This window comes from Caldimonas sp. KR1-144, assembly GCF_049446155.1.
Lineage (GTDB): Bacteria > Pseudomonadota > Gammaproteobacteria > Burkholderiales > Burkholderiaceae_C > Rivibacter.
Genome location: NZ_JBMSEE010000002.1, coordinates 603,468 through 658,659, shown reverse-complemented (window position 1 = coordinate 658,659; position 55,192 = coordinate 603,468). Strand labels below are relative to the sequence as shown.

General features: G+C 70.3%; 52 protein-coding genes and 1 tRNA gene (2 of these 53 only partly in view). 22 read left to right on the top strand and 31 right to left on the bottom strand.

Annotated elements, in window-relative coordinates:
* From ACO2TI_RS07165 to ACO2TI_RS07130, 8 genes are all read right to left on the bottom strand, one after another.
* Positions 1-367, bottom strand: the 5' portion of a protein-coding gene (locus ACO2TI_RS07165; protein ID WP_423283078.1) for an ABC transporter ATP-binding protein. It extends 347 nt beyond the left edge of the window; only the first 367 of its 714 coding nucleotides appear in the window; the start codon lies at positions 365-367; its stop codon lies off the left edge, out of view.
* Between the two features lie 103 nt (positions 368-470).
* Entirely contained in the window at positions 471-1,247 is a 777-nt protein-coding gene (locus ACO2TI_RS07160; RefSeq protein ID WP_423283076.1) for an ABC transporter ATP-binding protein, read from the bottom strand.
* Positions 1,248-1,267: 20 nt separating this feature from the next.
* The gene (locus ACO2TI_RS07155; RefSeq protein WP_423283075.1) at positions 1,268-2,350 is read right to left on the bottom strand and encodes a branched-chain amino acid ABC transporter permease; all 1,083 of its coding nucleotides are present in this window, start codon (positions 2,348-2,350) and stop codon (positions 1,268-1,270) included.
* A gap of 22 nt (positions 2,351-2,372) precedes the next feature.
* On the bottom strand, positions 2,373-3,296 hold the full coding sequence (locus ACO2TI_RS07150) for a branched-chain amino acid ABC transporter permease (protein ID WP_423283073.1): 924 nt from the start codon (positions 3,294-3,296) through the stop codon (positions 2,373-2,375).
* A gap of 291 nt (positions 3,297-3,587) precedes the next feature.
* The gene (locus tag ACO2TI_RS07145; RefSeq protein ID WP_423283072.1) at positions 3,588-4,907 is read right to left on the bottom strand and encodes a replication-associated recombination protein A; all 1,320 of its coding nucleotides are present in this window, start codon (positions 4,905-4,907) and stop codon (positions 3,588-3,590) included.
* Positions 4,908-4,920: 13 nt separating this feature from the next.
* On the bottom strand, positions 4,921-5,535 hold the full coding sequence (gene lolA, locus ACO2TI_RS07140; RefSeq protein ID WP_423283070.1) for an outer membrane lipoprotein chaperone LolA: 615 nt from the start codon (positions 5,533-5,535) through the stop codon (positions 4,921-4,923).
* Positions 5,532-7,871: a DNA translocase FtsK gene (locus ACO2TI_RS07135; protein ID WP_423283068.1), complete on the bottom strand. Its 2,340-nt coding sequence runs from the start codon at positions 7,869-7,871 to the stop codon at positions 5,532-5,534. The genes lolA and ACO2TI_RS07135 overlap by 4 nt, the downstream gene beginning before the upstream one ends.
* Before the next feature lie 67 nt (positions 7,872-7,938).
* On the bottom strand, positions 7,939-8,607 hold the full coding sequence (locus ACO2TI_RS07130) for a Crp/Fnr family transcriptional regulator (RefSeq protein ID WP_423283067.1): 669 nt from the start codon (positions 8,605-8,607) through the stop codon (positions 7,939-7,941).
* A gap of 224 nt (positions 8,608-8,831) precedes the next feature.
* Here ACO2TI_RS07130 and trxB point away from each other — a divergent pair, with 224 nt between their 5' ends.
* The 3 genes from trxB (at position 8,832) to rpmG (ending at position 10,404) form a co-directional block, all read left to right on the top strand.
* Positions 8,832-9,788: a thioredoxin-disulfide reductase gene (gene trxB / locus ACO2TI_RS07125; RefSeq protein ID WP_423283065.1), complete on the top strand. Its 957-nt coding sequence runs from the start codon at positions 8,832-8,834 to the stop codon at positions 9,786-9,788.
* Between the two features lie 180 nt (positions 9,789-9,968).
* Positions 9,969-10,202: a 50S ribosomal protein L28 gene (rpmB, locus tag ACO2TI_RS07120; RefSeq protein WP_423283064.1), complete on the top strand. Its 234-nt coding sequence runs from the start codon at positions 9,969-9,971 to the stop codon at positions 10,200-10,202.
* Between the two features lie 31 nt (positions 10,203-10,233).
* The gene (rpmG, locus tag ACO2TI_RS07115) at positions 10,234-10,404 is read left to right on the top strand and encodes a 50S ribosomal protein L33 (protein ID WP_423283063.1); all 171 of its coding nucleotides are present in this window, start codon (positions 10,234-10,236) and stop codon (positions 10,402-10,404) included.
* A 164-nt stretch (positions 10,405-10,568) separates the two neighbouring features.
* On the opposite strand, the gene ACO2TI_RS07110 is transcribed toward rpmG, so the two are convergent.
* The 4 genes from ACO2TI_RS07110 to ACO2TI_RS07095 form a co-directional block, all read right to left on the bottom strand.
* Positions 10,569-11,792, bottom strand: coding sequence for a DesA family fatty acid desaturase (locus tag ACO2TI_RS07110; protein WP_423283061.1), 1,224 nt, complete (start codon positions 11,790-11,792; stop codon positions 10,569-10,571).
* Between the two features lie 127 nt (positions 11,793-11,919).
* Positions 11,920-13,179 carry an RsmB/NOP family class I SAM-dependent RNA methyltransferase gene (locus tag ACO2TI_RS07105; protein ID WP_423283060.1) on the bottom strand — a complete coding sequence of 420 codons (1,260 nt, stop codon included), beginning with the start codon at positions 13,177-13,179 and terminating at the stop codon, positions 11,920-11,922.
* Positions 13,180-13,215: 36 nt separating this feature from the next.
* Positions 13,216-13,971 carry a LytR/AlgR family response regulator transcription factor gene (locus tag ACO2TI_RS07100; protein WP_423283058.1) on the bottom strand — a complete coding sequence of 252 codons (756 nt, stop codon included), beginning with the start codon at positions 13,969-13,971 and terminating at the stop codon, positions 13,216-13,218.
* Between the two features lie 124 nt (positions 13,972-14,095).
* A complete protein-coding gene (locus tag ACO2TI_RS07095; RefSeq protein ID WP_423283057.1) occupies positions 14,096-15,187 on the bottom strand; it encodes a sensor histidine kinase in 1,092 nt (363 codons plus the stop codon).
* Positions 15,188-15,267: 80 nt separating this feature from the next.
* On the opposite strand from ACO2TI_RS07095, the gene argH reads away from it, so the two are divergent.
* Positions 15,268-16,680 carry an argininosuccinate lyase gene (gene argH, locus ACO2TI_RS07090; protein ID WP_423283055.1) on the top strand — a complete coding sequence of 471 codons (1,413 nt, stop codon included), beginning with the start codon at positions 15,268-15,270 and terminating at the stop codon, positions 16,678-16,680.
* Positions 16,681-16,690: 10 nt separating this feature from the next.
* Here the strand turns inward: argH and ACO2TI_RS07085 are convergent, their stop codons facing one another.
* From ACO2TI_RS07085 to rpsP, 6 genes are all read right to left on the bottom strand, one after another.
* Positions 16,691-17,680: a CobD/CbiB family protein gene (locus ACO2TI_RS07085; RefSeq protein ID WP_423283054.1), complete on the bottom strand. Its 990-nt coding sequence runs from the start codon at positions 17,678-17,680 to the stop codon at positions 16,691-16,693.
* Between the two features lie 34 nt (positions 17,681-17,714).
* Positions 17,715-18,401 carry a CoA pyrophosphatase gene (locus ACO2TI_RS07080; protein ID WP_423283052.1) on the bottom strand — a complete coding sequence of 229 codons (687 nt, stop codon included), beginning with the start codon at positions 18,399-18,401 and terminating at the stop codon, positions 17,715-17,717.
* Between the two features lie 96 nt (positions 18,402-18,497).
* A complete protein-coding gene (gene rplS, locus ACO2TI_RS07075; protein ID WP_423283051.1) occupies positions 18,498-18,851 on the bottom strand; it encodes a 50S ribosomal protein L19 in 354 nt (117 codons plus the stop codon).
* A gap of 92 nt (positions 18,852-18,943) precedes the next feature.
* Positions 18,944-19,708 carry a tRNA (guanosine(37)-N1)-methyltransferase TrmD gene (gene trmD, locus ACO2TI_RS07070; RefSeq protein ID WP_423283050.1) on the bottom strand — a complete coding sequence of 255 codons (765 nt, stop codon included), beginning with the start codon at positions 19,706-19,708 and terminating at the stop codon, positions 18,944-18,946.
* 22 nt (positions 19,709-19,730) lie between these two features.
* Positions 19,731-20,324, bottom strand: coding sequence for a ribosome maturation factor RimM (gene rimM, locus ACO2TI_RS07065; protein ID WP_423283048.1), 594 nt, complete (start codon positions 20,322-20,324; stop codon positions 19,731-19,733).
* Positions 20,325-20,344: 20 nt separating this feature from the next.
* The gene (gene rpsP, locus ACO2TI_RS07060) at positions 20,345-20,605 is read right to left on the bottom strand and encodes a 30S ribosomal protein S16 (protein WP_423283046.1); all 261 of its coding nucleotides are present in this window, start codon (positions 20,603-20,605) and stop codon (positions 20,345-20,347) included.
* 197 nt (positions 20,606-20,802) lie between these two features.
* On the opposite strand from rpsP, the gene ACO2TI_RS07055 reads away from it, so the two are divergent.
* Both ACO2TI_RS07055 and ACO2TI_RS07050 read left to right on the top strand, forming a co-directional pair.
* Entirely contained in the window at positions 20,803-21,360 is a 558-nt protein-coding gene (locus ACO2TI_RS07055; protein ID WP_423283044.1) for a GNAT family N-acetyltransferase, read from the top strand.
* A complete protein-coding gene (locus ACO2TI_RS07050) occupies positions 21,357-21,803 on the top strand; it encodes a TM2 domain-containing protein (RefSeq protein WP_423283042.1) in 447 nt (148 codons plus the stop codon). The genes ACO2TI_RS07055 and ACO2TI_RS07050 overlap by 4 nt, the downstream gene beginning before the upstream one ends.
* Position 21,804: 1 nt before the next feature.
* Here the strand turns inward: ACO2TI_RS07050 and ACO2TI_RS07045 are convergent, their stop codons facing one another.
* From ACO2TI_RS07045 to ACO2TI_RS07025, 5 genes are all read right to left on the bottom strand, one after another.
* A complete protein-coding gene (locus ACO2TI_RS07045) occupies positions 21,805-23,343 on the bottom strand; it encodes a malonate--CoA ligase (RefSeq protein ID WP_423283040.1) in 1,539 nt (512 codons plus the stop codon).
* 30 nt (positions 23,344-23,373) lie between these two features.
* On the bottom strand, positions 23,374-24,168 hold the full coding sequence (locus ACO2TI_RS07040; RefSeq protein ID WP_423283038.1) for an enoyl-CoA hydratase-related protein: 795 nt from the start codon (positions 24,166-24,168) through the stop codon (positions 23,374-23,376).
* A gap of 16 nt (positions 24,169-24,184) precedes the next feature.
* Positions 24,185-25,207, bottom strand: a complete 1,023-nt coding sequence (locus tag ACO2TI_RS07035) for a Bug family tripartite tricarboxylate transporter substrate binding protein (protein WP_423283036.1) — start codon at positions 25,205-25,207, stop codon at positions 24,185-24,187.
* A 68-nt stretch (positions 25,208-25,275) separates the two neighbouring features.
* On the bottom strand, positions 25,276-26,610 hold the full coding sequence (locus tag ACO2TI_RS07030; protein WP_423283034.1) for a malonyl-CoA decarboxylase domain-containing protein: 1,335 nt from the start codon (positions 26,608-26,610) through the stop codon (positions 25,276-25,278).
* Positions 26,607-27,341 carry a GntR family transcriptional regulator gene (locus ACO2TI_RS07025; protein ID WP_423283032.1) on the bottom strand — a complete coding sequence of 245 codons (735 nt, stop codon included), beginning with the start codon at positions 27,339-27,341 and terminating at the stop codon, positions 26,607-26,609. Before ACO2TI_RS07025 ends, ACO2TI_RS07030 begins: the two co-directional genes overlap by 4 nt.
* A 174-nt stretch (positions 27,342-27,515) precedes the next feature.
* Between ACO2TI_RS07025 and ACO2TI_RS07020 the strand changes: the two genes are divergently transcribed.
* The 3 genes from ACO2TI_RS07020 to ACO2TI_RS07010 all read left to right on the top strand — a co-directional run bounded on the left by ACO2TI_RS07020 (position 27,516) and on the right by ACO2TI_RS07010 (position 29,090).
* On the top strand, positions 27,516-27,887 hold the full coding sequence (locus tag ACO2TI_RS07020; protein ID WP_423283030.1) for a hypothetical protein: 372 nt from the start codon (positions 27,516-27,518) through the stop codon (positions 27,885-27,887).
* Between the two features lie 86 nt (positions 27,888-27,973).
* Positions 27,974-28,615: a trimeric intracellular cation channel family protein gene (locus tag ACO2TI_RS07015; protein ID WP_423283028.1), complete on the top strand. Its 642-nt coding sequence runs from the start codon at positions 27,974-27,976 to the stop codon at positions 28,613-28,615.
* A gap of 43 nt (positions 28,616-28,658) precedes the next feature.
* Complete coding sequence (locus ACO2TI_RS07010; protein WP_423283026.1) at positions 28,659-29,090, top strand: DUF1841 family protein; 432 nt, start codon at positions 28,659-28,661, stop codon at positions 29,088-29,090.
* A 93-nt stretch (positions 29,091-29,183) separates the two neighbouring features.
* On the opposite strand, the gene ACO2TI_RS07005 is transcribed toward ACO2TI_RS07010, so the two are convergent.
* Together ACO2TI_RS07005 and ACO2TI_RS07000 are read right to left on the bottom strand one after the other, a co-directional pair.
* On the bottom strand, positions 29,184-30,767 hold the full coding sequence (locus tag ACO2TI_RS07005) for an ABC transporter substrate-binding protein (protein ID WP_423283025.1): 1,584 nt from the start codon (positions 30,765-30,767) through the stop codon (positions 29,184-29,186).
* Between the two features lie 98 nt (positions 30,768-30,865).
* Positions 30,866-31,531: a c-type cytochrome gene (locus ACO2TI_RS07000; RefSeq protein WP_423283023.1), complete on the bottom strand. Its 666-nt coding sequence runs from the start codon at positions 31,529-31,531 to the stop codon at positions 30,866-30,868.
* 92 nt (positions 31,532-31,623) lie between these two features.
* Between ACO2TI_RS07000 and ACO2TI_RS06995 the strand changes: the two genes are divergently transcribed.
* From ACO2TI_RS06995 to ACO2TI_RS06970, 6 genes are all read left to right on the top strand, one after another.
* Positions 31,624-32,466 (top strand): AAA family ATPase, encoded by an 843-nt coding sequence (locus ACO2TI_RS06995; RefSeq protein WP_423283022.1) that lies wholly within the window; start codon positions 31,624-31,626, stop codon positions 32,464-32,466.
* Positions 32,463-33,077 carry a GNAT family N-acetyltransferase gene (locus ACO2TI_RS06990; protein ID WP_423283021.1) on the top strand — a complete coding sequence of 205 codons (615 nt, stop codon included), beginning with the start codon at positions 32,463-32,465 and terminating at the stop codon, positions 33,075-33,077. Before ACO2TI_RS06995 ends, ACO2TI_RS06990 begins: the two co-directional genes overlap by 4 nt.
* 22 nt (positions 33,078-33,099) lie before the next feature.
* The gene (locus ACO2TI_RS06985) at positions 33,100-34,281 is read left to right on the top strand and encodes a vWA domain-containing protein (protein WP_423283020.1); all 1,182 of its coding nucleotides are present in this window, start codon (positions 33,100-33,102) and stop codon (positions 34,279-34,281) included.
* Entirely contained in the window at positions 34,281-36,194 is a 1,914-nt protein-coding gene (locus tag ACO2TI_RS06980) for an autotransporter assembly complex protein TamA (protein ID WP_423283018.1), read from the top strand. Before ACO2TI_RS06985 ends, ACO2TI_RS06980 begins: the two co-directional genes overlap by 1 nt.
* Positions 36,194-40,525, top strand: a complete 4,332-nt coding sequence (locus ACO2TI_RS06975; protein WP_423283017.1) for a translocation/assembly module TamB domain-containing protein — start codon at positions 36,194-36,196, stop codon at positions 40,523-40,525. Before ACO2TI_RS06980 ends, ACO2TI_RS06975 begins: the two co-directional genes overlap by 1 nt.
* Positions 40,526-40,563: 38 nt before the next feature.
* Positions 40,564-40,638, top strand: a tRNA-Arg gene (locus ACO2TI_RS06970).
* 11 nt (positions 40,639-40,649) lie between these two features.
* On the opposite strand, the gene ACO2TI_RS06965 is transcribed toward ACO2TI_RS06970, so the two are convergent.
* Positions 40,650-42,269 (bottom strand): ABC transporter permease, encoded by a 1,620-nt coding sequence (locus ACO2TI_RS06965; RefSeq protein ID WP_423283015.1) that lies wholly within the window; start codon positions 42,267-42,269, stop codon positions 40,650-40,652.
* 99 nt (positions 42,270-42,368) lie between these two features.
* Here ACO2TI_RS06965 and ACO2TI_RS06960 point away from each other — a divergent pair, with 99 nt between their 5' ends.
* The 5 genes from ACO2TI_RS06960 (at position 42,369) to rocF (ending at position 47,877) form a co-directional block, all read left to right on the top strand.
* Positions 42,369-43,454: an ABC transporter ATP-binding protein gene (locus ACO2TI_RS06960; RefSeq protein WP_423283014.1), complete on the top strand. Its 1,086-nt coding sequence runs from the start codon at positions 42,369-42,371 to the stop codon at positions 43,452-43,454.
* Between the two features lie 171 nt (positions 43,455-43,625).
* Entirely contained in the window at positions 43,626-45,068 is a 1,443-nt protein-coding gene (locus ACO2TI_RS06955; protein WP_423283013.1) for a S41 family peptidase, read from the top strand.
* Between the two features lie 75 nt (positions 45,069-45,143).
* Positions 45,144-45,929 carry a HesA/MoeB/ThiF family protein gene (locus ACO2TI_RS06950; RefSeq protein ID WP_423283011.1) on the top strand — a complete coding sequence of 262 codons (786 nt, stop codon included), beginning with the start codon at positions 45,144-45,146 and terminating at the stop codon, positions 45,927-45,929.
* Positions 45,930-45,943: 14 nt separating this feature from the next.
* Entirely contained in the window at positions 45,944-46,924 is a 981-nt protein-coding gene (locus ACO2TI_RS06945) for an LOG family protein (RefSeq protein ID WP_423283010.1), read from the top strand.
* A gap of 8 nt (positions 46,925-46,932) precedes the next feature.
* The gene (rocF, locus tag ACO2TI_RS06940; protein ID WP_423283009.1) at positions 46,933-47,877 is read left to right on the top strand and encodes an arginase; all 945 of its coding nucleotides are present in this window, start codon (positions 46,933-46,935) and stop codon (positions 47,875-47,877) included.
* Positions 47,878-47,885: 8 nt separating this feature from the next.
* Here the strand turns inward: rocF and ACO2TI_RS06935 are convergent, their stop codons facing one another.
* The 4 genes from ACO2TI_RS06935 to ACO2TI_RS06920 form a co-directional block, all read right to left on the bottom strand.
* The gene (locus ACO2TI_RS06935; RefSeq protein ID WP_423283008.1) at positions 47,886-48,407 is read right to left on the bottom strand and encodes a thermonuclease family protein; all 522 of its coding nucleotides are present in this window, start codon (positions 48,405-48,407) and stop codon (positions 47,886-47,888) included.
* Positions 48,404-48,802, bottom strand: a complete 399-nt coding sequence (locus ACO2TI_RS06930) for a YkvA family protein (protein ID WP_423283006.1) — start codon at positions 48,800-48,802, stop codon at positions 48,404-48,406. Before ACO2TI_RS06930 ends, ACO2TI_RS06935 begins: the two co-directional genes overlap by 4 nt.
* On the bottom strand, positions 48,799-51,375 hold the full coding sequence (locus ACO2TI_RS06925) for a ligase-associated DNA damage response DEXH box helicase (RefSeq protein ID WP_423283005.1): 2,577 nt from the start codon (positions 51,373-51,375) through the stop codon (positions 48,799-48,801). The genes ACO2TI_RS06930 and ACO2TI_RS06925 overlap by 4 nt, the downstream gene beginning before the upstream one ends.
* An 87-nt stretch (positions 51,376-51,462) precedes the next feature.
* Positions 51,463-51,627: a hypothetical protein gene (locus ACO2TI_RS06920; protein ID WP_423283003.1), complete on the bottom strand. Its 165-nt coding sequence runs from the start codon at positions 51,625-51,627 to the stop codon at positions 51,463-51,465.
* A gap of 257 nt (positions 51,628-51,884) precedes the next feature.
* Between ACO2TI_RS06920 and ACO2TI_RS06915 the strand changes: the two genes are divergently transcribed.
* On the top strand, positions 51,885-53,345 hold the full coding sequence (locus tag ACO2TI_RS06915; RefSeq protein WP_423283002.1) for a beta-1,3-glucanase family protein: 1,461 nt from the start codon (positions 51,885-51,887) through the stop codon (positions 53,343-53,345).
* 16 nt (positions 53,346-53,361) lie between these two features.
* On the opposite strand, the gene ACO2TI_RS06910 is transcribed toward ACO2TI_RS06915, so the two are convergent.
* The gene (locus ACO2TI_RS06910) at positions 53,362-54,183 is read right to left on the bottom strand and encodes a DUF429 domain-containing protein (protein ID WP_423283000.1); all 822 of its coding nucleotides are present in this window, start codon (positions 54,181-54,183) and stop codon (positions 53,362-53,364) included.
* A 47-nt stretch (positions 54,184-54,230) separates the two neighbouring features.
* On the opposite strand from ACO2TI_RS06910, the gene ACO2TI_RS06905 reads away from it, so the two are divergent.
* On the top strand, positions 54,231-55,192 hold the 5' portion of the coding sequence (locus ACO2TI_RS06905) for a DUF748 domain-containing protein (protein ID WP_423282999.1). 121 nt of this gene lie beyond the right edge of the window; the window shows 962 of its 1,083 coding nt (coding positions 1-962); the start codon lies at positions 54,231-54,233; the stop codon falls past the right edge of the window.

Below are 55,192 nucleotides of genomic sequence, written 5' to 3'. Positions count from 1 at the left end.
TCCCGAACACCTTCTCGATGTCCTCGTCGACCTCGCCGTCCTTGCGCACGAAGGCGCCCATCTGCAGGTTCTCGGTGATGGTCATGCGCGCGAACGTGCCGCGGCCTTCCGGCACCATGACCAGTCCTTGTTCCACCAGGTTCCAGGCACCCTGGCCCTTGATGCTGCGCCCGAGGAACTCGATCTCGCCTTCCTTGGGCGCGAGCAGGCCGGTGATGGCCTTGAGCGTCGTGGTCTTGCCGGCGCCGTTGGCGCCGATGAGGCTGACCAGCTCGCCCTGGCGCACCTCGAGCGACGCGCCCTTGACCGCCTGGATGCCGCCGTACGCGACCTTCAGGCCGCTGACCTTGAGCATGATTTCTGACATTTTCTCTATGACTCCTGCGCCATGATCTGCCGGGCGCCGGGCCGCCTCCAAGCCCGGCAGCGCCCCCTCGGGGGGCAGCGAGCGAAGAGAGCGTGGGGGCTCATTAATGCGTCGCGTGACCGGCGCCGAGGTAGGCCTCGATCACCTTTTCGTTCTTCTGCACGTCGGCCGGGTTGCCTTCGGCGATCTGCTTGCCATAGTCGAGCACGGTGACGCGGTCGCACAGGCCCATCACCAGCTTCACGTCGTGCTCGATCAGCAGGATCGTGCGGCCGTCGTTGCGGATGCGGTCGATCAGCTCGCGCAGCACCACCTTCTCGGTCGCGTTCATGCCGGCGGCCGGCTCGTCGAGCGCGATCAGCTTGGGATCGGTAGCCAGCGCACGCGCGATCTCGAGACGGCGCTGGTCGCCGTAGCTCAGCGTGCGCGCCTTGAAGTCGGCGTACTTGGCGATGCCCACGTACTCCAGCAGTTCGCGCGCGCGCCGCTCGATCGCCGCTTCCTCGGCCTTGAAGCTGCCGGTGCGCAGCACCGCGCCGAACAGGCCCGAGTGCGTGCGGATGTGCCGCCCGACCATCACGTTCTCGAGCGCCGTCATGTCGGCGAACAGGCGGATGTTCTGGAAGGTGCGCGCAATGCCGGCGCGCGCCACTTCATGCACGGCGGTGGGCTTGTAGGGCTGGCCCTCGAGCTCGAAGCTGCCGCCGTCGGGCGTGTACAGCCCGGTTATGACGTTGAAGAAGGTCGTCTTGCCCGCGCCGTTGGGGCCGATCAGGCCGTAGACCTGGCCGCGGGTGATGGTGATGCCCACGTCGCTCAGGGCCTGCAGGCCGCCGAAGCGCTTGGAGACGTTGGCTACGCGAAGAATGGTGTCGGTCATGTCGTTGTACTCCGCGCTCGTCACTTGCCCGCCGCCGGCGGCGCGACCTTGCCGTGCTCGGGCGAGGGCCAGATGCCGCGCGGACGCAGCAGCATGATGATGATCATCGCCAGCGCGATCATCAGCTGGCGCAGGATGGCGGAATCGAGGCGCCCGTCGGTCATGGCCTGCAAGGGGCCGGCAACGTAGCGCAGCACCTCGGGCAGCGCCGCGAGCAGCAACGCGCCGACGATCACGCCCGGAATGTGGCCCAGGCCGCCGAGCACCACCATGGCCACGACCATGATCGACTCCTGCAGCGAGAACGACTCCGGCGAGATGAAGCCCTGGAACGACGCGAACATCGTCCCCGACACGCCGCCGAAGGTCGCGCCCATGCCGAACGCGAGCAGCTTCATGTTGCGGATGTTGATGCCCATCGCCTTGGCGGCGATCTCGTCCTCGCGCATCGCCATCCAGGCGCGGCCGATGCGGCTGCGCTCGAGGCGATAGCAGATCACCACGCTGACGACGACCAGGGCAAGGAAGAGGTAGTAGTACAGCGTCACCGGCGGCAGCTCGAAGCCGCCGATCTCCAGGCGCTTGCCGAGGTTGAGCCCGAAGACGTGGAACGAGTCGATCTGCGAGATGCCCTTCGGGCCGTTGGTGATGTTGACCGGCGCGTCGAGGTTGTTGACGAACACGCGGATGATCTCGCCGAAGCCGAGCGTGACGATCGCCAGGTAGTCGCCGCGCAGGCGCAGCACCGGCGCGCCGAGCAGCACGCCCGCCAATGCCGCGAGTCCGGCGCCGAGCGGAATCACCAGCCACAGGGGCAGGTGCAATCCCTGCGGGAACATCGCGTGGATGGCCGGGAAGTGGTCCGACAGATGCGGACTGGCGAGCAGGCCGAACATGTATGCGCCGACCGCGTAGAACGCGACGTAGCCCAGATCCAGCAGGCCGGCGTAGCCGACCACGATGTTCAGGCCCAGCGCAAGCAGCACGTACAGCAGCGCGATGTCGATGATGCGCACCCAGGCGTTGCCGAAGTACTGCGCGATCAGGGGCGTCACCAGCAGCAAAGCCGCGGAGACGATAAAGACGACGAGCTTGTTCTTCATCATGATGGTTCCTCGCTTCCCGTCAGGCCCGGTCCGCGACGCGCTCGCCCATCAGGCCCTGCGGGCGCAGCGTGAGCACGAGGATCAGCACGATGAAGGCGAAGATGTCCTGATAGTGGCTGCCGAGCACGCCGCCGGTCAGTGCGCCGATGTAGCCCGAGCCGATCGACTCGATCAGTCCCAGCAATACGCCGCCGACCATCGCGCCGGCAAGGTTGCCGATGCCGCCGAACACGGCCGCCGTGAAGGCCTTGAGGCCGGGCAGGAAGCCCATGGTGTGCTGCACAGAGCCGTAGTTGCTGGCCCACATCACGCCGGCCAGCGCGGCCAGCGCGGCGCCGATGATGAAGGTGGCCGAGATCACCATGTCGGGCCGCACGCCCATCAGCGCGGCCACGCGCGGGTTCTCGGCGGTGGCGCGCATCGCGCGGCCGAGCTTGGTGTGATTGACGAGGTACATGAGGCCGAACAGCACCAGTGCCGTGACGATCAGGATCACGACCTGCGTGAAGGTGATCACCGCGCCGCCGACGTTGTAGATCTCGTTGGGCAGCAGGATCGGATAGGGCTTGTAGTTCGGCTTCCAGATGATCATCGCCAGCGTCTGAAGCAGCAGGCTCATGCCCATTGCGGTGATCAGCGGCGCCAGGCGCGGCGCGTTGCGCAGCGGCCGGTAGGCGATCTTCTCGATCGAGTAGTTGAGCGCCGCGCAGACGACGATCGCGCACACGAGCGCAATCAGCAGCAACAGCCAGCCGGGAAGTCCGGCATCGGCGAGGACGGTGACGACCGTCCAGCTCGTGAGGGCGCCGACCATCAGCACCTCGCCGTGGGCGAAGTTGATCAGGTTGATGATGCCGTAGACCATCGTGTAGCCGAGGGCGACCAGGGCATACATGCTCCCCAGCACCAGGCCGTTGATGATCTGCTGGATAAAGGTGTCCATCGAGGGATCTCCTGCGCGCGCGAGCGGCGATGGCTGCCGTTGCGCGTTGGGCAAAACGATGCCCGAACGAAGGGTTCGGGCGTTTGCCGGACATCTAGCAAAAAGCCCGCCAGTCGCGGGCCTTGAGCTACCGAAACATCGTGCGGTCGCGGTCCGCGGGCACGAAACGGCGCGGATTCTAGCCAGCGTCGACGTGGCTCCGAACTCGGGTATCTCCCCTTCCGGCCACGGTACCGGACGCGGCTGTGAAGCGCATGAAGGCAGCGTACGCGCGTGCGAGGACGGAAGTGTCTACTCGCCGCCGCGCGCGCGGCGGTTGGCCGCTCGCAGCTGCGCGAGCTTCTCGCCGATGCGGATTTCGAGCCCGCGATCGCTGGGCTCGTAGAACGTTGGAGGGTCGATCCCGTCGGGCAGGTAGCGCTCGCCGGCCGCGAAAGCGCCCTCCTCGTCGTGCGCATAGCGATAGTCGCGGCCGTAGTCCAGGCTCTTCATCAGCTTGGTCGGTGCATTGCGCAGGTGCAGCGGCACGGGTCGCGAGCCATCCTGTCGGACGAAGGCGCGCACCGTGTTGTAGGCGTTGTAGAGCGCATTGCTCTTGGGCGCGACCGCGAGATAGACCACCGCCTGCGCCAGCGTCAGCTCGCCTTCGGGCGAACCCAGGCGTTCATACGTCTCGCTGGCGTCGAGTGCCAGGCGAAGCGCGCGCGGGTCGGCCAGGCCGATGTCCTCGCTGGCCATGCGCACCAGGCGCCGCGCGATGTAGCGCGGGTCGGCACCGCCGTCGAGCATGCGCACGAACCAGTACAGCGCGGCATCCGGGTCCGAACCGCGCACGCTCTTGTGCAGCGCCGAGATGCTGTCGTAGAACTGGTCGCCGCCCTTGTCGTAGCGGCGCAGCTGCTCGCCCAGGGCGCGCTCGAGCGTGGCCTCGTCGATCTCGGGCGCGGCGCCGGCCATGCGGACCACGTTCTCGTAGGTGTTGAGCAGCCGGCGCGCGTCGCCGTCGGCATAGCCGATCAGCCGCGCGCGCGCGGCGTCGCTGATCGGCGGCGCACCGAGCAGAGCGCGCCCGCGTTCGAGCAGCCGGGCGAGGTCGGCCTCGCCCAGCGGCTGCAGCACGTGCACGGTCGCGCGCGACAGCAGCGCGGCATTGACCTCGAAGCTGGGGTTCTCGGTGGTCGCGCCGACGAAGGTGAACAGGCCCGACTCCACGTGCGGCAAGAAGGCATCCTGCTGTGCCTTGTTGAAGCGGTGCACCTCGTCGACGAAGACGATGCAGCGCCGCCCCTGCGCACGCGCGACCTGCGCCTGCTCGACCGCCTCGCGGATCTCCTTGACGCCGCCGAGCACCGCCGAGATCGCGACGAACTGCGCATCGAAGGCTTCGGCGGTCAGCCGCGCCAGCGTGGTCTTGCCTGTGCCGGGCGGCCCCCACAGGATCATCGAATGCGGCCGCCCCGATGCGAACGCAGTGGCCAGCGGCTTGCCGGCGCCGAGCAGCTGCGGCTGGCCGATCACCTCGTCGATGCGCCGCGGACGCAGCCGCTCGGCCAGCGGGGCCTCGTCGGTCGCGCCGCCGTCGCCGATCAGGTCGAGCGCAGTCTGGCTCACGGCAGGCACCGGCTCAGGGCTGGATCACGTCGGCGCCGGCCGGCGGCGTGAAGCGAAAACGCTCGGGCGCGAGCGCGGGGTTGGTCTCGACCTGGCTGAAGTCGAGCCGCGAGCGCTGGCCGAAGGCGTCGTTGATCTCGAGCGCGGCCAGCGCCCCGGCGCGAAAGCCGATCTTCAGCGCCTGCACGCCGCCTTCCTTGACCTTGGGCACGGCCTGCACCCACTGCAGACCGCCGTCGTCGGGCAGTGCCTTCAGGTCGAAGTCTCGGCCGAGGTCGCTGCCTGCCAGCAGCGACGCCGGCGTGGCGCCCAGCGCCTGCGACAGCGGACGCACCGTGACCTGGTTGAGGTCGGCGTCGTAGAGCCAGACCTTCTGGCCGTCGGCGACGATCAGCTGCTCGTAGGGCTTGGTGTAGGCGAACCGGAAGCGGTTCGGCCGCGAGAACTCGAAGCTGCCGCTGGCGGGACGCTGCTTTCGGCCGTCGGGCGACGTGACGGTCTGCGTGAACGCCGCGCGGCCGGTCTTGGCTTCGGCGACGAAGCTCTTGAGCACATCAAGCGCGTCGGCCTGCGCCAGCACAGGCGCGGCCAGCAGCGCGCCCGCAAGGATCAGCGCGCGGCGCTTCATTCGGCGTCCCGCCTCGGCACCAGCAGGTCGCGGTTGCCGTTGCTGGCCATCGCGGAAACGAGGCCCGACTTCTCCATCTGCTCGAGCAGGCGCGCGGCGCGGTTGTAGCCGATGCGCAGGTGGCGCTGCACCAGCGAGATCGACGCGCGCTTGTTCTGCAGCACCACGGCCACGGCCTGGTCGTACATCGGGTCCGCTTCGCCGTCGGCACCGCCGGTGGCATTGGTGTCGCCAGCCTCGCCGCCGTCGAGCGTGCCGCCTTCGAGGATGCCCTCGATGTAGTTCGGCTCGCCCTGGCTCTTGAGGTAGTCGACGACGCGGTGCACCTCGTCGTCGGAAACGAAGGCGCCGTGCACGCGCACCGGCAGGCCGGTGCCGGGCGCGAGGTAGAGCATGTCACCCTGGCCGAGCAGCGCCTCGGCTCCCATCTGGTCGAGGATGGTGCGCGAGTCGATCTTGCTCGAGACCTGGAACGAGATGCGCGTGGGAATGTTGGCCTTGATGAGGCCGGTGATCACGTCCACGCTCGGTCGCTGCGTCGCGAGGATCAGGTGGATGCCCGCCGCGCGCGCCTTCTGCGCCAGGCGGGCGATCAGTTCCTCGATCTTCTTGCCGACGACCATCATCAGGTCGGCCAGCTCGTCGATCACGATGACGATATAGGGCAGGCGCTCGAGCGGTTCGGGCGACTCGGGCGTGAGGCTGAACGGGTTGGTCAGCGTTTCGCCGCGCGCGACGGCTTCCTCGAGCTTCTTGTTGTAGCCGGCGAGGTTGCGCACGCCCAGCTTGCTCATCAGCTTGTAGCGCCGCTCCATCTCGCCCACGCCCCAGTTGAGCGCGTTGGCGGCCTGCTTCATGTCGGTGACCACCGGGCACAGCAGGTGCGGGATGCCCTCGTAGACGCTCATCTCGAGCATCTTCGGGTCGATGAGGATCAGGCGAACGTCCTTGGCCTCGGCCTTGTAGAGCAGCGAAAGAATCGTCGCGTTGATGCCGACCGACTTGCCCGAGCCGGTGGTGCCGGCCACGAGGCAGTGCGGCATCTTCGCGAGATCGGCGACGACCGGGCCGCCGACGATGTCCTTACCCAGGCCGATGCTGAGCATCGAATGCGCATCGTTGTAGGCCTGCGAGCCGAGGATCTCGGCCAGGCGGATCATCTGGCGCTTGGCGTTGGGCAGCTCCAGCGCCATGTAGTTCTTGCCCGGGATGGTCTCGACCACGCGAATGCTCACCAGGCTCAGTGAACGCGCGAGGTCCTTGGCCAGGTTGACGATCTGCGAGCCCTTCACGCCGGTGGCGGGCTCGATCTCGTAGCGCGTGATCACCGGCCCGGGCGAGGCCGCGACCACGCGCACCTCGACGCCGAAGTCCTTGAGCTTCTTTTCGATCAGCCGCGAGGTCATCTCGAGCGACTCCGGCGTCACGGTCTCCAAGCGGCCGGGCGCGGCATCCAACAGATCGACCTGCGGCAGCTTGGTGTCGGCCAGCTCGCTGAACAGCGGCTTTTGCTTTTCCTTGGCGACGCGCGCGCTCTTGGGCACCTCGACCACCGGCGCCTCGATGACCAGCGGCACGTGCTCCTCGATGTGCTCGCGCTCGACCTCGACGACCAGCTCGCGTTCGCGCAGCGCCTGCTCGCCCAGGCGCTGATCCTCGGCGCGCTCGCGGCGCTCGAGCCGGCGCTCGCGCAGGCCTTCGATGGCCGCGCCGAGGCGCTCGGCCGCAGACGCCCACGAGAAGCGCAGCGCCAGCGGCAGCGCGAGGACCAGCACCGCGATCCAGGTGACGCCCGATCCCGCGAAGCCCAGCGCCTTGACGCTGAAGGCGCCGAGCGTCGCGCCCAGCACCCCGCCCGCCTGGCCGCCGGGCAGGCGCAACTCGCCGCCGTAGAGCCGGCTCCATTCAAGCGAGCAGCTGGCCATGAACAGCAGCACCACGCCCAGCCAGAACAGCCAGCGCGGACGCGGCGGCACGAGGGCCGGGCCCGGTGCCTGGCCGGTGCGCAGCAGACGCGCCAGCGCCGCCAGCCAGGCAATGCCGCCGATCAGCGGTGCCCACCAGGCCGAGCGGCCGAAGAGGAAGAAGGCGATGTCGGAGAACCAGGCGCCGACGACGCCGGCGAGATTGCGCACGCTGCCGTCACCGATGCCGGAGCTGGACCAGGCCGCATCGAGCGGGCTGTGGGTCACGAGCGCAAGCAGCGCCAGCAGCCAGACCAGCGCACCGGCCACGAGCAGCACCTGCAATCGAAAGCGCGCGACCGGCGACGAGGGCAGCGGCGAGTCGAGCGAAGCGCCCGCGGTCGCCCCGAGCGAACCGAGAGGAAAACTCATGGGAGGGATTGTCGCCGAGCCCTGGCAACGAGGCCGCGGCACGGACCGCGGCGCCGGTAAGCGTTCGTCAACGCTGGGCGAGGCGCTCGCGCAGGATCACCGAGCCGTCTTCCTGCGTCACGATGAAGCCGCGCTCTTCCAGGTCCTTCATGACGCGGCTGACCATCTCGCGCGAGGCGCCCACAACCTTGGCCAGATCCTGGCGCGAGACCTTGTTGCGGATCCACTTGAACTCGTGGCCGTCTTCCGACATGTCGAGCAAGGCGCGCGCGACGCGGCCATAGACGTCGAGCAGCGCCAGCGACTCGATCTGGCGGTCGGCCGCGCGCAGCCGCGCCACCAGGCCGCGCATGATGGCGTAAGACAGGCTGTTGGTCTCGGGCAGGCAATGGGCGAAATCGCCGCGGCCCAGCACCAGCGCATCGGTCTGCACCTCGGCGCGCACGGTGGCCGAATGCGGCTCGCCGTCGATGAGGCTCATCTCGCCCAGGTAATCGCCGGGCTGCAGCACCGCGAGGATCACCTCGCGGCCGCGGTGGTCCGACGTGACCACACGCGCACGGCCGGTCAGCAGGATGAACAGTGCGTTCGAGCGCAGGCCCTGCTCCACGATCACCTCGCCGCGCCGGAAGCGGCGCTTGACCACGCCTTCGGCGATTGACTGGGCCTGTTCGCCGGTCAGCATCGAAAACAACGGGACCCGGCGGATCAGGTCGAGGTTGGACAACATCGCCATCGAGTGGCCTCCTGAGTTTGTTTCGTTCTTGTCGGACCGCGCTATCGCGGTCATTGCACGGCACGGCCTTGTACCGCTGGGTGACTACCTAAAATGCAGTCTTGGCAGTCGCCCGTGAAGCGCGTGACGTGACGCAAGTCACATGCCCGAATCTAAACGATCGTTCGCTTCGTGCGGCTCCGCACGTTTACCAGCCTGTTGCAAGCCCGCATTCTCCAACGCCCATGAGCACTCCCAAGCACGCCCAGGTTCTGATCCTCGGCTCCGGCCCGGCCGGCTACACCGCCGCCGTCTACGCCGCGCGCGCCAACCTGAAGCCGGTGCTGGTCACCGGCCTGGCGCAAGGCGGCCAGCTCATGACCACGACCGATGTCGACAACTGGCCGGCCGACGTCCACGGCGTGCAAGGCCCCGACCTGATGCAGCGCTTCCAGCAGCACGCGGAACGCTTCCAGACCGAGATCGTGTTCGACCACATCAACGAGGTGACGCTCGATGCGCGGCCGTTTCGGCTCAAGGGCGACAGCGGCGAGTACACCTGCGACGCGCTGATCATTGCCACCGGCGCAAGCGCCAAGTACCTCGGCCTGCCCAGCGAGGAGGCCTTCATGGGCCGCGGCGTCAGTGGCTGCGCAACCTGCGACGGCTTCTTCTACCGCGAGCAGCAAGTCTGCGTCGTGGGTGGCGGCAATACCGCGGTCGAGGAAGCGCTGTACCTGTCGAACATCGCCTCGAAGGTGCACCTCATCCACCGACGCGACAAGTTCAAGGCCGAGGCCATCCTGATCGACAAGCTGATGGACAAGGTCGCCGCCGGCAAGATCGAGCTGCACCTGCACCGCACGCTCGACGAGGTGCTGGGCGACCAGAGCGGCGTGACCGGCGTGCGCCTCAAGAGCGCGCAAGACGGCTCGACCGAGGAGATCAAGGTCCAGGGCTGCTTCATCGCGATCGGCCACCAGCCCAATACGCAGATTTTCGCCGGCCAGCTCGAGATGAAGGACGGCTACATCCTCACGCGCAGCGGCTTGAACGGCTTCGCGACGATGACCAGCGTGCCGGGCGTGTTTGCGGCCGGCGACGTGCAGGACCACGTCTATCGCCAGGCGATCACCAGCGCGGGTACCGGCTGCATGGCCGCGCTCGATGCCCAGCGATTCCTGGAGCAGCAGGCCGCCTGAGGCCGCGCGAGGTCCGGGGCCCGCGCGCAGGGGCGGGTTTTGTCGCTATAATCGCTGTCTTTGCCGAATCCGACCCGGCAGCAGCTCGCATTGCGGGCAGCGTCCGGAAGGGTGGGCACCAGGGCCGGATTCGTCTGCCCTGCTCTGCCCGCTGTAACGAAACCGCTACGGAGAAGCGTCATGGCACGCGTCTGTCAAGTCACGGGCAAGCGCCCGATGGTGGGGAACAACGTCTCCCACGCCAACAACAAAACGAAGCGCCGCTTCCTGCCCAACCTGCAGTACCGCCGCTTCTGGCTCGAAACCGAGAACCGCTGGGTGCGACTGCGCGTGACCAACGCCGCGCTGCGCCTGATCGACAAGGTGGGCATCGACGCCGTCGTCGCCGACCTGCGCGCCAAGGGCGAGCTCTGATCCACCGCCCACGCTGAACTAGGAGCACACCATGGCCACCAAAGGCGGACGCGAAAAGATCAAGCTGGAATCCACTGCCGGCACCGGTCACTTCTACACGACCACCAAGAACAAGAAGACGACTCCCGAGAAGCTGGAGTTCGTCAAGTTCGACCCCAAGGCGCGCAAGCACGTCGCCTACAAGGAAACCAAGCTGAAGTAATTCGGCCAAGGCTCTCCAGACCGAAACCCGCCCGGCGCAGGCCCGGCGGGTTTTGTTTTGCCTTGGTGTTCCTGCTGCCTTGGCGCTCCAGCTCAGCGAAGCCAAACAAAACGCCCCGGGGCCGAGGGCCGCGGGGCGTTGCGCCGCAACGGTGCGAAGCGTCGTCAGGCGTGCGCGGCGCGCAGCTTGAGCGAGAACTCCTGCAAGGCGGCGATGCCGCTATCTTCGGCCTTCTTGCACCAGGCCTGGAGGTCGCCGACCAGCTGCTCGGCGGACACATTGGTGCGCGTCCACAGCTGGCGCAGTTCCTCGCGCATCACGATCAGCTTGTCGAGCACCGGATGCTCGGCGCGCGCCACCGCGAGTTGCGGACGAACCGCGCTGGGAATGCGCTCGTCGTCGCGGTGCAGCCAGCGCTTGGCCAGACGCAGTTGCATCCACCGGGGCGAGTCCTTCTGGCCTTGCGCCTTGAGGCTGGCCAGCTCGGCGCGGCAGGCGCGGCGCAACTCACGGCCGTACTTGGCCATCAGCTCGTAGCGGTTCGCGATGATCGCTTCGAGCGTCTTGGCGTCTGCAACCGGGCGCACCGCGCCGAGCTTGAGCGCCGGCGCGGTCTTGCGGACCTTGGCCAAGCCCAGCTTGGCGAGAATCGAGATGTAGAGCCAGCCGATGTCGAACTCGTAGGGCTTCACCGAAAGCTTGGCCGACGTCGGGTAGGTGTGGTGATTGTTGTGCAGTTCCTCGCCGCCGATGATGATGCCCCACGGCGAGATGTTGGTCGAAGCGTCCGGCGCCTCGAAGTTGCGATAGCCCCAGAAGTGGCCAAGGCCGTTGATGATGCCGGCCGCGGTGATCGGAATCCACAGCATCTGGACCGCCCACACGGCCGCACCGACCGCGCCGAACAGCGCCAGGTCGATCAGCAGCGTCAGCCCGACGCCCTGCCAGCTGTAGCGGCTGTAGAGGTTGCGCTCGATCCAGTCGTCAGGCGTGCCATAGCCGTACTTGGCCAGGGTTTCCTGGTTCTTGGCTTCGGTTCGATAGAGCTCGCTGCCGGTCAGCAAGACGGTCTTGATGCCACGCGTCTGCGGGCTGTGAGGGTCGTCCTCTGTCTCGCACTTGGCGTGGTGCTTGCGATGGATGGCGACCCACTCGCGGGTGACCATGCCGGTGCCGATCCACAGCCAGAAGCGGAAGAAGTGCGCAACGATCGGGTGCAGGTCGAGGGCACGATGGGCCTGCGAGCGGTGCAGGAAGATCGTGACCGAGGCGATCGTGATGTGCGTGAACACCAGCGTGTACAGCACGACTTGCCACCACGAGGCCTCGAGGAGGCCGTGCGCCAGTCCGTTGACCAGCGCGTCGTGGATGAGCTGCAGAGCATCCATTGAGATCCTTTCGTCGGACCCCCGATTGTAGTTGGAGCCCCTGGTTTCAGTCCGGTGAAAGCCCGGTCAAAACCGCGCAAACCTTGCCTTCGAGCAAGGCTCGCTCAATTCGTTCCGCCGCCTCGCGTCAGTCGCGCTGCCAGACGGCGGCAAAGAAGCCGTCGGTGCGATGCTGTTGCGGCCACAGCCGCAAAAAGTCGCCGCAGACCAGTTCGGCAGATTGTTCGACCTGCGCACGCGCCAGGATCTCGGCCACCGGCACGGGCCGGAACCCGGGATTCGCCGCCGAGAAGGCCTCGGCAATCGCTTCGTTCTCGGCTTTCAGCAGGCTGCACGTCGCATAGACCAGGCGGCCGCCCGGCTTCACGAGCCGCGCCGCGCTTGCGAGGATCGCCTGCTGCTTGGCGGTCAGCTCCTCGACCGCCTGGGGCGACTGGCGCCATTTGAGGTCAGGGTTGCGGCGCAGCGTACCGAGCCCGGAGCACGGCGCGTCGACCAGCACGCGGTCGATCTTGCCGGCCAGCCGCTTGATGCGCTCATCGCGCTCGTGGGCGATCTGCGCCGGATAGACGTTGGACAGGCCGCTGCGCGCCAGCCGCGGCTTGAGCGCGTCGAGGCGGTGCCCCGAGACATCGAAGGCATAGAGCCGCCCGCTGCCGCGCATCATCGCGCCCAGTGCCAGGGTCTTGCCGCCGGCCCCGGCGCAAAAGTCGACCACCATCTCGCCGCGCTTGGCCTCGGTCAGCAGCGCCAACAGCTGGCTGCCTTCGTCCTGCACTTCGACACGGCCCGACGTGAAGGCCTCGGCCTTGTTGAGCGCGGGCTTGCCGTCGACACGCAGGCCCCAGGGCGAAAAAGGCGTCGGCTCGGACGAGATGCCGTGGGCGGCCAGCTCGGCCTGCACCTCCTCGCGCTTGGCCTTGGCGATGTTGACGCGCAGGTCCAGCGGCGCCGGCTGCTGCAGCGCTTGCACCAGGGCCCAGAAGCGCTCGTCGCCGAGTTGCTCGCGCAACGGCGCGGCCAGCCACTCCGGCAGGTTGTGGCGCAGCTTGTCGGGCAAGGTCTTCACGTCGACGCCGCGCGCGCGGCCGAGCCAGTCCCGCTCGTTGGGGCCCATCGCGCCGCGCAGGAAGGTGTCGCTGCCGGCCCAGCCGAGTGCCGCCAGGCGGCGCTCGAGCGCGCCCTGACCGGACTGCGCGAGGTGCTGGAACAGCAGGCGCTGGCGCAGCACCGCGTAGACGGTCTCGGCCAGCGTGTGGCGCTCTCGGGTGCCGAGCGCGCGGTGCTTGCGGAAGAAGGCGGAGACGACGGCGTCGGCCGGAGCGTCGAATTTCAGGACGGCGCGCAACAGCTCGGTCGCGAGGTCCAGCAAGGCGGTGGGAGACATCGACGGATTATCCCGTCGCCGCCTCCCGACCCCGGATCACAGGCCGCTGGCCGCCAGCGCTTCGCGCACCGCGGTGAGCTGGCGACGCGACACCGCGAGCCACTCGTCCACCGGGCGCACGCACACGGCCCAGCCTTCGGCGCCCTCGCCGTCTGCCGGGTCGGCTTCGCGCCGCTCGAGCGCGCGCACGGCCGCCTTGGCGACGATTGCGTTGCGATGCACGCGCAAGAAGGCATCGCCAAGCCGCGGCTCGAGTTCGGTCAGCGACTCCTCCAGCACGTAGCTGCGCGCGGCGGTTCGCAGCGTCACGTACTTCAGCTCGGCCTTGAGGTAGAGCACTTCGGACAGCGGCACGCGCACGACCTTGCCGCGCTCGCTGACGATGATGACCGGCACCTCGGCACCGTGGCCGGCCGGTGCGCGCTTGGCGCAGCGCTCGAGCGCGGCCTGCAGCCGCTCGCGGCGCACCGGCTTGGTGAGGTAGTCGACCGCGGCCAGCTCGAAAGCCTCGAGCGCATGCTCGGCATGGGCCGTGACGAAGACGATCGCCGGCGGCACCGGCATGGCATTGATGCGCTGGGCCAGGCCGGTGCCCTGCAGACCCGGCATGTGGATGTCGAGCAGCACGACGTCGGCGCTGTGCGAGCTCAGCCAGTCCAGCGCGGCCTGCGCATGGTCGGCCTCGCCGGCCACCTTGACGGCCAAGCCGCTCGTTGCCGCGATGTCGGCCACCAGCTGCGCGATGCGCACGCGCGCCAGCGGCTCATCGTCCACGATGAGAATGTTCTGCATGTCCCGTTCCTTCCTCTTCTTCTTCGCCCGCCGGCCACGGATGCAATGCCCGCCCGGCCATGCGCGCTAGTTTGCACGCCCGAAGCAGGTTGCGCGCCCGAGGGGTTCCACTGGGACAAGGGGCTCAGGCCGACAGCGGCACGACGATCCTGACCTCGAAACGGCCGTCGCCCTGCTGGATGCGGAAGTCGGCGGCCACGTCGTGCATCAGCTTCAGGCGCTCTCGGGCGTTGCGCAAGGCCAGGCCGTGGCGCGGCGCCTGCGTGCGCGCGTCCCCGACGGGGTTGCGCACCACGATCTCGGCGACGCCGTGGCGCGCTCGCGTCGACACCAGCACCAGCCCGCCGCCGGGCATCGGCTCGATGCCATGGCGCACGGCGTTCTCGACCAGCGGCTGCAGCAGCAGCGGTGGCAGCTTGGCCCCGTCAGCGTGCGGATCGAGTTCCCACTCGACGCGCAGGCGGTCGCCGAAGCGCACCCGCTCGATCTCGAGGTAGCGGCGCGCCAGCTCGACCTCGTCGCGCAGCGTCGTGCTCAAGTGCTCGTCACCGCCGGCCAGCGCGGCGCGGAAGAGCTCGCTCAGGTCCTCGAGCACGGCCTCGGCGCGCGCCGGATCCAGCCGCACCAGCACGATCGCGCTGTTGAGCGTGTTGAAGAGGAAGTGAGGACGGATGCGCGACTGCAGCTGCGCGAGCCGTGCCGCCGCCGCCGCCGGCTGCTCGCGGCGGGCGCGGTCGCGCAGCCAGGCGACGAAGGCGGCGGCCGTTCCCGCGCCCGCCGTGGCGGCCGCCACGCCGCGCGCAAATGGCACGGGGTCGGCGCTCAGCATCGCGAGCAGGCCGTGGCCGAGCACCGCGCACAGCGCACCCCAGGCGACCGGCACGGCCCACTGCACCGCGGTCGCTGCGCGCATCAGGCGCGCACTGGCGGCGCAGGTGCCCACCAGCCACAGCAGCAGCGCCGGCACGATGGCAATCGACACGGTGGCCACGCGCAATAGCCAGTCGGTGGCGTTCGATGCGACGAAGGCGACGCCGACACCCGCCGCGCCATGCACCAGCAGCATGGCTCGCAATACCACGCCGACGTGGCAGACGTCGAAGGCCGAGCCCGACATCGCGCGTCGCGGCGCCGGGACCGCCGACTCGTCGCCCGGCAAGGTGCTGGCCCAGGCGACGTCGGTCGAAGGTGCGGACTTGGCGGCGGCTGTGGGCATCGTGGGGCGGCTCCTACAATCGATTGTCCTCAACCGGCTCGCCCCGCGGCAAGCCGCTCGCGCCGCATCTCGCCTTCGCCATGTCCGCCACGCCCCCGCCCGCCAGCCAGCTCGACAAGAAGTCCGAAGCCTGGTCCGCCCTGTTCTCCGAACCGATGAGCGAGCTGGTGCAGCGCTACACGGCCAGCGTCTTCTTCGACCAGCGCCTGTGGCGCGCCGACATCGAAGGCAGCCTCGCGCACGCCGAAATGCTGCATGCGCAGGGCCTGATCGGCGCCGACGACTGGGCCGCGATCCAGCGCGGCATGGCGCAGATCCGCCAGGAAATCGAGTCGGGCGCGTTCGAGTGGAAGCTCGCGCTCGAGGACGTGCACCTCAACATCGAGGCGAGGCTCACGCAGCTCGTGGGCGACGCCGGCAAGCGTCTGCACACCGGCCGCTCGCGCAACGACCAGGTCGCGACCGACGTTCGACTGTGGCTGCGCGGCGAGATCGACGCGATCGTCGCGCTGCTCGGCGCACTGCAGCGCGCGCTGGTCGACGTTGCCGAGAAGAATGCCGACGTGATCCTGCCCGGCTTCACGCATCTGCAGGTCGCCCAGCCTGTGAGCTTCGGCCACCACCTGCTGGCCTACGTGGAGATGTTCGCGCGCGACGCCGAGCGCATGGCCGACGTCCGCAAGCGCGTGAACCGGCTGCCACTCGGCGCGGCCGCGCTGGCCGGCACCAGCTATGCGCTCGATCGCGAGCGCGTCGCGAAGACGCTGGGTTTCGACGGCGTGTGCCAGAACTCGCTCGACGCTGTGAGCGACCGCGACTTCGCGATCGAGTTCAGCGCCGCGGCGGCGCTGGTGATGGTGCATGTCTCGCGCCTGAGCGAAGAGCTGATCCTCTGGATGAGCCAATCGTTCGGCTTCATTGATCTCGCTGACCGCTTCTGCACCGGCTCGTCGATCATGCCGCAGAAGAAGAACCCCGACGTGCCCGAACTCGCGCGCGGCAAGACCGGCCGCGTCGTCGGCCACCTGATGGGTCTGGTGACGCTGATGAAGGGCCAGCCGCTGGCCTACAACAAGGACAACCAGGAAGACAAGGAGCCGCTGTTCGACACCGTCGACACGCTCAAGGACACGCTGCGCATCTTCGCCGAGCTGGCCGGTGGCATCACCGTCAAGCCCGAGGCGATGGAGCGCGCCGCGCTCAAGGGCTACGCGACCGCCACCGATTTGGCGGACTACCTGGTCAAGAAGGGCCTGCCCTTTCGCGACGCGCACGAGGTCGTGGCCCATGCGGTCAAGCACGCGATCGGCCAGGGCGTCGATCTCGCCGCGCTGCCGATCGACACGCTGCGCGGCTTCCATGCGTCGATCGGCGACGACGTCTATGCCGTGCTCACGCTGCGCGGCTCGCTTGAAGCACGCAACCTGCTCGGCGGCACGGCGCCCCTGCAGGTGCGCGCGCAAGTGGCGCGCCACCGCGCGCGGCTTGGCTGAATCTCGGCACTCAACCGGTCAGGTTGGCCAGCGTCAGCAGCGCCAGCAGCAGCATCCACAGCACCACCGAGCGCCACACCAGGCCGACCACGCTGCGCAGATGCCCCAGCTCGGGCGTGATGCCCGGCGTGGAGCCGGCGGCCTCGGCCTCCTGCGGCGAGGCGCCAGCGCCGAAGCCCTGGCTGCGATCGGGCGCGAGAGGCGGTGGCGCCTTGCCGCCCAGACGCACGCCCACGGCACCGGCCGCGGCGGCGAGCACGATGCCGTCGTTGCGCTGGCGCCAGAGCTCGGCGTCGCGCCGCCAGCACGAGATCGCCTCCTCGAAGTTGCCGACCACCGCAAAGCCGAAGGCCGTCAGGCGCGCCGGCACGTGATCGATCGCGCCGAACATCGCCTGTGAGCGCGCCGCAAGCCGCTCGTTCATCGTGATGCCCACCGTGCGGTTCTTGTACGACCAATAGCGCGACGCGAACTCCGACAGCCGGTAGAGCACGGCCCCGGCCGGGCCGAGGCCGACCGTAGCAAGCACGACGAACCAGAAGAACACGCCGAACACGTGGCGATGCGCGGCCAGCAGCGCATGCTCGATGACCTGGCGCAGCAGCTCGTCGCGCGGCAACTCGCTGGCGTCGAGGTGGCGCCATTGCGCGAGCAGGCGGCGCGCCGTCACTTCGTCGCCGCGCTCGAGCGCGTCGCGGATGTCGGTGAAGAAATGGCTGAAGTGGCGAAAGCCCAGCGTCACGTACAGCACCGCGACGTTCCACGCGAAGGCCAGCAGCAGGCTGAACTGCAGCAGCGCCACGTAGATCGCCCACACGAGCAGGGTCGGCCCCGCCACCGTGACGCCCCACACCACCCACGCATGGTGTTCGCGGCCGGCATCGAAATTGCGCCCGGCCCAGCGTGTCCATGCGACCAGGGCCTCATGCACGCCGTTGACGCGCGGCAGCGGCCGCAGCTGTTCGATCAGGAGGGCAAGCAGAACCGAGAAGAAGCTCATCGTGCGCGCGATGATATCGAGCGCATGCGCGTTCTCAGGCGCTGAGGAAGCGATAGAAGTTGCGCAGCATCGCGGCAGTGGCCCCCCAGATGAAGTAGCGCGAGGCCTCGGGCGATGGCTGCCACGGCATCGACCAGAACTCGCGCCGGCCGACCGGACTCTCGAACGCGTGGCGCTGGTGGTGCGCGGGCGTCATCAGGAAGGCCAGCGGCACCTCGAACACCTCGGCCACCTCGAACGGGTCGGGCTTGAGCGCGAAGCCCGGCTCGACCAGCGCAACGACGGGCGTGACGACGAAGTTGGTCACCGTCGCGTAGGTGGGCAGCGCGCCGATCACGTCGATGTGCCCGCGCGCCAGGCCGATCTCCTCTTCAGTCTCGCGCAAGGCCGTCGCCACCGCGTCGATGTCCTCGTCTTCGGCTCGGCCGCCCGGAAAGCTGATCTGGCCGGCGTGGTCGCGCAGATGCTCGGTACGCCGCGTCAGCAGCACCGAGACCGTATCGCCGCGCGCGACCAGCGGCACGAGCACCGAGGCCGCCGAAGGCTCGCGCTCGATCAAGCGGCCGTCGCCGCGCATCTCCGGCTCCCAGCTGGGCGGCGCGACGAAGCGCTGTCGCAGCGCCGAAGGCGTGAGGCGATCGGGCGGCACGGGCGGCGAGGCGTCGTCGCGGCGCACGACCGGCACCGCTTCGGGATCGAGGATGAGCGAACGCTGCGACATCGTGGCGTGGGACTGTATGCGCGCCCCAATGACAAAGCCGCCCGAAGGGGCGGCTTTGCGAAGGACGAAAGCGGGAAGACTCCCGGTTCCGGACGCTCAGGCGAGCTTTTCCTTGATGCGCGCCGACTTGCCGCTGCGCTGGCGCAGGTAGTACAGCTTGGCGCGGCGCACGTCGCCGCGGCGCTTGACTTCGATCGACGCGATCAGCGGGCTGTAGAGCTGGAAGGTCCGCTCGACGCCTTCGCCGCTGGAGATCTTGCGCACGATGAACGAGCTGTTCAGGCCGCGGTTGCGCTTGGCGATCACGACGCCTTCGTACGCCTGAACGCGCTTGCGGGTGCCTTCGACGACGTTGACGTTGACGATCACGGTGTCGCCAGGGGCGAAGGCCGGGATGGTCTTGTTCAGGCGAGCAATCTCTTCTTGCTCGAGTTGGGCGATCAGGTCCATTGAAGCTCCTGGGTGATCGTGCTCACGGCGTCTTGGTTGTAGCAATGCGATATGCATTGCCTGCCGGGCAGAGGATCGGGAAAAGCCGCAAATTATAGCCCAAGCGAGGCCAGGTACTGCTCGTCTTGCTTGTCCAACCGGCCGGCGGCCCGGGCCGCGGCAATCAGGTCCGGCCTGCGGCGCGCGGTCAGCTCAAGCTGTCGTTCGCGCCGCCAGCGGGCGATCTGGGCGTGGTGGCCCGACAGCAGCACCGCCGGCACCTCACGGCCGTCGGGCAGGCGCTCGGGGCGGCTGTAGTGCGGGCAGTCGAGCAGGCCGCTGTCGGCCGCGAAACTGTCCTGCTCGTGGGAGGCGGCATCGTTCAGCACGCCGGGCTGAAGCCGCGCCACCGCGTCGATCAGCGCCAGGGCCGGAATCTCGCCGCCGGAGAGGACGAAGTCGCCGAGGCTGATCTCCTCATCGACTTCGGCGTCGACGAAGCGCTGGTCGATGCCCTCGTAGCGGCCGCACACCAGCACCGCACCGGGCCCCGCCGCGAGCGCGCGCACGCGCTGTTGCGTCATCGGCGCGCCGGTCGGGCTGAACAGGATCACCGGCAGGCGTGGCGCGCCCGGCTCGCCCTGCGACTGGCGCACGGCCGCCAGCGCGCGCTGCAGCGGCTCGACCAGCATCACCATGCCGGGCCCGCCGCCGTAGGGTCGATCGTCGACGCGGCGATAGGCATCCTCGGCGTAATCGCGCAGTGGCCACAGGCGCAGGTCGATGCCGCCGCCGGGCTCGAAGGCACGGCGTGTCACGCCGACCGCCTGGTGGGCGGCGAACAGCTCGGGAAACAGCGTGATGACGTCGAAGCGCATTTCGCGCAAGCCTGGCTCAGGCTCAGTAGTCCAGCCCCCAGTCGACGACGATGCGCCGCCCCGGGAGGTCGACCTGGTCGACATAGGCATCAACGAACGGGATCAGCCGCTCGCCCAGCTTCTCGCCACCGGCGTCGAAGCTCACGCGCAGCACGCTGTGCGCGCCGGTGTCGAGCAGCCCCTCGACGGTGCCGAGCGCCTCGCCGGCGCGGTTGACCACCGACAGGCCGATCAGGTCGATCCAGTAGTACTCGCCTTCGCCCGCCGCAGGAAAGGCCGTACGCGAGACGAATACGCGGGCACCCTTGAGCGACTCGGCGGCATTGCGGTCGGCGATCTCGGGCGAGGTCGCGACGATCACGTCGCCCTGATCGCGCGCCGAGCGGATCGACAGCGCCGGCGGCAGCGGCGCCGCGCCTGCGGGCCGCACGCGCGCTTCGTCCGCCTTGAGATACCAGCGACGCGACGCGAGCAGCGCGTCGGGTTCGTTCGAGAAGGGCAGCACCTTGAAGCCGCCCTTGACGCCCCAGGCGTCGATGATGCGGCCGACCTCGATCGCGTCGTCGGGCCAGGCGGTGGATTCGCCAGCCGGATTCAGGACGTCGGCGTCCCGCACGGTCGAGGCCGAACCGGGCTTCAGGCCGCCGGAGCGACCTTGGCCTTGGCTTCCTTGACCAGGCGCGCGACGGTGGGCGACAGCTGGGCGCCGTTGCCGACCCAGTGCTCGACGCGGTCGAAGGCGATGCGCAGACCTTCTTCCTTGCCCGAGGCGACCGGGTTGTAGAAGCCCACGCGCTCGAGGAAGCGGCCATCGCGGCGGTTGCGCGAGTCGGCGGCGACGATGTTGTAGAACGGGCGCTTCTTGGCGCCGCCACGGGCGAGTCGGATCACGACCATGATGTTTCCTTGAATCGAATCTGTTCAGGGATCCAGCACGCCCGGGAGACACGCGGGGCCTGCAGATCAGGCGCCGCCGGCTCCGGTGTGACCCAAGCCAAGACGGCAATCGTTTATTTCCGGCCTCCGTTAGATACGCGCCAAGGACAAAAGCCCCCGGCCGGTGCCGAAAACCGAGCATTATAAACTCGCCCGCCATGACTGCATCCACCGGCGCAAAGCGCTGCCTGATCCGGCCCAGCGCTCCCGCGGACCTGAGCACCATCACCGCCATCTACGGCTGGAATGTCGAGAACGGCACCGGCACCTTCGAGCTCGAGGCGCCGAGCCTGGCCGAGATGACCCGCCGTCGCGAAGACGTCCTCGGCAAGGGCCTGCCCTGGCTGGTGGCCGAGCGCGAAGGCCGCGTGGTCGGCTATGCCTACGCCAACCCGTTTCGCCCGCGGCCCGCGTACCGCTTCTTCCTCGAGGACTCGGTCTACCTGGCGCCCGAGGCTCAGGGCCACGGCATCGGTCGATTGCTGCTCGCCGAGTTGATCGCACGCTGCGAGGCGCTCGGCGCGCGACAAATGGTCGCGGTGATCGGCGACAGCGCCAACGCCGGTTCGATCGGCCTGCACCGCGCGCTCGGATTCGCACCGGTGGGCACGATGCGCTCGGCCGGCTGGAAGTTCGGCCGCTGGCTCGACGTCGTGATCATGCAGCGCACGCTCGGCGAAGGCGACGGCAGCGCTCCCCGCGAGTACGCCGCGTGACGGCGCGCACCCGCTCCAAGACGCTGGCCACCTGGCTGGCGCTCATCGGCGGCGGCTTCGGGCTGCATCGCTTCTATCTGCACGGCCCGACCGACCGCATCGGCTGGCTGCTGCCCTGGCCGACCTTCGCCGGCCTCTACGGCGTGCAGCGCGTGCTCGAGTTCGGCCAGGACGATCGCCTCTCGTGGCTGCTGCTGCCCCTGCTGGGCCTCACGCTGGCCGGCACGATGCTCACCGCCATCGTCTACGGCCTCACGCCCGACGAGAAGTGGAACGCGCGTTTCAACGCCGACGCCGCGCCCTCGCGCAGCGGCTGGGGCGCGGTGATCGGCGTGATCGTCGCGCTGATGGTCGGCGCCGCGGTGCTGATGGCGACCATCGCCTTCAGCGGCCAGCGCTACTTCGAAACGCAGGTCGAAGAGGCGCGCAAGATCAGTCAGTGACTCAAGCACCGAACAGCTTGGCGTGCTCGGCGCGCAGCAGGTTCTTCTGCACCTTGCCCATCTGGTTGCGCGGCAGCTCGTCGACGACGAACACGCGCTTGGGTACCTTGTAGTTCGCGATGCGGCCCTTGAGTGCGGCCACCAGCGCTGCCTCTTCGGGATGCGCCTCGGCGCGCCGCACCACCACCGCGATCACCGCCTCGCCGAAGTCGGGATGCGGCACGCCGATGACGGCGGATTCGCCCACGCCCGGCATCTCGTTGAGGTAGCCCTCGATCTCGGCCGGATAGACGTTGTAGCCGCCGCTGATGATCAAGTCCTTGCTGCGACCGACGATCGTCAGATAGCCGTTGGCGTCGAAGCGGCCCACGTCGCCGGTCTTGAACCAGCCGTCCGGGGTGAACTCCTCGGCGGTCTTCTCCGGCATGCGCCAGTAGCCGCCGAAGACGTTCGGCCCCTTGACCTGCACGTTGCCGATCTCGCCCACCGGCACGGCGCGGTCGGCGTCGTCGACGACTCGCACGCCGACGCCCGGGAGCGCGCGGCCGACCGTGCCGCCGAGGCGGTCGCCGTCTTGCGGCTTGCAGGGGTTGGAGGTCAGCATCACCGTCTCGCTCATGCCGTAGCGCTCGAGGATGGTGTGGCCGGTGCGCTGCTGCCAGTCGCGAAAGGTTTCGATCAACAGCGGCGCCGAGCCCGAGATGAACAGCCGCATGCCGGCGCAGGCGGCGCGCGTGAGCCCCGGCTCCTGCAGCAAGCGCACGTAGAGCGTCGGCACGCCCATGAACACCGTCGCGCGCGGCAGCCGCTCGATCACCCACTTCGGCTCGAACTTCGACAGCCACAGCATCGTGCTGCCGTTGAGCAGCGCGCCATGGCTGGCGACGAACAGGCCGTGCACGTGGAAGATCGGCAGTGCGTGGATCAGCACGTCGCCGGGCTGCCAGTCCCAGTAGTCCTTGAGCGTGCGCGCGTTCGACGCCAGGTTGCCGTGGCTCAGCATCGCGCCCTTGCTGCGCCCGGTCGTGCCGCTGGTGTAGAGGATGGCCGCGAGTTCGTCGGCGCGCTTGGGCGCGATCGCGTGAGTGTCGGGAAAGTGCGAGGCGCGCTCGAGCAGAGTGCCGCTGCGGTCGTCGCCGAGCGTGAACACGTGCTTCACGCCGCGCTGGAAGGCAAGCTTGGACAGCCACGGGAAGGTGCGCGGGCTGCACACCACCACCGCCGGTTCGGCATTGCCGATGAAGTAGTCGAGCTCGGCTTGCTGGTAGGCGGTGTTCAGCGGCAGGTAGACAAAGCCGGCGCGCAGCGTCGCGAGGTACAGCAGCAACGCCTCGACCGATTTGTCGGTGTGCGCGGCAATGCGCGAGCCGGCCGGGATCTCGAGCGAGGCCAGCAGATTGGCAATCATCGCGCTGCCGCGTTCGAGGTCGCGCCAGGTGTAGACCAGGCCGGTCTCGGTCTCGATCGCCGCGCGGTCGAGGTCGGCGGGAAAGCCGGCGCGCAGCGCGGCGAACAGGTTCTCGTTGTGGGGTTCGGCCATGGCTCGGGCTCTTGGAGGTTTGCGGGAGAGTCAGTCGTTGGTTTCGTCGCCGCGGAGGTCGAATCGCGGCGCGCGGCGCGCGATGAAGGCCTCGACGCCTTCGCGATGGTGCGCCGCACCGGCGTAGCTGAAGTGTGCATGGCGCTGGTCATGCGCGACGCCGCCGCCGGCCAGCTGGCGCAGCGTGCGCTTGTTGGCCCGCGCGACCTCGCGCGGCAGCTCGGCGATGCGCTGCGCGGTCGCGAAGGCCTCGCCGGCCGGGTCGTCGACGAGGCGGTGCACCAGGCCGCGCGCGAGCGCGGTCGGCGCGTCGAGCAGGCGCGCTTCGAGCAGCAGCTCCGCCGCGCTGGCGCGGCCGGCCGCCGCCAGCACGACGGCCAGCTCGTCGGGCGCCATCGGAAAGCCCAGGCGCGCGATCGGCGCGCCGAAGCGCGCGTCGAAGCCAGCGATGCGCAGGTCGCAGCACGAGGCGATCTCGAGCCCGCCGCCGACGCAGGCGCCGTCGATCTGCGCGACCAGCGGCACGTCGCTCGCGAGCAGCGCATGCAGCGCCGGCGCGATCGTGTGCTCGTGGTAGTCGCGCAGGGTCTCGACGTCGAAGCGAAAGGCCGGGAACTCGGCGATGTCGGCCCCGGCCGCGAACGCGCCGCCCTCGCCGCCGACGATCACCGCGTGCAGCGGCGGCGATGCGCCGTCGAGCGCAAGTGCATGCTCGCGCAGCGCACGCCACATCGCGACGCTGATCGCATTGAGCTTGCCCGGGTTGGACAGCGTCAGGCGCCCGATGCGGGCATCGCGCGGATCGCGCTCGAAGCGCACTTCCATGGCAGTGCTCCGACGGTCAGTCAGGCTTGACGCCCGAGGCCTTGACCACCTCGGCCCAGCGCTTGGTCTCTGCATCGACGAACTGGCCGAAGGCCGCGCCGGTCAGCGTCGGCGTCTCGGAGCCGAGGTTGGTCCATGCGGCCTTGAGCTCGTCGGAGTTGAGCGCGCGGTGGAGCTCGGCGGTCATGCGGTCGACCAGCTCCTTGGGCGTGCCCTTGGGCGCCCACAGGCCGTACCAGGTCGAGACCACGTAGGTCGGCACGCCGCCTTCGGTGCTGCTGGGGATGTCGGGAAAGCCCGGCGCGCGCTTGGTCGAGGCGACCGCGAGCGGCTTGATGCGCCCGCTCTTGATGTGGTTGGCCGACGAGCCCAGGCCGTCGAACATCATGTCCACCTGCCCCGCGATCAGGTCCTGCAGCGCCGGGCCCGCGCCGCGGTAGGGGATGTGGGTGATGAAGGTCTTGGTCTGCAGCTTGAACAGCTCGCCGGCGAGATGGTGCGAGGTGCCGTTGCCGGCCGAGCCGTAGTTCATCTTGCCGGGATTGGCGCGCAGGTAGGCCAGCAGCTCGGACAGCGTGTTGGCCTGCACCTTGGCCGGGTTCACGACGATCACCTGCGGCACGCTGGAGATCAGCGCCACCGGCACGAAGTCCGTCTGCAGGTTGTAGTCGAGCTTGGGATACATCGACGGCGCGATCGCATGGTGCACCGCGCCCATGAAGAAGGTGTAGCCGTCCGGCGCCGCCTTGGCCGCGACGCTGGCGCCCAGCGTGCCGCCGGCGCCACCCTTGTTGTCGATCAGCACCTGCTTGCCGAGCTGCTTGGTCAGCGCGGCCGACAGCGGGCGCGCGAACGCGTCGGTGCCGCCGCCGGCCGGGAACGGCACGACGATCGTCACCGGCTTGGTCGGCCAGCCGGCCGCGCCCTGCGCCGATGCGCCGAAGGCCGCGAGCGCGGCGGCGCCCATCACGGCAGCTCGTACGGCAGCTCGCGCGGCGGCGCGCATCACGCCGCGGCGAATGGTGGAAATCTCGGTCATGGTTATCTCCGTTCGTTGTCGTCATGGGCCGCACGCGCGCCGGGATGGCGCCGTGCGTCAAGGTGGAATCAAGGCAGGCGCTTGATGCGCCGCGATGCGCTGACCTCGCCGTGCACGAAGCGCTCGTGCTGCTCCTCCACGTGGCGCAGATCGTAGAGGTAGTTGACCATCAGGCCCAGCGACTGCTTGAGCCCCTTGCGGCTCAGGTCGCCGGCCCAGTTCAGACGTTCCAGTCGCGCGCCGTTGCCGAGGTGGAACTTGGCGACCGCATCGCCGCGCGGCGTCGGCGCTTCATGCGCGAGGTACACGGTGGCAAGCAGCTCGATCGCCTCGCGCAGCGCGCCATCGCATTGCACCGGATCGAAGCCCTTGCCCAGCGCCGCGGCACCGCCGGCCGCCGTCAGCGTCTCGCGCGCCGCCGCGACGCGCTGCGCCCAGCGCGGCGGCGCCGGCGCATCGTCGCGCGCCAGCCAGGCCGCGAAGCCCGGGATCGGCGACAGCGTGCAGAAGCTGCGCAGCTGCGGCAGCTCGCGCTGCAGGTGCTCGGCGACGCGCTTGATCAGGAAGTTGCCCAGCGAGACGCCCTTGAGGCCCGGCTCGCAGTTGCTGATCGAGTAAAAGGTCGCGACCTTGAAGTCGCGTGCCGGCCGCGGCGGCGAGGCCGGATCGATCAGCGGCGCGATCGCCGCTGGCATCTCCGGCAGCAGCGCCACCTCGACGAAGATCAGCGGCTCGCCCGGCAGCTGCGGATGAAAGAACGCGAAGCAGCGCCGGTCCGGCTGCAGCCTGCGGCGCAGGTCGCCCCAGCCCTGGATCTCGTGCACCGCCTCGTGCTCGATCAGGCGTTCGAGCAGCTCGGCGCTGGCGCGCCAGTCGATCGGCTGCATCTGCAGGAAGCCGGGGTTGAACCAGCTCGACAGCAGGTGCAGGAAATCGGCCTCGACCGCCGCGAGGCCCGGCTGCGTGCGCAGCGCGGCCAGCAGCGCGCGCCGCAGCCGCAGGATGCCGGCGGTGCCGCCGGGCGCGCGGTTGAGCCGGCGCAGCAGCTCCTGGCGCGGCGGCTCGGATGCCGCCGTCAGCGCGATCAGCCGCTCGGCGTCCGGCTGCTCGGCAAAGCGCTGCGCGGCCAGCAGCACGCCCTGCGGATCGGGGCCGAAGTCGTCGGCCAGGTGGCGGAAGAAGCGCAGCCGGGCCTCGTCGTCCAGCGCGACCAGGCGCGGCATCAGCTCGGCGGCGATGGCCAGGCTGTTGGCCTCACCCCGCTCGGACAAGAGGCGCCGGCAGCCGTCGAGCACCCGCGCCAGCGCCCGCGTGCCGCCGCCCGAGTGGCGGCGCGACAGCAGATCGAGCGCGGCGCGCCGCCCGCGCGACGAGGCCGCATCGGCCAGGGGCTTGAGCATCATCGGCGGCTCCTCGTCGGTCGGCGCGCGGCCGGCCTGGCAGCGGCGGGGCGCGCGCCGGACTCGGCGGCGCGCAAGGCCTGCAGCGCATCGAGCTGCGCCATCAGGTGGTCGTGCATCTCACGCTGCGCGGCGCGCGCGTCGCGCGCCAGCAGCGCCGCGATCAGCGCGCGGTGCTCGCCGATCGACGCGTCCATGCGTCCGGGCAGGTGCAGCTGACGGCCGCGCAGCAGGCGCATGAAGATGCGCAGCTGGTCCGTCGCGCGCGACAGCCAGGGGTTGCGCGCGAGCTGCTGAACGCGCGTGTGGAAGACGTGATTGGCGCGGTAGTAGCCGTCGGTGTCGCCACTGGCGGCATGGTGCTCGAGCTGGGCGTGCAGGCCTTCGAGCTCGACCAGCTCGGCATCGGTCGCGTTGCGCGCGGCTTCGTAGGCGCAGCGACCTTCGAGCAGCGCCATCACCGGGAACAGCTGGCGCGCGTCGTCCTCGCTGATCTCGGTGACCACGCAGCCGCGCCGCGGCTGCGCGTGCACCAGGCCTTCCGAGGCAAGCACCTTGAGCGCCTCGCGCAGCGGCGTGCGGCTGATGCCCCACTCGCGCGCCAGCGCCAGCTCGTCGATCAGCGCGCCGGGCGCGAGCTGGCGCTCGAAGATCAGCGCACGCAGCCGCGCGGCCACCGACTCGTGCAGCGAGGCGGGACGAACCAGGGGGCCGAGATCGCTGAGGTCGCTCATGGGGGCGCTCCGTCGGGCAGCGGGCGATGTCGACGCATCCTAGGATTTGAATTCTGTAATTACAAGATCACAAAAGCCCGATCCGGGAATCCCCGCAGAAGCCCGACGCAGACTTCAGCGCCGCCGCGATCCTGCCGATAAGCCGGCATCCAACGCCTTCCGGAGCCGCAGCGCATGCGCGAGCCCTTGCCCGAATGCATCCTCGACGAGGGGGTGTGCATCTGCATCGACGTGATCCGCCAGCTCGAGCAGGAGCCGCGCCGCATGCACGCGCGCGACTACCGCATCGCCGCGCGCTTCGTGCGCGCGGCCTTGCATGAACAAGACGATGCCGCGCTGCTAGCGCTGGCGCGCGGCGGCCGCGAGGTGCTCGCCGAGGCGGCCGAGTCGCTGCTGTTCGAGCGCGGGCTGGACCACTGCATCGACGACGAGGCGCAGCGCCGCTGCGCGGCGTGGCTGACCGAGCAGGCCTTGTTCAGGCTGCGCCGCGGCGAGCCGATCGAGCGCGCGCGCATCAGGCGAGCCCAGCGCCCCCGACGCGCCTGAGCCGGCCGGCCGGCAGGCAGCACCGCCCGCCGGCCCCGATCGGTGATGATGGCGGGCGTCGCCACTCCTGCCCGCGCACCGTCCGCATGCGCCCTGCCCTCGATCTCGCCACGGCCCAGTACATCGTCGAAGTGGCTGCAACCGCCGCCTTCGCCGCCAGCGGCGTGATGGAGGCTGCGCGCAAGCGGCTCGACGCCGTCGGCGTGGTCGTCGTCGCCTGCCTGACCGCGTTCGGCGGCGGCACGCTGCGCGACCTGCTGCTCGACCGCCGGCCGCTGTTCTGGGTCCAGCACTCCGCCTATCTCTGGGGCGTGTTCGCGCTCTCGATCGCCGCGATGGTGGCAATGCGCGCGCGCCACCGCCGCCCGACCGAGCAAGCCATCGTCTGGCCCGACGCGCTGGGGCTGGGCCTGTTCGCGGCCACCGGCACGCAGCTCGCGCTGGAGACCGGCTGGCCCATGCTCGCCGCAGCGGTGATCGGCGTGGTCACCGCGGTGTTCGGCGGCGTGCTGCGCGACATCGTCTGCAACGAGATCCCGATGACCTTCCGCGACCGCCGGCCGTACGCGGTGTGCGCCTTCGCCGGCGGCTGGGCGGTGATCGCCGCCGACGCGCTGGGCGCGAGCGACGCGGCCGCGCTCGCCGCGGGCACCGTCGTCACCGTCGCGCTGCGCGGCGCCGCGCTGCAGTTCGACTGGCGCATTCCGGCGTGGCGCATCCGCGATTGACCTCGCGCCGCGCCGAGCGCGCACGGCGCGGGACAATCTCGCCATGTTCTCGCCTTCCCAGCACGACGTCCGCCGCTTCTTCTGCGAGGCCTATCGCAAGGAGCGCGCCGGCGAGCCCCTGACGCCGCTCGAAGCCCTGGCCGCCGACTGGATCGGCCAGCATCCCGAGTACCACGACGAGCTGGCCGACGTCGACGCGGCGCTCGCGGCCAGCTACACGGTCGAGGAAGGACGCAGCAACCCGTTCCTGCACCTGGCGATGCACCTCTCGGTCAGCGAGCAGGTGCAGATCGACCAGCCGCGCGGCATCAAGCAGGCCGTCGAGCTGCTCGCCGCGCGGCGCGGCTCGCTGCATGCCGCGCACCACGAAGCGATGGAATGCCTGGGCGAGATGGTCTGGGCCTCGCAGCGCAGCGGCCTGCCGCCGGACGGCGAGACCTATATCGACGCAGTGCGGCGCCGGGCCACCCGCTAGCACTGCCTCCGCAATGCACCGCCCCAGCCCAGGGCTTGCGCGGATCCGGCTTCGCCGGTCCGCAGCAAGGGCCCCCTCGGGGGGCAGCGAGCGTCAGCGAGCGTGGGGGCCCACGCTCACCCACTGCCACTCGAGCCAATTGTCGGCGCGCTGGATCGCGCTGACATTCGATCGCATCGCCCACGAGATCGACTGGCGGTGCAGCGGCAGCGCATGCACCTGCTGCTGAAACTCGCGCACGACCGACTTGACGATCTGCTCGCGCTTGGCCGCATCGGGCTCGCGGCTCGACGCGGCCGCCAGTTCGTCGAGCTTCGGGTTGGCGATCTGCGCGAAGTTCCAGCTGCCCACGCCACCCTCGCCGCGCGTGCGGTAGATCGGCGTGAAGGTCGTCTCGGCGTCAGTGACCGAGCCGCCCCAGCCGAGCAGGTACATCGAGGTGTCGAGCTTCTGCAGCTTGGGGAAGTACAGCGTGCGCGGCATCGCGTTGACCTTGACCTTCACCTTGAGCTGCGCCCACATCGCGGCCAGCGCGAGGCAGATCTCCTCGTCGTTGACGTAGCGGTTGTTGGGGCAGTCGAGCGTGACGTCGAAGCCCTCCGCGTAACCGGCGTCGGCCATCAGCCTGCGCGCGCCGGCCAGATCGAAGGGCAGGCGGCGCTCGAGCTCGGCATCGTTGTAGACGCCCAGCGGCGAGGGCATCACCGCGCCGGTGGGCTGGGCCTGGCCGCGCATCAGCTTGGTCTTGATCGTCTCGATGTCGACCGCCTGGTAGAGCGCGCGGCGCACGCGCGCGTCCTTGAACGGGTTGCGGCCCTTGAGGCTGGAATACAGCAGCTCGTCGCGCGTCTGGTCCATGCCGACGAAGAGCACGCGGTTCTCGGGGCCATCCAGCACGCGCACGCCGGCGGTGTTGCGCAACCGGGCCAGATCCTGCGGCGCCGGATCGAGCACGAAGTCGACTTCGCCCGAGACCAGCGCGGCCAGCCGCGTCGCGTCGCTCTTGATCGGCAGGAACTGCACCTCCTGCACATTGCCCTCGATGCGGCCCCACCAGTTCGGATTGCGCTTGAAGACCGTCTTCACGTCGGGCTGGCGCGAGACCAGCATGAAGGGGCCGGTGCCGTTCGCGTGCAGCGAGCTGTAGCCCTCCTGCTTGGCCTTGAAGTCCAGCGGCGCGGCGACGCCGTGCTTCTCGCACCACGCCTGGCTCATGATCGGCATCGAGCTCAGGTGCTGCAGGAAGATCGGATTCACCTGCGGCAGGCGGAACTCCACCGTCAGCGCATCGAGCTTGCGTGCCTCGCCCAGCGCGGTGGCGTAGACCTTGAGGTCGGAACTCGCGGCCGCCATGCGGCGCATCGAGAACACCACGTCGTCGGCCGAGAACGGCGTGCCGTCATGGAACTTGACGTTGGGCCTCAGCTTGAGGCGCCAGGTGGTCGCGCCGGTCTGCTGCCATTCGGTGGCCAGCAGCGGCACGATCTCGAGCTGCTTGCCGCGCCCAACCAGGGTTTCGTAGACCTGGCCGTTGATCTGGTTGGTCAGCGACTCGTTCTGCGAATGCGGATCGAGCGTCTGCAGGTCGCCTTGCGAGGTCCAGCGCAGGGTCTGCGCGCAAAGCGGCGCCATCGCGAGCGCCAGGACGAGAGCGGACACGGTCTGCGCGAGGCGCATGGGCTTTCTCCGTTCGATGAGCGCCGCAGTGTAGGTAGGACCCGAAAACAAAACAGCCGCAGGGGTTGCCTGCGGCTGCTCGATGGAAGCGAGTCCGGTCAGCGGAACTTGCTCTGCGGCACGGTCTTCAGGTCGCCGGGCAGCGAGGCGATGTAGTTCGCCAGCGCCTTGAGCTCGGCATGCGAGAAGGGCTTGGCCTGCGCGGCCATGATCGCGTTGCCGCGGCCGATCTGCGGGTTCTTCTCGGTCTGGTAGGACTTCAGCGCGACGTAGAGGTAATCGGCGTGCTGGCCCGAGAGCTTGGGGTAGCTCGGGTCGATCGGGGTGCTGAGGTTGGCGCCGTGGCAGGCCGCGCAGTTGCCCTTCTTCAGCAGCTCGGCCACCTGCGCGTTCGGCGCGGCCGGCTCCTTGGGCAGCTCGGCATGCGCGCCGCCCTGGTTCTCGTAGTAGGCGGCGACGTCGGCCATGTCCTGTTCGGACAGCGTGTCGGCGATGCCGCGCATCGTCGGGTGCTTGCGCTCGCCCTTCTTGTAGGCGCCGAGCGCGGCGACGATGTACTTGGCGTTCTGGCCCGCGATCATCGGGACTTTGTGCACTTCGGGGAAGCTCGACTGGTAGCCCGGGATGCCATGGCAGCCGATGCACATCGCGACCTTCTTGGCGCCGGCTGCGGCATCGCCGCCGGCGGGCTTGTCCTGCGCGTACGTGACGGGGCCGAATGCGATGGCGAGTACTGCGGTCGTCGCGGCGAACAGGGCTTTCATGGTCAACGCGTTGGGGCTCAGTTTGGGGCAGCGGGCGATTATACGGGTCGCACCTATACTGGCCCGAGCCATTGCCGCCTGCCGTACACACCATGAGATTCGAAGGTTCCGACCAGTACGTCGCCACGCCCGACCTGATGCTCGCGGTCAATGCCGCGATCGCCCTCAAGCGCCCGCTGCTGGTCAAGGGCGAGCCCGGCACCGGCAAGACGATGCTGGCCGAGGAAGTGGCGACCGCCTTGGGCCTGCCGCTGCTGCAGTGGCACATCAAGAGCACGACCAAGGCTCAGCAGGGCCTGTACGAATACGACGCGGTGAGCCGGCTGCGCGACAGCCAGCTCGGCGACGAGAAGGTCAAGGACATCCACAACTACATCGTCAAGGGCACGCTGTGGCAGGCCTTCACGGCCGAGCAACCGGTGGCGCTGCTGATCGACGAGATCGACAAGGCCGACATCGAATTCCCGAACGACCTGCTGCGCGAACTCGACCGCATGGAGTTCTACGTCTACGAGACGCGCGAACTCGTGCGCGCCAAGCACCGCCCGCTGGTGTTCATCACCTCGAACAACGAGAAGGAGCTGCCCGACGCCTTCCTGCGCCGCTGCTTCTTCCACTACATCAAGTTCCCCGACGCCGAGACGATGAAGAAGATCGTCGCGGTGCACTTTCCCGACCTCAAGCGCGAGCTGCTGACGGCGGCGATGAAGAACTTCTACGACATCCGCGGCCTGCCCGGACTCAAGAAGAAGCCCTCGACCTCGGAGCTGCTCGACTGGCTCAAGCTGCTGATGGCCGAAGACATCCCGCCATCGGCACTCGCCACCGGCGAGGACAAGGTCGCAATCCCGCCGCTGGTGGGCGCGCTGCTGAAGAACGAGCAGGACCTGACCCTGTTCGAGAAGCTGGTCTTCATGCAGAAGCACAACCGATGAGCGTCGTGCCCTGGCTGCAGCCGGTCACGCTGGCCGGCGAGCATGTGAAGCTCGTGCCGCTTGCACGCGAGCACCATGACGGACTCGTCGACGCGGTGCGCGACGGCGAGCTTTGGAAGCTCTGGTACACGAGCGTGCCGACGCCCGAGGCGATGGCCGGCGAGATCGAGCGCCGGCTCGGCCTGCAGGAGCGCGGCTCGATGCTGCCGTTCACCGTGCTCGACGCGTCCGGCCGGATTGCCGGCATGACAACCTACATGCATGTCGACGCGGTCCACCAGCGCGTCGAGATCGGCTCGACCTGGTACCGCCGCGACGTGCAGCGCACACCGCTCAACACCGAGGCCAAGCTGTTGCTGCTCGGCCATGCCTTCGAGCGCCTGGGCTGCATCGCGGTCGAGTTCCGCACCCATCGCTTCAACCAGCAAAGCCGCCGCGCGATCGAGCGCCTGGGCGCGCAGCTCGACGGCATCCTGCGCCACCACCAGCGCACGGCCGACGGCACGCTGCGCGACACCGCCGTCTACAGCATCACCGCGCCGGAATGGCCGACGGTGCGCTCGCACCTGCGCTGGCAACTCGACAAGCCGCGCGCCGCGTCACAAGATTGAGCGCATCGAGTCGGAGGCCCCCATGCTGACCGCCTTCTTCTACACGCTGCGCGCCACCAAGCTGCCGGTGTCGGTCAACGAGTACCTGAGCCTGCTCGAGGCCCTGCGCGCTGGCGTCATCGACGACGGCGACGGCCCTTCGGTCGACAAGTTCTACTTTCTCGCCCGCACGGCGCTGGTCAAGGACGAGGCCCACTACGACAAGTTCGACCGCGCCTTCGCGGCCTACTTCAAGGGCGTCGAGCTGGTGGCCGACTTCAGCAAGGACGTTCCGCTCGAGTGGCTCAAGAAGACGCTCGAACTCGAGCTCAGCCCCGAGGAGAAGGCCGCCATCGAGAAGATGGGCTGGCAGGAGCTGATGGACACGCTCAAGAAGCGCTTCGAAGAGCAGAAGGAGCGCCACGAAGGCGGCAGCAAGTGGATCGGCACCGGCGGCACCAGCCCGTTCGGCAATGCCGGCTACAACCCGCAGGGCATCCGCATCGGCGGCGCTGGGCGCAACAAGAGCGCCGTCAAGGTCTGGGACCAGCGCGCCTACGCCGACTACGACGACACCAAGGAACTCGGCACCCGCAACATCAAGGTCGCGCTGCGCCGCCTGCGCCGCTTCGCGCGCGAGGGCAACGAACTCGAGCTCGACCTCGACAACACCATCCACGCCACCGCAGCCAACGCCGGCCTGCTCGACATCAAGATGATTCCCGAGCGGCACAACAAGGTGAAGGTGCTGCTGCTGATGGACGTGGGCGGCACGATGGACGAGCACATCCACCGCGTCGAGGAGCTGTTCTCGGCGGTCAAGAGCGAGTTCAAGCACCTGGAGTTCTTCTACTTCCACAACTGCGTCTACGACTTCATGTGGAAGAACAACCGCCGCCGCTTCAGCGAGAAGTTCGCGACCTGGGACGTGATCCGCAAGTACAACAAGGACTACAAGCTGGTCTTCGTCGGCGACGCGACGATGAGCCCCTACGAGATCCTGCAGCCCGGCGGCAGCGTCGAGTACAACAACGAGGAGCCGGGGGCCGAGTGGCTGCAGCGGCTCACGCACGCGTTCCCGAAGTACGCGTGGATCAACCCGGAGCCGCAGGGCGTGTGGGGCTACCGGCAGAGCATCGCGATCGTGCAGCAGCTGATGCACCAGCGCATGTTCCCGCTCACGCTGGCCGGGCTCGAGGACGCCATGCGCTTGCTCAGCAAGTGATGCGCCGCGGCTCGCGCCTGGCATCGCTGCGCCCGGCGCTGCGGCTGCTGCTGGCTGCCATGCTGCTCGCGGCCGGCGGCGCGCACGCCTTCTACGCCGATGCCGACGGCGACGGCGACCCCGACGAACCCGGCGCCGAAGCCGAGGCCACGCAGCCGGCTGCGCGCGTGCGTGCCGGCGGCGCCGAGACGGTCGAGCTGCGCGGCGCGTCCTACCGGCTGGTCGTCAACGCGCCGAACCCGTCGCGCGACCTGCTTGCGCGCCACCTCGACGTGGCGCGGTTTCGCGACCAGCCCGACCTGTCGCGCAGCGAGATCGCGCGGCTGGCCGCCGCGACCGAGGCGCAGGCGCGCTCGCTGCTGGAGACCCAGGGCTATTTCTCGCCCGATGTCGAGGTGCAGCGAAGCGACGCCGCCGACGGCGAGCCCGCCACGATCACCGTGAGCGTCGATCCCGGCCGGCCGGCGCGCATTGCCGACGTGCAGCTCGAGATGCAAGGGCAGATGCTCGATCTCATCAATGCCGGCGACGCCCGTTCGCAGCGGCGCTGGCAGCGGCTGCAGTCGCGCTGGACGCTGCAGCGCGGCGCGCGCTTCACGCAAGACGCCTGGAGCGCAGCGAAGACCGCGCTCATCACGCAGCTGCGCAACAACGGCTACGCGACCGCCGCCTACGCAGGCACCAGCGCCCAGGTCGATGCGACCGAGAACAGCGTCAAGCTGCTGGTCATCGTCGACAGCGGGCCGCTGTTTCGCATCGGCGAGGCGCGCGTCGAGGGGCTTGCGCGCACGCCGCCCAGCGCGGCGCTCAACGTGCTGCCGTTCGAGATGGGTGAAACCTACAGCGAGCGCGACCTGCTCGACTGGCAGGAGGCGATCCAGAAGCTCGGGCTGTACGAGGGCATCGCGGTCGAGCTCGATCCGGACGTCGAGCGTGCCGAGCGCGCCGTCGTCACGGCGCGGTTGCGCGAGGCGCCGATGCAGCAGGCCTCGCCGTCGATCGGCTACAGCTCCTCGACCGGCCCGCGCGTGGGCATCGAGTACACGCACCGCCGCCCGTTCGACAAGGACTGGATCTTCAACACCAAGATCAAGCTCGGCCGCGACGAGCGCGTCGCGACCGCCGACCTGATCTCCTATCCGCGCGAGAAAGGCTACCGCTGGCTGGTCGGCGCGCGCGCCGACTACCTCGATGCCGGCGGCTCGATCACCACCTCGCAGCGCCTTCGCTTCGGCCGCTCGCTCGACACGCTGAACTTCGACCGCCTCAACTACCTCGAGTACAACCAGACCAGCGTCGAGACCGACAACACCCGCACCACCGATCGCGCGGTCAGCGCCAACGTCGAGTGGATCCGGCTCGGCGTCAACAACGCCACCTTCCCGACGCGCGGCCTGACGCTCAACCTGCAGACCGGCGTCGGCCTGGCCCACGACAGCGACGGCGACAACGGCCCGTTCGCGCGGCTGTACGGCCGCGCGGTGCTGTACCAGCCGCTGGTCGCCGGCTGGCTGGGCGTCGCCCGCGTCGAGGCCGGCCAGGTGATCCGGCGCGATGCGCAAGGCATCCCGGACTCGCTGCTGTTTCGCACCGGCGGCGACGACTCGGTGCGCGGCTACGGCTACCAGACGCTGGGTCCGCAGCGCGACGGCGCCACGGTCGGTGGGGCGGTGCTTGCCGCCGGCTCGATCGAGCTGATGCACCGCTTGTCGGAGCGCTGGCGCGACTGGTACGGCGCGGTGTTCGTCGACGCCGGCAACGCCGCCAACGAATGGGGCGAGCTGAACCCGGCCTACGGCTACGGATTCGGCGTGCGCTGGCGTAGCCCGGTCGGCCCGATGCGCATCGACCTCGCCTATGGCGAAGAGGCCCACTCGGTGCGGCTGCACCTGAGCGTGGGCATCACGTTCTGATGAGCGCCACCACGCCGCCGCGCGCATCCGCGCCGCCACCGCTGTCGCCGCGGCCGCCGGCGCCGCCGCCGCGCGCTCCCGCGTGGCGCCGGCTCGCGCGTGCATTGCTGATCGGTGTCGTGCTGCTGGTCGCCGCAGCGGCCGGCGGCGGCTGGCTGGCCTGGCGCGCGCTGCACACCGAGGCTGGCAGCGCACAGGCGCTGGCGCTCGCGCAACGCGTGGTGCCCGGGCTCGCGCTCAGCGGCGCACGCGGCGCGCTGCTCGGCGAGTCGGCACGCTTTGCGCTCGACGCCCTCTCGCTCGACGCTGCCGGCTGGCGCGTGCGCGTCGGAGGCCTGCGCTGGCAATCGCTGACGGTGTCCGACTGGCAATGGCATGCGCCGTTCGTCAGCGTCCACGCCGCCTCGCTCGGCGCCGCGAGCGTCGATCTGGAGCCGCCCCGGCGCACCGAAGGCCCGGCGTCGCCGCCGCCGACCGCACTGCATGTGCCGATCACCGCGCGCATCGACGCGCTGCACGTGCAGCGCCTGTCGATCGCCGGCCAGCCCGCGCCGGTCGAAGACTTGGCCGCGCGCCTCGAGGCCGGCGCGGTGCATCGCATCGACGGCCTCTCGCTGCGCTGGCGCGGTCTGGCGCTGCAAGGCCGGGCCACGGTGGGCGCCGACGCGCCGATGCCCCTTTCGCTCACGCTCGACGCGCGCGGCGAGCCGGCTCAGGCGTCCGGTGCCGTCGTGCCGCCGTGGGCGCGCGGCGCGCAGGCCAGCCTGCGTGCGGGCGGCACGCTGGCGCGCATCGACGCGCAGGCCTCGCTGACGCTGCAAGGCCAGCAGGTCGACGCGCAGGCGCGCGTGACGCCGTTCGAGCCCTTGCCCGTCTCGCAGCTCGAGGCGCGCTTCGCGCGGCTGGACCTCGCGCCGCTGGCCGCGCTGCTCGACGCCGCGGCACCGACCACGGCGCTGGACGGCCACCTCACGCTGCAGCTCGACGCGACCCGGCCGCTCGCGCTGTCGGCACAGCTGCGCAACGACGCGCCCGGGCGCTGGGACCTGCAACGGCTGCCGCTGCGCGAGCTGAACCTGCAGGCCAGCGGCCGCGGCACGCGTTGGAGCGTCGAGCGCGCGCGGCTGCAGCTGGCCGGAGAGCGCGGCACGGCCGCCGGGCGCATCGAGCTGCGCGGCAGCCTCGACGGCGCGACCCGCGTGCCGCTCGGCGAACTCGTGGTCGAGCTGGCCGACGTGGTCTTGCCGGCGCTCGATGCGCGCGCGCCGCCGTTGCGCCTGGCCGGACCGTTGACGATCAAGCACCAGGACCCCGCACGCGACGCGCCGTTCGGCCGGGTCGATCTCGACGCGCGCCTGACCGGCGGTCTCGTGGCCGATGCGCAGCGTCGCGCGCCGCCGGCGCTGCGCGAGGCCAAGGTGCGGCTGCGCGCCCGGGCCGAGCTGACGCCGCAACGCCTGCTCGTCTCGGCGCTCGAAGCGAACGCCGGCGACGCGGTGCTCGACGGGCGCGGACAGGCGCGCCGCGACGGCGCGAGCTGGCGCGGCGACGCGCAGCTGCAGTGGAAGGCCTTCGACCCGGCGCTGTGGCTGCCGGGCGACCCGGGCGCCGCCTGGCGCCGCGCCGGCAACCGCATCGACGGCGACGCCCAGCTCCAGGCGCGCGTGCCCATCGAGCGCAAGGGCGCGTCGCTGCTGGCGGTGCTCGACGGCGAGCTGAACGCGCGCATCGCCGAAGGCAGCCGCTTCGCCGGCCTGCCGATCGCCGGCCAAAGCGGCTGGCGCGCCGACGGCCGTGGCGTGCTCGATGGCCGGTTGGCGCTGCGCGCGGCCGATCAGTCGGCCGACGCCGAGCTGCATGTCGCGGGCCGCGGCGCCGACCGCCTCTCGCTGCGCGTCGATGCCCCGCAGCTCGAGCGCCTGGCGCCGCTGGGCGAGGCGCTCGCGCTCGGACCGCTGGCCGGCCGCGCGCAGCTCGGCCTCGAAGCGAGCGGCGGCCTCGCCCCCTGGCTCGGCCTGCCGGCCGCGACGCCGTCGGCGGTGCAAAGCCGCGGCAACGCCGAGCTGGAGGGCCTGCGCGTCGGCACGCTGCGCGTGGCCCGCTCGCGCGGGCGCTGGAACCTCACGCTGCCCGGCGCCGCCGGCAGCGCGGCCGGCGCATGGCAGGACACCGCGCTGCAACTCGACTGGCGTGCCGAACGCATCGAGCTGCCGAGCCTGGTCATCAGCGCCGCCGCCGCGCAGCTGCAAGGCCGGCTCGCCGACCATCACGGCGGCGTGCGCGCGGTGCTGCGCCAGCCGCAGCCCCAGGCCGGCGCCGAGGCGCGCGCGCCGGGCGCGCCGCTGCTGCTCGACGCGACACTGGCCGGCCAGTGGCTCGGCGAGGGCGAGGGACAGCGCTGGCGGCTGCGCCTGCCGCGGCTGTCGCTGCAGGCGGTCGACGCGGTCACGGCGCAGGCGCTGGTCGACACGACGCTCCCCGCCGACGCCGGCGAAGCGATCGCCGCGCTGCCGCCGCTGCCCCCCGCCGGTCGCGGCGCGCCGCCGCCCCTGCTGCTGGCGCGCGACCTCGAAATGGCGCTGGAGCGCCAGCCCGGAAGCGCACGCGCCACGCTCGCGCCCGGCGCACTGGCACTGCTCGGCGCGACGCTGCGCTGGCGCGAGGCGCGCTGGGAACAGGCCGAGGGCCAGCCGCCGCGCCTCGACCTCGCAGGGGAGATCGAACCGTTCGCGCTGGCCGCGCTGCTGCAGCGCCTGCAGCCCGACTTCGGCTGGCAGGGCGACCTGCGCGCTGCCGCGCGCTTCGAGCTGCGTTCGCGGCCCGAGGTCAGCGTGCGCGCCGAGATCGCGCGCCTGGACGGCGACCTGACGATCAGCGAGTTCGGCGTCGAGACCGCGCTCGGCCTCAGCGAGGCACGCCTGGCGGTCGTGGCCGATGGCGGGCGCTGGCACGTCGAGCAGCGGCTGTCCGGCGCCAACCTCGGCCACGTCGGCGGCGACCTGCGCATCCAGGCCGACCCGCGCGCACTGTTCCCCGGCCCCGACGCGCCGCTCGACGGCAGCTTCGGCGCACGCGTCGAAAACCTGGCCGGCTGGGGTGCCTGGGTACCGGCCGGCTGGCGGCTCGGCGGCCGGGCCGACGCGGCGCTGCACATCGGTGGCACGGTCGCGGCGCCGAGCTGGACCGGCGTCGTGCGCGGCGACTCGCTGGCGCTGCGCAACACGCTCGAGGGCGTCGCGCTGGACGAAGGCCGCCTCGAGCTGCGCTTCGACGGCGAGACGGCGCGGCTCGAAACGCTCGCGTTCAAGGCCGGCAACGGGACGCTGCGCGCCAGCGGCGATGCGCGACTGGGCGCACAGCCGGTGGCACGGCTGCAGCTCGCGGCCGAACGCGCGACGGTGCTGGGCCGCGTCGACCGCCGCGCGGTCGTCAGCGGCGAGCTCGCGATCCGCCTCGAGGCGCAGGCGATCGACGTTCGCGGTCGGCTGCAGGCCGACGAAGGCCTGGTCGACATCAGTCGCGCCGACGCGCCCAGCCTCGGCGACGACGTGGTCGTGCGCCGCGCCGGCGACGTGGAGGATGCGCAGGCGGCCGCGGCCGCGCGCCGCAGCGCGCGCCCGATCACGCTCGACGTGGTGGCCAACCTCGGGCAGCGCTTCCGCCTGCGCGGGCGCGGCATCGACACGCGGCTCGAAGGCGAGCTGCGCCTGACCACGCCGCGCGGCCGGCTCGCCGCCAACGGCGAGATCCGCACCGAACGCGGCACCTACGAGGCCTACGGCCAGAAGCTGGAGATCGAGCGCGGCGTCATCACCTTCGTCGGCGACATCGCCAACCCGCGGCTCGACATCGAGGCGATCCGCCCCAACCTCGACACGCGCGTCGGCGTGCGCGTCGGCGGCAGCGCCAATGCGCCGCGCGTGCGCCTGTTCTCCGACCCCGAACTGCCCGCCACCGAGAAGCTCGCGCTGTTGGTCACCGGCCGCTCCTACGACAGCCTGGGCGGCGGCCAGTCGCTGATCATGCAGCGCGCCGCGTGGGCGCTGCTGGCCGGCGAGGGCAACGGCGACAGCGAGGCGTTCAACGTCGCCAAGCTGCTGCAGCTCGACGAGCTGTCGGTGCGCCAGAACGAGGACGGCACGGTGCGTGAGACCGTGGTCACCGTCGGCAAGCAGATCAGCGACCGCGTCTACGTGGGCTACGAGCGCGGCCTGAACGCGACCACCGGCAACTGGCAGATCACCTACCGCATCGCGCAGCGCTTCACGCTGCGCGCACAAAGCGGCGACGATCCGGCGCTGGACCTGATCTGGCTGTTCAGGTGGAACTGAACCGCCACGCCCGCCACCTACAATTCGCGCCCGGTCCGCTCCCCGTAGTTCAATGGATAGAACGGCCGCCTCCTAAGCGGCAAATACAGGTTCGATTCCTGTCGGGGGGACCATTCAATAGAGCTCAGCGCGCGCGCATCGCGCGCGACAGCAGCAGCACCGGCAGCAGGCCCACCACCACGATCGCCAGCGACGGCAGCGCGGCCTCGGCCAGGCGCTCGTCGCGCGCGAAGTTGTAGGCCACGACCGCCAGCGTGTCGCTGTCGAAGGGGCGCAGCACCAGCGTCGCGGGCAGCTCCTTCATCACGTCGACGAACACCAGCAGCGCCGCCGCCAGCGCCGCGCGCGACAGCAGCGGCAGATGAACGCCGAAGAACAGTCGCGAGGCGCCAGCGCCGAGCATGCGCGCGCTGTCGTCGAAGCTGGCCGGGATGCGCGCGTAGCCGGCCTCAACCGACTGCAGCGCCACCGCCGAGAAACGCACCAGGTAGGCATAGATCAGGCCGGCGGCCGTGCCGGTCGCGGCCCATGCGATGCCGGCCGCGACCGCCGATCCCGGCGCCGTGGCCTGCGCCCAGCCGAGCGGCAGCAGCAGCCCCACCGCGATCACCGCGCCGGGCACCGCGTAGCCGAGCGACACCAGCCGCACCATCGCCGGCGCGAGCCGGCCGGCCGCGGCACGCTGTCGCAGCACCGCGGCGAACAGCAGCGCCAACGTGACGGCCACCGCGGCGGCCAGCGCCGAGAGCTGCAGGGTCGTCAGCGACCATTGCCAGAAGCGCGCCCACGGCAGGCCGAAGTCGCCGTGGCGCGCCTCGAGCCAGACGCTGCGTGCCAGCACGGCCACCGGCAGCACGAAGCCCAGCAGCACCGGCGCGGCGCACAGCGTCCACGCGGCGAGCGCCGCGCCGCGCTCGAGCCGCACCGGGCGCGACTCGCCCGACTGCGCACCGCGGCGGCTGCTGGCGAAGCGCAGCCGTGCCTGCGCGCGCCGCTCGGCCCACAGCAGCAGCGCGACGACCGCCAGCAGCACCGTCGCGAGCTGCGCCGCGGCGATGCGGTCGTCGGCCGACAGCCAGGCCTTGTAGATGCCGGTGGTGAAGGTGGACAGCCCGAAGTAGGCGCCAACGCCGTAGTCGGCCAGCGTCTCCATCAGCGCCAGCGCGGTGCCGGCGGCCAGCGCCGGTCGCGCCAGCGGCAACGCGACCTCGCGGACGCGCCGGCCGAGCCCGGCGCCGAGCAGCCGCGCGGCTTCCATCAGGTGCACGCCGCGCTCGACCAGCGCCGCGCGCGTGAGCACGTAGACGTAGGGGTAGAGCGCGAGCGTGAACAGCACGATCGCACCGGGCAGGCTGCGCACGTCGGGCCACAGCGCGCCGCTCGCGCCCGTCCAGCGGCGCAATGCGGCCTGCAGCGCGCCGCTGGGCTGCAGGAAGTCGGTCGCCGCATAGGCCAGCACATAGGCCGGCATCGCCAGCGGCAGCAGCAGCGCCCATTCGAAGACGCGCCGGCCGGGGAAGTCGAACAAGGTCACGGCCGCCGCGGTCGCGCCGCCGAGCAGCGCAACGCCGATGCCCACGCCGGCGGCCAGCAGCAGCGAATTCAGCGCATAGCCCGGCAGCACCGTCGAGACCTGGTGGCGCAGCAGCTCCCAGCTCGCGGCCTGCGGCGTCAGCCAGGCGCTCAGCACGCCCAGCAGCGGCAAGGCGAGCAGCGCGCAGCAAGCGATCGCGAGCCGGCGCATGTCAGCGGGCCTGACGCGCGATTCGATCGGCCTGGATCGGGACGGCAGCGATGGAAATGCGAACGCTTTTCATTGTGATGCGACCGCTATCATAGGTCGATGTTTCTCCAGCTCGACGCCCTCACGCTGCGCTATCCGGCCACCGGCCTCGGCGAAACGGCCGATCGCCCGGCCGTCGATGCGGTCAGCTTCGGCCTGGCGCGAGGCGAGATCGGCGTGCTGATCGGTCCCTCCGGCTGCGGCAAGACCTCGGTACTGCGCTCGATCGCCGGCCTCGAGCGTCCCGAATCGGGGCGCATCGTGCTCGACGGCCGCACGCTGACCGGCGACGGCGTCCACGTGCTGCCCGAGCAGCGACGCATCGGCATGGTGTTCCAGGACTACGCGCTGTTCCCGCACCTGACGGTGGCCCAGAACGTGGCGTTCGGCCTGCACGCGCTGCCGCGCGCCGAACGCGAGGCCCGCGTCGCGCGGCTGCTCGACCTCGTCGGGCTGGGCCATGCCGCGCAACGCGCGCCGCACCAGCTCTCCGGCGGCCAGCAGCAGCGCATCGCGCTGGCGCGCGCGCTCGCGCCGCAGCCCGAATTGCTGCTGCTCGACGAGCCCTTCTCCAGCCTCGACGTCGACCTGCGCGAGCGCCTCGCGCAGGAGTTGCGCGCGATCCTCAAGCAGACCGGCACGACGGCCTTGTTCGTCACGCACGACCAGCTCGAGGCCTTTGCGCTCGGCGACGCGATCGGCGTGATGCACCGCGGCCGCCTGGAGCAGTGGGACGCGCCCTACACGCTCTACCACCGCCCGGCCACGCGCTTCGTGGCCGACTTCATCGGCCATGGCGTGTTCGCGCCGGCGTCGATCGTCGAGGGTCCGCAAGGCCCGCGCGTGCGCACGCCGCTGGGCGATCTGGCCGACCTGGCCGAGTGCCCACTGCCGGACGCCTTTGCCGGCGCCGGCTGCGAGATCCTGCTGCGGGCCGACGACATCGTTCACGACGACGCCAGCCCGGTGAAAGCCCGCATCGAGCGCAAGGCCTTCCGCGGTTCCGAGTTTCTTTACACCTTGCAACTCCAAACCGGCGAACGCGTCCTCGCCCACGTGCCCAGCCACCACAACCACCAGCTCGGCGAGTGGATCGGCATCCGCGCCGAGGTGGACCACGTGGTCACCTTCCCGCGCGAAGCCTGAGCCGCCGGTGCGGCCGAAGCCCCGATCCCCCGCAAAGCAGGCAACTTTCGGGGCAGACACCGAGACCAAGCACCGGGCCCGGTCCTATACTGCCCGGGAAGTCAAGCGCTGCGCGGGGCAAGCCGTTTTCCCATGCGCCGCCGCTCGGCGAATTTCGAGACGGAGTGGCACATGGGTGCGAAATTGAAGGTGGCCGGCTGGGTCGCCCTGGGTGCCGTGGCAGGCGCGCTGACCACGATGCAGTTGCAGGCCATTGCCCGCAGTTCTCTGGCTCCCCTCCCGCTCGACGAACTCCAGCAGCTGGCAGCCGTGTTCGGTCTCGTGAAGACCGACTACGTCGAGGCGGTCGATGAGAAGAAGCTGATCACCGACGCGATCGGCGGCATGGTCGCCGGGCTCGACCCGCACAGCCAGTACTTCGACAAGAAGTCGTTCAAGGAATTTCGTGAAGGCACCACCGGCCGCTTCGTCGGCGTGGGCATCGAGATCGGCATGGAGGACGGCCTGGTCAAGGTGGTCTCGCCGATCGAGGGCTCGCCGGCGTTTCGCGCCGGCATCAAGAGCGGCGACCTGATCACGAAGATCGACGAGACCTTCGTCAAGGGCCTGACGATGGACCAGGCCGTCAAGAAGATGCGTGGCGAGCCGGCCACCAAGGTCATCCTCACGATCTTCCGCAAGGCCGAGAACCGCAGCTTCCCGGTCACGATCACGCGCGAGGAGATCCGCGTGCAAAGCGTGCGCGCCAAGATGGTCGAGCCCGGCTACGCCTGGCTGCGCGTCACGCAGTTCCAGGACCGCACCGTCGACGACTTCGTCGCCAAGCTGTCCGACCTCTACAAGCAGGATCCTTCCCTGAAGGGCATCGTGCTCGATCTGCGCAACGACCCGGGCGGCCTGCTCGAAGGCGCGGTCGCGATCTCGGCGGCCTTCCTGCCGCGCGACGCGGTGGTCGTCTCGACCAACGGCCAGATCGCCGAGTCGAAGGCGGTCTTCAAGGCCAACCCCGATTCCTACGCGCGCCGCGGCAGCGACCCGCTGCGCAAGCTGCCGGAAGGCGTGAAGAGCGTGCCGCTGGTGGTGCTCGTCAACGAAGGCTCGGCCTCGGCCAGCGAGATCGTCGCCGGCGCCCTGCAGGACCACAAGCGTGCCGTCATCATGGGCGCGCAGACCTTCGGCAAGGGCTCGGTGCAGACCGTGCGCCAGCTCTCGCCCGAAACCGCGCTCAAGATCACCACGGCGCGCTACTACACGCCCAGCGGCCGTTCGATCCAGGCCAAGGGGATCGTGCCCGACGTCTGGCTCGACGAGACCGCCGAAGGCAACGTGTTCGCCGCGCTGCGCCCGCGCGAGGCCGATCTCGAGAAGCACATCACCAACGGCCAGGGCCCGGAGGATTCGCCGAAGAACGCCGACCGCGAGAAGGCCCGCGAGGAGGCCGCCAAGAAGCTCGAGGCCGAGTTCGCGCAGAACAAGACGCCCAAGACCCTGCCCGAGTTCGGCAGCGCCGAGGATTTCCCGCTGCTGCAGGCGCTCAACCGCCTGAAGGGCAAGCCGGTGCTGGTCTCCAAGACCCAGACCGAACGCAAGCCCGAAGAGACCAAGACCAACTGAGCCGCACGCGCAACGCATGACCCAAGGGGCCCTCGCGGGCCCCTTTTGCCGTCCGCCCCCTGCCGCCGCCCCGACATGACGACCGAACTTGACCTCAGCGACGCGCAGCTGCTGCGCTACAGCCGCCACATCCTGCTCGAGGAGCTGGGCGTCGAGGGGCAGGCGCGCCTGCTGCGCTCGCACGCGCTGGTGATCGGCGCCGGCGGGCTGGGTTCGCCGGCCCTGCTCTACCTCGGCAGCGCCGGCGTCGGCACGATCACCGTGGTCGACCACGACACGGTCGACGTGACCAACCTGCAGCGCCAGATCGTGCACGACCTCGCCCACGTCGGCGCAGCCAAGGTCGACTCGGCGGCCGAGCGCATCGCCTCGATCAATCCGGAGGTCACGGTGCGCGCGCTGCGCGAGCGCGCCGACGCGGCCCTGCTCGACCGCCTGGTCGCCGAGGCCGACGTGGTGCTCGACTGCAGCGACAACTTTGCGACCCGCCACGCCGTCAACCGCGCCTGCGTCGCGCACCGCAAGCCGCTGGTGGCCGGCGCGGCGATTCGCTTCGACGGCCAGATCAGCGTCTACGACCGCAGCGATCCCACCGATGCCGAGCGGCCGTGCTATGCCTGCGTCTTCCCCGAGGAGGCGAGCTACGAGGAAACGCGCTGCGCGACGATGGGCGTGTTCGCGCCGCTGGTCGGCCTGATCGGCACGATGCAGGCCGCCGAGGCGCTCAAGCTGTTGGCCGGCATCGGCAGCTCGCTGGCCGGCCGGCTGCAGATGCTCGACGGCCGCAGCCTCCAGTGGGACGAGATCCGCGTGCTGCGGCGCGCCGACTGCCCGGTCTGCGGCCAGCGCCGCGAGGGTTAAGCTCGCTTCCGACCATGAGCAAAGACACCAGCGCCAAGGGCGCACCTGCCGCGCCTTCCGACTCCCCGACGCCCGCGCCGCTGGGCAAGCGCAACTTTCCGTCGGCCCGCGAGGAGGCCGAGCGCGCCGCCCTCGAAGGCCGCGCGCTGCGCTACGCCGGCCCGGAAAGCAGCTACCACCTGGCGTTCACCGACGAGCCCTTTCTGCTGCGCGAAGACATGCGACCAGTGCGCATGCAGCTCGAGTACCTCAAGCCCGAGCTGATACAGCGCGAGTTCGGCATCGAAGCGACGATCGTGCTGTTCGGCAGCGCACGCATCCCCTCGCGCGAACAGGCCGAGCAGCGCCTGGCCGAAGCCAAGGCCACGGGGGACGCCAACGCCGTGGCGCGCGCCGAGATGTCGCTGGCGATGTCGCACCACTACGAGCAGGCGCGCCGCTTCGCGCACATCGTGACGACCGCGTCCAAGCGGCTGGAGCACAAGATCGTCGTCGTGACCGGCGGCGGGCCCGGCATCATGGAAGCCGGCAACCGTGGCGCCTTCGAGGCCGATGGTCCGAGCATCGGCATGAACATCGTGCTGCCGCACGAGCAGGAGCCCAATCCGTACATCACGCCGGAACTGTGCTTCCAGTTCCACTACTTCGCGCTGCGCAAGATGCACTTCCTGATGCGCTCGATCGCATTGGTGTGCTTCCCCGGCGGCTTCGGCACGCTCGACGAGTTGTTCGAAGTCATGACGCTGCAGCAGACGGGCAAGGTGCGCCGGCGCCCGATCCTGCTGTTCGGCCGCGAGTTCTGGACGCGCCTGATCGACTTCGACCTGCTGATCGGCACCGGCATGATCTCGCCCGGCGACACCAAGCTGTTCCACTTCGTCGAAAGCGCCGAGGAAGCCTGGAACCTGATCGTCGAGCACTACTCCCTCACCTATACCGCCGAACCGGCCACGAGCCCGCCAGGCGTTCCGCAGCCCGAGCCCAAGAAGCCCTGAACACGCTCATGAGCACCAGCCTCGCCCCCGCCCGCGCCGCCGCGCGCCCCGTCGCGCTGATCGGCGCACCCACCGACATCGGCGCCGGCGCACGCGGCGCCAGCATGGGCCCGGAGGCGATGCGCGTCGCCGGCATCCAGCCCGCGCTCGAAGGCCATGGCCTGACGGTGATCGACCGCGGCAACCTGGGCGGCCCGTCCAACCCCTGGCTGCCGCCCACCGACGGCTACCGGCACCTGAGCGAGGTCGCCGCCTGGAACCGCGCGGTGCACGACGCCGTGCACGCCGAGCTGGCGCTGGGCCACCTGCCGATCCTGCTCGGCGGCGACCACTGCCTGGGCATCGGCTCCATCAGCGCGGTGGCGCGCCACTGCCGCGAGGCCGGCAAGAAGCTGCGCGTGCTGTGGCTCGACGCGCACGCCGACTTCAACACCAGCCTGCTCACGCCCAGCGGCAACATCCACGGCATGCCAGTCGCCTGCCTGTGCGGCCACGGGCCGCAGGAGCTGATCGAGATCGGCGGCCAGGTGCCGGCGATCAACCCGAAGTGGATCCGCCAGATCGGCATCCGCAGCGTCGACCCGGGCGAGAAGCGCTTCGTGCACGAAGTGGGGCTCGAGGTCTTCGACATGCGCTACATCGACGAAATGGGCATGCGCCACACGATGGAGCTGGCGCTGGCGACGATGGACGCCAACACGCACCTGCACGTGAGCTTCGACGTCGACTTCCTCGACCCCGAGATCGCGCCGGGCGTGGGCACCACCATCCCCGGCGGGCCGACCTACCGCGAGGCGCAGCTGTGCATGGAAATGATCGCCGACACCGGCCGGCTCGCCTCGCTCGACGTGATGGAGCTCAACCCGGCGCTCGACGTGCGCAACAAGACCGCGGTGATCGCGCTCGACCTGATCGAGTCGCTGTTCGGCAAGAGCACGCTGATGCGCAAATGAGTTCGTTCTCACTCGCCCTTGGGAGAGGGAGCAACGGCCTCGCATGGCCCGTGCGCGCGCCGAAAGCGCCACGGCTCGATCGCGTTCGCATCGGCGAACAGCCCGCGCCGCGCACGTCGTGCGGCGGCTTCCTCGTCGCCGTAAGGCCCCGGATCGCCGCGCCAGTGCGACGACCACGCATGGCCGGCACGCACCAGCGAGGCGGCCACGTCGACACCCTCAACCGACACGCGCGCGAGCCCGCGGCCGTGGCCGTCGGTCGCGACGCGCTCGACCGCGACGACGCGCCCCATCACCTGCCGCTCGAGCGCGCGCGTCGCCGCGTCGCCATGTGCCTGGCAGCGCTCCGGCGCGTCGATGCCGACCAGGCGCAGCTTCACCGGTCGCGGCCGCGAGCCATCGCCGGCCTGCGGCCGCACCCACAGCGTGTCGCCGTCGCTGACGCGCGTGACGGTGCCGGCAAAGCGCTCGGGCTGCGCCTGCGCAAGCGGCACGCACAGCGCGAGCAGGCAGATCGCCAGCGACCTCATGCGCGAGCCAGCACGCCCCACAGCCACCAGCCGAACAGGCCCGCGCACAGCAGCCACACAGCCACGATCAGCAGCGCACCCCAGACCAGCTTCGGTGCGCGCTCGCCGCTGGCCTCGGCTTCGGCCAGGCGCGCCTGCCACAGCGGCGCCGGCGTGAGCTTGACGGCCAGCGCAATGCCCAGCGGCACGAGGATCAACTCATCGAGCAGGCCCAGCACCGGGATGAAGTCGGGGATCAGGTCGATCGGGCTGAGCGCATAGGCCAGCACGAAGAGCGCCACCGCCTTCGGAAGCCAGGGCGTCTGCGGATGGCGCAGCAGCTTCCACAGCGCGAGCAGGTAGACGCCCAGGCGCGCGCGATGGGCCGCGCCGAACAGGCGACGCAACTTCTTCACGCGGCGGCCTTTCGCGGCCGTCGGCGCGGCGGCCGCGGTGCCGGCGGCAGATGCCGATCGGCCGCATCGGCGGCAGCGTTCATTTCGGCGAGCAGGCGGTCGAGTCGGTCGGCGAGCTTTTCGGTGCTCATGGCTTCACGGAAACGCTCCACCATCAGCGGCAGCGCGAGTGGACTGGGCAGCTCGAGCCTCACGTGCTCGAGCTTCAAGCCGCGCATTTTGCGCAAGCTCGCGGCCAGGCGCTCGAGCGCGAGTTCCTGCGACAGCACCTCGCGCTCGGCCTGGCAGAGCAGCAGGTTGCCGGCGTCGTACTTGCGAAACACCTCGTAGAACAGGCTGCTCGAGGCCTGCAGCTGGCGCGTGCTCTTGGACTGGCCGGGATAGCCGGTGAACACGAGCCCGGCGACGCGCGCGATCTCGCGAAAGCGCCGCTGCGCGAGCTCGGCCGAGTTGAGGCTTCGCAGCACGTCGTGCTGCAGATCGCGGTCGTCGAACAGCGTGCCGTCGGCCAGCGGTGCGAGGTCCGGCGGCAGCGCCGACAGCAGTTCGAAGCCGTAGTCGTTGACCGCGAAGCTGAAGGTGTTGGGCCGGGTTCGCGAGAGCCGCCAAGCGAACAGCAGCGCCAGGCCGATGTGGACGTTGCGCCCGGCGAACGGGTACAGGCACAGGTGGTGACCGTCGCGCGAGGCGAAGGTCTCCGCGAGCAGGGTCGAGGGCGTGGGCAGCCTGGACAGGCGCGCCTGCGTTTCCAGCATCGCGCGCGCGGCCTGCAGCTCGGGCTCGCCGAAATTGCCTCGCCGCGCGCCGTCCATCAGCTCGAGCACCGCGTCGGCCATCTCGGTCGACAAGGGCATCTTGCCGCCGCCCCACACCGGCACCGCAGCGCGCGTGCGGCTGGCCTTGCGCACGTAGGCGGCCATTTCGCGCGTGCGCACGTACTCGAGCACGCGGCCGGCGAAGACGAAGCAGTCGCCCGGCTTCAGACGCGCGATGAAGCCTTCTTCGATCGTCCCCAGCGTGCCGCCCGAGAGCCACTTCACCTGCATCGCGGCGTCGCTGACGATGGTGCCGATCGCCAGACGATGGCGACGCGCGATGCCGCGGTCGGGCACGACCGCGCGCAGCTCGCCTTGCGCATCGGTCCGCACCGCGACGCGGTGGTAGTCGGGATAGGCACCCAGGCTCGCGCCGCCGCGCTCGACGAAGTCGAGCGCCCAGCGGAACTCCTCGAGCGTAAGCGCGCGGTAGGCCCAGGCCCGCCGCACCTCGTCGTACAGCGCCGGCGCGTCGTGGCCGCCGCCTTCGCCCGGTCGCGGCTGCACCGCGAAACCGCCGCCGAGCGCGACGGTGACCAGGTGCTGCACCAGCACGTCGAGCGGCTTGTCGGGCGTTTCGCGCCGCTCGATGCGCCCGGCCTGTGCCGCGCGCCGCGCCGCGGCGGCCTCGACGAGCTCCAGCGTGTTGGTCGGCACCAGCGTGATGCGGCTCGGGCGCCCCGGCTGGTGGCCGCTGCGCCCGGCGCGCTGCAGCAGCCGCGCAACGCCCTTGGCCGAGCCGATCTGCAGCACGCGTTCGACCGGCAGGAAATCGACGCCGAGGTCGAGCGACGACGTCGCGACCACCGCCTTCAACGTGCCCTGCTTCAATCCGGCCTCGACCCATTCGCGCACCGACTTGTCGAGCGAGCCGTGGTGCAGCGCGATCAGCCCGGCCCAATCGGGCCGCGCGTCGAGCAGCAGCTGGTACCAGATCTCGGCCTGCGAGCGCGTGTTGGTGAACACCAGTGCGGTGCCGGCCGCGGCGAGCTCGTCGGCCACCGGCGCCAGCATCTGCGCGCCCAGGTGGCCGCCCCACGAGAAGCGCCCGGGCTGCGCGGGCAGCAGCGTGTCGATCACCAGCGCCTTGTCGACGCGCCCGCGCACCAGCCGCGGCGAGGCGCCGCCGGCCGGAATCAGCACACGCGCGGCCTCGTCGAGGTTGCCGAGCGTCGCCGACAAGCCCCACACCACCAGCGACGGGTTCCAGCTCGCCAGCCGCGCCAGCGCGAGTTGCGTCTGCACGCCGCGCTTGCTGCCCATCAGTTCGTGCCATTCGTCGACGACGACCACGTCGATCGCACCGAGCTCGGCTCGTGCGTGTTCGCGCGAGAGCATCAGGCTCAGCGACTCGGGCGTCGTGACCAGCACGCTGGGCCAGCGGCGGTCCTGCCGCGCGCGTTCGGCCGAAGGCGTGTCGCCGGTGCGCAGCCCGGCGGTCCAGCCCGGCGCGAGTTCGCCCAGCGGCAGCTGCAGCGCCCGCAGCGTATCGGCCGCGAGGGCGCGCATCGGCGTGATCCACACCACGCGCAACGGCGGCGCGGTGCGGCCGGACAGCGCCCCGGCGGCGGCGGCGGCGCGCAGCAAGGCGCCGAACCACACCGCATAGGTCTTGCCGGCGCCGGTGTTCGCATGCAGCAGGCCGCTCTCGCCGGCGAGCATGGCCGACCACACTTCGCGCTGGAACGCGAACGGTCGCCAGGCGCGGGCCGCGAACCAGGCTTCGGCGACGGTCAGGTCGAGGGGATCAACGCGCACGCGGCGACGATGCCACAGCCGATCGGCATCGCGGGAGAGCGCGGCGGCCCGGGCGCATCGGCCGGGCCGGAACGCAAGGCGACGGGCTCAGCGAACCGCGGCGCCGCCGAACATCAGGCGCATGCGCTGCCACGCCAGCGCCAGCCGCGTGGTCCATGACAAGGTCGGCAAGACGCTGCGCGGACGCAGCGCCGCAGCGGCGCGATGGTGATGCAGGGGCATGCCTCGGCGGTCCAGTGATGTGACGTGCATGGCGGTCTCCTCGCCGGCGACCGCGTCGTGACGCGACCGCTCGTGGGACACAGCATCGCGCAACGCCTGCGCAGCCGAATCCCCCAGTCGGACGACGCGCGACGTGGTCCTGGGGATGCAGCCGCCCCGCGTTCACGGGTGCGTTGCGGCGCCGCATCGAAAGGCCGGCCCGCAAAGGTCAATCGATCGTCACGTGGTCATGCGCGGGCCTGCCTAAGCTGGCCCGGACCCGATCCCTGCGTTCACACGCGACCGACATGAACCGACTCTGCTCGACCTTGCTTTGCCTGCTGCTGGCCGCCTGCGGCGGCGACTCCGTGTCCCCGCGCCTCGGCACGCCGGAGCCGACGCCGCAGCCCAGCACCGACAAGCCCTACGCCGACCTGGCCGCGGGCAGCTTTGCGCTGACGCTGTCCAACGGCACCGGCGGCCGGTGGCGCGACGACCAGATCTACATCACGATCGTCGGCGTCAACGGACCCGCACCCGACGGCGCGATCACCTACGTGCGCCCCACCGCGACCCGTGTCGCCGGCGCCCCGCCGCGGCCCGGAACGACCGAAGCGTTGCAAGGCGTGCTGGCCGAGGTGCGCATGGGCAGCGCCGCCGACAACACCTCGCCCGGCTGCATCGCGGCCGCGGGAAGTTGCTACGTACCCTATGCCTTCACGCTCGCCGACCTGGGCCCCGAGCGCACGCTGTTCCTGCCGGGCGACGGCAAGTACTACGGCAGCCGCATCTATGTCTCGATGGGCAGGCCGCTGCTGCAGCAGGTCAGCCCGGACGGGCGCGGGATCTCGCAACCCAACATCGAAAGCAGCGCCGATCCGAACTTCACGACGGTGTTCGACTGGTTCGAGTTCACCTACGACCCGGTGAAGACGCCCGATCCCATCCCGTTCGGCGGCAACGTCACGCAGGTCGACCTCTACAGCGTGCCGCTCATGTTCGAAGTGATCGGCGTGAACGACACGAGGATGACGCGCGGCATCAGCGTCGGCGCCGGATCGTCTTCCGGCGCCGCGACGCGCGACGAGCTGTTCGCGATGTACCGCGCAAGCGTCGGCCCCGCCTTCGCCGATCTCGCACAGATGGACGGCGACGCCATCGTGCGGCTGATCGCGCCCTACCACGCGGCCAACTTCGGCCCCGGCGGCGCCGACACGGCGTACTTCGACGCCTATGTCGACCAGGTGTGGTCGCAGTTCGCGAGCGACCCGGGATCACTGGACTTCCGCGACCAGCCGCCCCTGCCCGACGGCACGCCGCAAGGCAACCGCTTCTACGGCTGCACGCCGGCCGAGGTGCAGGTCCACCCGGATAGGCTGTGCTTCAAGTACACCCCGGCCGCCGACACGAACCTGAGCACCGGCCCGTTCTACATCGCCAAGCCCAGCAGCTACGACGTGCTCACCAACGGCGGCGCATTGCAGCCCGGCTGCAAGAGCAGCGCCGACTACGGCGAATGCGATGCCTTCGGCGCCCAGCTGGCGGCGGCGCTGAACCGCGCGGTGGCGCACCAGCCGGCTCAGTGGCGCGACGCGCAGGCCTTCTACCTTCAGGATCCCAAGAACGACTGGGCGCAGTTCTGGCACAAGGTCAGCATCGACGGCCGCGCCTACGGCATGGGCTTCGACGACGTGGCCGACCAGAGTTCGGTGGCGATCCTCCCGCTGCGAGAGAACATCCTGCAGCTCACGCTCACCATCGGCTGGTGAGGTCGTCGCAGGCCGCTCACACCGCGCTGGCGATCCAGCCTTCGATCGGATCGACCGCCGCCGGCAGCCCGAAGCCCGGTTGCCGGCTCGCCCAGGCGGCCTGCACGAGGCACAGCACGGCGTCGAGCCGGTCGCCGCTGGCATCGGCGGCCAGCTCGTCGCGCTGCGCATGCGACATGCGCAGCCGCAGGCCAAGCCGCGTGCGGCCTTGCTCGAGCGCGTCGATCAGGTCCTTGCGTGCGATCAGGCGCTCGGGCGTGTGCTTGGCGCGCTCGTCGCTCTTGTACGAACGCGAGCCGATCAGCTCGCGCGCCAGCAGGCCCGGATAGGCCTCGAGCGCCACACGTGCGCGGTCGCCGTCGTGCAGCCCCGGCAAGTGCACGCCGGCGGCCAGCAGCCGCGGCGCGCCGGCATGCAGCATGAAGGCGACCGGCGGATTGACCCATTTCATCGATGGGCTCGATCCCGCCGGTCCGTCGCAGGCGCGATGCGCAAACTTGGCGCCGGCCGGCCGCGCGCTGCAGAAAGCGGCGAAGCATTCGCGGATCGCCGTGCGCTGGATCCCCGCGTAATGCGCGATCAACGCCGGCCACTGCAGCGGCCAGCCGAGCGACTCGACCAGCTCGCGCGGCAGGCCGAACGGGAAGTCGAAGCCGCCCAGCCACGGGCCCGGCTCGGCCAGCAGCGCCTCGAAGGCCGCGAAGTCGGCCAGCGCATCGACGCGCTCGAGCCGCACGCGCGACGCGCCTTCGAGCACGCCGCGCGCGACGGTGATGGGCTTGCGCCGCGTCGGCGCGCTGGTGAAATCGACGCCGACGAGGCGCAGCGGGGAGGACATCGCTTCATTGTCAGGGCCGCACGGGACGCCTTGGCAGAATCCGGCCCATGGAAGCAAGCACGCGACGGCGCTGGAAGATCGCCGCGATCTGGGCGCTGGCCGCGGTGGTCCTGCTCGCGGTGCTGGTCAACGTGACCGCACGGCAGCTGCGCACGCAAGTGGTCGCGGCGCTGGGTCCGCGCGCCAGCCTCGACGAGATTGCGCTGACCTGGCGCGGCATCGAGCTGCGCGGGCTGCGCATCGCCGCCGCCAAGGGCTGGCCGGCGGCCGACGAGCTGCGCGCCGAGCGCGTGGCCGTGATGCCCGACCCGCGCAGCCTGTTCGGCGGGCCATGGCGGCTGGCGCGCGTGAGCGTCGACGGTGGCTATGTCTCGATGCTGCGCACGCGCGACGGCAAGCTCAAGCTCGTGCCGGCGCTGCTCGATCGGGCACGCGCCGGCCAGGCGGGCGAGGCCGGCGGCAATGCCGAGCTGCAGCTCGTGATCGCGCAAGTAGCGCTGAACGACGGCGCGCTCGAGTTCTACGACGCGACGGTGGCCTCAAGGCCGCACAAGCTGCGCATCGAGCAGCTCGACGCGACCGCCGGCCCGATCCACCTGCCGGCGCTCGACCGCCCGATCGAGTTGGCGGTCGCGGGCCGGCTGACGGGTCCGCGGCGCCACGGCGAGATCGCAATCGACGGGCATTTCACGCCAGCCACGCTCGACGCCAGGATCGATGCGCGCTTTCGCGGCGTGGACCTGGTCGCACTGCAGCCCTATCTCGTGAAGGCCAGCGAATCCGGCGTCAAGAGCGGCACGCTCGACCTCACGCTCGACGCCACGGTGCAACGCAAGCGGCTGAACGCGCCCGGGCGCGTCGTGCTCACCGGGCTGGAGCTGGCCAGCGGCGGCGGCGCGCTCGCCACCTTTGGCGGCGTGCCGCGCCAGGCGGTAATCGCCGCGCTGCAGCGCGACGGCAAGATCGACGTGCGCTTCACGCTCGAGGGCCGCGTCGACGATCCGAACTT

Bases quoted from the DNA above. Each gene is read 5' to 3' on its own strand.
- ACO2TI_RS07160 (WP_423283076.1), bottom strand. From the start codon at position 1,247: ATGACCGACACCATTCTTCGCGTAGCCAACGTCTCCAAGCGCTTCGGC.
- ACO2TI_RS07135 (WP_423283068.1), bottom strand. From the start codon at position 7,871: ATGAGTTTTCCTCTCGGTTCGCTCGGGGCGACCGCGGGCGCTTCGCTC.
- ACO2TI_RS07045 (WP_423283040.1), bottom strand. From the start codon at position 23,343: ATGGCCGAACCCCACAACGAGAACCTGTTCGCCGCGCTGCGCGCCGGC.
- ACO2TI_RS06980 (WP_423283018.1), top strand. From the start codon at position 34,281: ATGCGCCGCGGCTCGCGCCTGGCATCGCTGCGCCCGGCGCTGCGGCTG.
- ACO2TI_RS06910 (WP_423283000.1), bottom strand. From the start codon at position 54,183: ATGTCCTCCCCGCTGCGCCTCGTCGGCGTCGATTTCACCAGCGCGCCG.
- ACO2TI_RS07020 (WP_423283030.1), top strand. From the start codon at position 27,516: ATGCGCGAGCCCTTGCCCGAATGCATCCTCGACGAGGGGGTGTGCATC.
- ACO2TI_RS07085 (WP_423283054.1), bottom strand. From the start codon at position 17,680: ATGAGCTTCTTCTCGGTTCTGCTTGCCCTCCTGATCGAACAGCTGCGG.
- ACO2TI_RS06990 (WP_423283021.1), top strand. From the start codon at position 32,463: ATGAGCGTCGTGCCCTGGCTGCAGCCGGTCACGCTGGCCGGCGAGCAT.
- ACO2TI_RS07080 (WP_423283052.1), bottom strand. From the start codon at position 18,401: ATGTCGCAGCGTTCGCTCATCCTCGATCCCGAAGCGGTGCCGGTCGTG.
- trxB (WP_423283065.1), top strand. From the start codon at position 8,832: ATGAGCACTCCCAAGCACGCCCAGGTTCTGATCCTCGGCTCCGGCCCG.
- ACO2TI_RS06985 (WP_423283020.1), top strand. From the start codon at position 33,100: ATGCTGACCGCCTTCTTCTACACGCTGCGCGCCACCAAGCTGCCGGTG.
- ACO2TI_RS07015 (WP_423283028.1), top strand. From the start codon at position 27,974: ATGCGCCCTGCCCTCGATCTCGCCACGGCCCAGTACATCGTCGAAGTG.
- rpmB (WP_423283064.1), top strand. From the start codon at position 9,969: ATGGCACGCGTCTGTCAAGTCACGGGCAAGCGCCCGATGGTGGGGAAC.
- ACO2TI_RS07035 (WP_423283036.1), bottom strand. From the start codon at position 25,207: ATGACCGAGATTTCCACCATTCGCCGCGGCGTGATGCGCGCCGCCGCG.
- trmD (WP_423283050.1), bottom strand. From the start codon at position 19,708: ATGCGCTTCGACGTCATCACGCTGTTTCCCGAGCTGTTCGCCGCCCAC.
- ACO2TI_RS06935 (WP_423283008.1), bottom strand. From the start codon at position 48,407: ATGAGGTCGCTGGCGATCTGCCTGCTCGCGCTGTGCGTGCCGCTTGCG.
- rplS (WP_423283051.1), bottom strand. From the start codon at position 18,851: ATGGACCTGATCGCCCAACTCGAGCAAGAAGAGATTGCTCGCCTGAAC.
- ACO2TI_RS07150 (WP_423283073.1), bottom strand. From the start codon at position 3,296: ATGGACACCTTTATCCAGCAGATCATCAACGGCCTGGTGCTGGGGAGC.
- rpmG (WP_423283063.1), top strand. From the start codon at position 10,234: ATGGCCACCAAAGGCGGACGCGAAAAGATCAAGCTGGAATCCACTGCC.
- ACO2TI_RS07155 (WP_423283075.1), bottom strand. From the start codon at position 2,350: ATGAAGAACAAGCTCGTCGTCTTTATCGTCTCCGCGGCTTTGCTGCTG.
- ACO2TI_RS06915 (WP_423283002.1), top strand. From the start codon at position 51,885: ATGAACCGACTCTGCTCGACCTTGCTTTGCCTGCTGCTGGCCGCCTGC.
- ACO2TI_RS07040 (WP_423283038.1), bottom strand. From the start codon at position 24,168: ATGGAAGTGCGCTTCGAGCGCGATCCGCGCGATGCCCGCATCGGGCGC.
- ACO2TI_RS07105 (WP_423283060.1), bottom strand. From the start codon at position 13,179: ATGTCTCCCACCGCCTTGCTGGACCTCGCGACCGAGCTGTTGCGCGCC.
- ACO2TI_RS07095 (WP_423283057.1), bottom strand. From the start codon at position 15,187: ATGCCCACAGCCGCCGCCAAGTCCGCACCTTCGACCGACGTCGCCTGG.
- ACO2TI_RS07005 (WP_423283025.1), bottom strand. From the start codon at position 30,767: ATGCGCCTCGCGCAGACCGTGTCCGCTCTCGTCCTGGCGCTCGCGATG.
- ACO2TI_RS06955 (WP_423283013.1), top strand. From the start codon at position 43,626: ATGGGTGCGAAATTGAAGGTGGCCGGCTGGGTCGCCCTGGGTGCCGTG.
- argH (WP_423283055.1), top strand. From the start codon at position 15,268: ATGTCCGCCACGCCCCCGCCCGCCAGCCAGCTCGACAAGAAGTCCGAA.
- ACO2TI_RS07025 (WP_423283032.1), bottom strand. From the start codon at position 27,341: ATGAGCGACCTCAGCGATCTCGGCCCCCTGGTTCGTCCCGCCTCGCTG.
- ACO2TI_RS07100 (WP_423283058.1), bottom strand. From the start codon at position 13,971: ATGCAGAACATTCTCATCGTGGACGATGAGCCGCTGGCGCGCGTGCGC.
- rocF (WP_423283009.1), top strand. From the start codon at position 46,933: ATGAGCACCAGCCTCGCCCCCGCCCGCGCCGCCGCGCGCCCCGTCGCG.
- ACO2TI_RS06950 (WP_423283011.1), top strand. From the start codon at position 45,144: ATGACGACCGAACTTGACCTCAGCGACGCGCAGCTGCTGCGCTACAGC.
- ACO2TI_RS06920 (WP_423283003.1), bottom strand. From the start codon at position 51,627: ATGCACGTCACATCACTGGACCGCCGAGGCATGCCCCTGCATCACCAT.
- ACO2TI_RS06945 (WP_423283010.1), top strand. From the start codon at position 45,944: ATGAGCAAAGACACCAGCGCCAAGGGCGCACCTGCCGCGCCTTCCGAC.
- ACO2TI_RS07000 (WP_423283023.1), bottom strand. From the start codon at position 31,531: ATGAAAGCCCTGTTCGCCGCGACGACCGCAGTACTCGCCATCGCATTC.
- ACO2TI_RS07055 (WP_423283044.1), top strand. From the start codon at position 20,803: ATGACTGCATCCACCGGCGCAAAGCGCTGCCTGATCCGGCCCAGCGCT.
- ACO2TI_RS06960 (WP_423283014.1), top strand. From the start codon at position 42,369: ATGTTTCTCCAGCTCGACGCCCTCACGCTGCGCTATCCGGCCACCGGC.
- ACO2TI_RS06995 (WP_423283022.1), top strand. From the start codon at position 31,624: ATGAGATTCGAAGGTTCCGACCAGTACGTCGCCACGCCCGACCTGATG.
- ACO2TI_RS06975 (WP_423283017.1), top strand. From the start codon at position 36,194: ATGAGCGCCACCACGCCGCCGCGCGCATCCGCGCCGCCACCGCTGTCG.
- rpsP (WP_423283046.1), bottom strand. From the start codon at position 20,605: ATGGTCGTGATCCGACTCGCCCGTGGCGGCGCCAAGAAGCGCCCGTTC.
- ACO2TI_RS07110 (WP_423283061.1), bottom strand. From the start codon at position 11,792: ATGGATGCTCTGCAGCTCATCCACGACGCGCTGGTCAACGGACTGGCG.
- ACO2TI_RS07130 (WP_423283067.1), bottom strand. From the start codon at position 8,607: ATGGCGATGTTGTCCAACCTCGACCTGATCCGCCGGGTCCCGTTGTTT.
- lolA (WP_423283070.1), bottom strand. From the start codon at position 5,535: ATGAAGCGCCGCGCGCTGATCCTTGCGGGCGCGCTGCTGGCCGCGCCT.
- ACO2TI_RS07030 (WP_423283034.1), bottom strand. From the start codon at position 26,610: ATGATGCTCAAGCCCCTGGCCGATGCGGCCTCGTCGCGCGGGCGGCGC.
- ACO2TI_RS07010 (WP_423283026.1), top strand. From the start codon at position 28,659: ATGTTCTCGCCTTCCCAGCACGACGTCCGCCGCTTCTTCTGCGAGGCC.
- ACO2TI_RS06965 (WP_423283015.1), bottom strand. From the start codon at position 42,269: ATGCGCCGGCTCGCGATCGCTTGCTGCGCGCTGCTCGCCTTGCCGCTG.